This is a genomic window from Actinomycetota bacterium (genome assembly GCA_014360655.1).
In the GTDB taxonomy this organism is placed as follows: domain Bacteria; phylum Actinomycetota; class Geothermincolia; order Geothermincolales; family RBG-13-55-18; genus JACIXC01.
Map to the genome: position 1 here is coordinate 1 of JACIXC010000020.1, position 46,081 is coordinate 46,081.

A 46,081-nucleotide genomic window follows, 5' to 3' on the forward strand; every position below is an offset into this window, starting at 1 on the left:
GCTCAACGAGATCCTTTGCAGATGGAATTACGTGTACAATTACGTGAGACCACACCAGAGCCTGGGTTATCTCACCCCCATGGAGTTCCTGAAGGCGTGGATGGAGGAGAGCAAGGATAGGGATGATGTGTTCACCATGTAGTGAACCAGGACACGTTGTTGACGTGTATTTCAGGTTGATGTAGATTTAATCCCGAACGCGATACACAGTGAGGACTTCGGAAAAGGGAAACAGTCCGGATAAGCATCGGGAAGACGGTGAGTTCAGACAAATATTGGACTGAAGAAAGCAACTCAGTTCAAAGGGGCCACAAGAAGAATTATCGAGGATGGAAGGTTTTCGGCAGGATCCGCGTCAAGAAGCGGGAGAGGCCACGGGATTGCGCCATGTAACCCGAGGCTTCAGAAAATACGCCGCACATGTCATTCGGATGAAGGGCTAAGTGTTATATGCAAGGGCGCGAGGCAGTTCCTTACGCCGCTGGAAGAGAGGAGAGCCGACCCCTCCGGATAGAGCCGGAACAGGGCAAACCTCCAGTGGCTGACTGCATAATGACTGGTTATGGGGCTGCAGAACCTTCCTTGGCTATCGCCAGCGATGGAACCATATTCTATGCCCCGGTGTTCACCCCGAAGGGCAACGGGCTGATCCGCTCACGGGATAAGGGTAAGACATGGGATCTTATCATCCCCCGCTTCGGCAACACGGAATGCCACAGCCGGGTTCAGACTTACCTTTACCTGGATCCGGCCACCGACCGCGTCTTCTTTCACTCCTCGCTCCTGAGAATGTTTCCGCCTCGCCTGAAAAGGGGCTTCAATCTCACCTGGAGCGACGACCAGGGAGATACCTGGCATCACGTTAAGCTGGAAATCGAGGCCCTGGACTGGCTCAAGGTATACGCTGGACCCCCGGCGAGAAGCGAAACCAGTGACTACCCCAACATTGTCTACATGTCCGCTCCCACCCCTATCTCCACCCGATGCTGGCCTGTTCTCTTCCCCAAACTGCAGCAGGTATGGCGTTCGCTTGATGGGGGAAATACCTGGGAAAATGCGGGCTGCATAAGCCTGGTGCCCCACGACCACGGCTTGCCAAGGCATGAATGGATCATCTTCGGTTCCGGGGTGGTGGCGAAGGACGGCACGGTTTACCTGGGCTTCCGCCGCGGTCCTCGTCTGGGCCTGGCCGTGAGCCGCGACGAGGGGAAGACCTGGGAGGTGAAGGATGTGCCCGGTTCCCGGCTCCTTCGCTATTTCAACATCCTCCAGATCGGGATCATCAACGGGAACTACGTTTTCAGCGAACCACTGGCCTTGGACGGGGAGGGAAATCTTTACGCCATCTGGCCGGACGACAAGGACGTCCTCCGTATGGCGTATTCCCGTGACGGAGGTCATACCTGGAGCGCCCCGGTAGTAGTCTCGGCCCCAGAAGTCAAACATGTCCGTTACCATGCTATGACGGTGCGGGAGCCGGGACGTGTGGCAATAGCCTACTATGGGAGCCCTAACGGACTCCACTATCACGGCTACATCGCGGAATCGAGCGATGCCTTCAAGGAAGAGCCCATTTTCTGGTCGGCCACGGTGAACGACCCTTCTGATCCCCTCTACCGATACGGGTTCAACGTGGGTTACCTGGAGATGTGGTTCGGAGGCGACCTTAACGAGATCGTGCACATCCGTTACTCCCCGGATGGGGACATCTGGGCATCTTTCTGCAAGAGGATGCCGCCCCTCATCCTGGACCGGAGTTGGAAACGCGGGGAGCACGCATACTCAAAACTGCAGGGGGTGATCGGAAGGATGCGTTGGTTCAAGTCTTGAATCTCCTATGCACGGCTTTTGGATCCCCGCTTAACGCATTAGAACCTGGCGTCCCTGAATAGTCGTTTTTTCGGGAATTCAAAACGCAAGAATTCAAGGCCTGATCAATTTAAAGGAGGCGGACGTTGATAGAGAAGTTCATACCTTATTTTTCCAGGTTCCAGGTCCCTCCGCCAGGCAGCATTTTCGAGGCGACAGTGGACGGCCCGCATTCCAGCGTGGCCCATTATGCGGGAGCGCGACCCCTGAATCCCCAACCGAAGGTTAAGCCCCAAGCTTTGGGTTTGAGTACGGGGATCATGACCACCACCCCCACCCTGGCCATCACCAGCAAGGGGACGATATTCGCCGCTTTGCGTAACCGCGGGGTGGCACGTTCCCTAGACAACGGCCGTACCTGGGAGATTATAAAACCTCCCGACAGTCACGGTGACACCCACGAGAACGGGGAACACGGGTTCGTATACGTAGACCGGGTCACCGACCGGGTATTCTACGTGACATGGATGACGGTGAATTCCTTCGGTGTGCGACGCCGACACTGGACGCGCCGAACAAGCGGCAGCTATATCTCCTGGAGTGACGACGAGGGCGAAACCTGGGAGCATGCCTCGGTGGGTCCGGACACATGGGATTGGCCCAAGATGCTCACCGGCCCAGCCGTTTACAGCAAAACGGAGGGATATCCCAACGTCGTCTACTTCCGGGCTATGTATCCCAAGATCCTGGGACCCTTGGCTAAATATTATAAATCTCTCGACGGGGGAAAGACTTGGACGCCCACCGCCCGGTTCGCCTGCGACGGGTTCGAGCCTGGCTACGGCATGGTGGGTCCGGATGGAACCATCTACCTGGACGAGATCTACACCCTGGGATGGAAGTCGGGATGGCGGGGTTCTCCCTATCCCTATCGCTGGAGGGAACAGGGTAAGCTTCGCGTGGTCATCAGCCGGGACGAGGGGGACACCTGGGAACAACGCCCGGTCACCGGGGCCTTCTGTCCCCTGGCCTTCTACGGCATACAGAGGGTGGCCGTAGACCAGGGAGGGAACCTTTACGCTGTCTGGGAGGACAACCGGGATGGCCTCCCCTACCTAAGCATATCCAGGGATGGAGGTCATACGTGGTCGCCACGCATGATGGTGGCCGCGCCGGGAGTCAGGCATGTCCAGTACCAGGTGAACGTGGTGGCCCTCGAGGAGGGCCACATAGCCATATCTTACCTGGGAAGTCCCCGGCGCCTCGGGTTCATCAACCTGCCCTACACACCGGACGCCCGCCCTTATAGCGGTTATATATGCGAATGCTTTAATGCCCTGGATCCGGAACCGGTCTTCTGGAGCGCCCCGGTCAACGATCCCTCTCGCCCCATCGTGCCCTGGGCCAGGTTCTGCGACGCGCTGGGTGAGGGCATGCACGTCACTTTTGGGCCGGATGGAACGCCCTGGGCGGCCTTCACCAGGGTGGTTAACCCCTGGTTTCCCATAGGTCCTGCGGTCTTTTACAGAACGCTTCCCACCGAGCTTTACGTGGGGTTTTATACCAGATGACAAACCAAGCTCACCTTAAAGGGTCGGCCCGATCCCTGGACATGAGGGGGACGCGCCTTGACTCTATGCACTTACCTGGAGAAAGCCCGGAATTTACATGCTTGTTTGAACACAGAATAACGCGCCGCCTTAAAGGCACTCGGAGGGAAAACCGGGCTAGGCATCATGAACCGGGATGCAGTATCCACCGGGTTGCAGTTCATAATGCCTGCGGAGTTTAATAATTTTATATCTTGATCAAAGCCTTTTTTATCGATTCCGGAAAGCAATGCGGACATGGCATCATGAGCAACAAGACCACGGTCAAGGACAAGAGGGTTTCCGCAGCGGAACGCAGAGAGATCATACTGGAAGCGGCCCTGAGCGTTTTCGCTGATCACGGATACGAGGGGGCCAGAGTGAATGAGATCGCAAGCCGCGCCGACGTCACCCGACCCATCCTCTATCGGCACTTTCCGAGCAAGCTCAGCATGCTCATCGCCCTCGTGGACCGAGCCGGGGAAAGCCTGGTGCAGGCCATGTCCGAGGCACCGTCCGAGGACCTGAACTGGAGGGATTCCATTCGTCACGATGTCCGTGCCTATCTGGATTTCGTGGAGAGATATGGGAAAGGATATAACCTCCTGTACTTTGGCGGGGCTGTGCCTGGACCAGGAGGTCTCCAGGCGCATCTTGGATGTCCGTAAGAGGATAACCCGCATTGTGGAAAATCGTATCCGTTTCTTCACCGACACGCGTAAGACCTCGGGCAAAGAGGTGGAGATGATAGCGGTGATGTTAGTGGGTATGGTGGAAGAAGGCGCCAATCACTGGATGAAAGATAAGAAGGTCTCTCGCAAGGTATGCGAGGAATACCTGGTACGTGCGGTTTCCGGCGTACTTGCCCACCTCCCTCCCCGCGGACGTTGAACCTGTTGGGGTTGACCCAATAACACTATCTGGCCACTTCGTGGTGGTCTACCCATGTCCATGATGTTGGATCAGCGCTATGCGGACGCCATTCGGGTCCCCCACGAAGGCCAGGGTCCCCACGGTTATGGGGGTGGGCTCCATGGTAATGGTGGCCCCCTTGGCCTTGAGCTCGTTCACGGTGGCCTCGATGTTTTCCACTTCCATGCCCACCGAGTAAAGGCCCGGTTCTTGGGGGTTGCTCTCATCCCTGATGAGCTCTATTAAGGTGTCTCCCTTTCCCCTCAGGAGCACGATCCTCAGCCCCGGCTTGGGGTCATGGCGACTTTCGATCTCGAAACCCATGACCTCGGTGTAGAACCTGATGGATTCCTCGATGTCCGCGACCATGATGGTGGCATACCTGATCCTCATCAATGATCACCCCTTCGTTTAAGCTTTATCGCCGCGTCCCTCCCTCCAGAGAACCCAGGAGGATTCAAACCGGGTTTGTCGCCACCGGCCGATAAAATAATAACCGTTATCAAGGATCTTACAATGCCGATACGAGGTTAGTGCAACAAAAAGTGTGTAAATCCATAATATGCCATAGTTCCCTCATGTGATTCATGCTCCGGTCGTTTTCACCTCCTGCGATCTCTGTACGAGCTCCTCGAGTAGAAGATCTATGTCCATCCTGCCAGTTTCACGGTAATGTGCCGTACATCTTTGAAGAGCCCCATGTCCTGCCCGACGAAAAGTTTGAAGCACGTTCGGGGGCGCCTGCGCCCGGAAGTGGAAGCAGGGCACCCCGGGTGATAAGTTAGAAAGTGGCACGGCCCAGTGAGCTACGGAGGGGCTCCGGGAAAACCGGGGAGGTGAGGGAATGCGCATAGATTCCTTCCGTTTCGGGTCCATCGAGGTGGACGGGAAGAAGTACGGAAAGGACGTGGTCATCGACGGCGGGGGAAACGTAAGGCGGCGCAAGGGCGGTTTCCTCAAGTTCGGTTCCCACCGCATCACCGTGGAGGAGCTCAGGGATATCGCCGCGGCGACGGAGAAACCCGACCTGCTCATAGTGGGGCTGGGCACCGCTGGCGCCGCGCGGCTGGACCCGGAAGCCGAAGCCTGGGCCGCCGGGGAAGGGGTGGAGCTCTTCGCGGTCGTGTCCCCGGGGGCGGTGGAGCGGTTCAACCGGGAACAGGAAAAGGGGGAAAGAAGGGTGGCCGCCCTCATCCACGTCACCTGTTGAGGTTTTACGCGGGAATACGCGGAATCCGCGTGGCGGAGGCGGAAAAGGAGGTGCAGGATGCCCACGGTCACGGTGGAGGGTCCACCCCTCAAGGACCTGGACCGCAAGCGCGCGCTGACCAGGGAGATCACCGATGCCCTGGAGAGGGCCTACGGGCTGCCGCGGGAGGTTTACGTCGTGGTCATCAAGGAAAACCTGCCCGAGAACGTCTGCGTGGGAGGAGAGCTCATCTGCGACCGCGTCGCCCGCCGGGGAGGGGAAAGAGGGAAGACCGAGGAACCTTGACGCGGCAGGCACGGCGGGGGGTCTGCTCCCCGGGCTGCCGGCGGCGCTTCTGGTTGGGAGACCTCAGCCGGAAAGGAAGGGTCGCGTGCTTGTGGCCCTTGGAGGTATGCCCTGCCTTTGCTTTCGCCGGTTTCCCGCGCGGGGCGGCGTATTCCTCCCTCCGGGGGTATCCCTTATAATAGACGCACGGGTAGGCGACTACGAGGGCATGACGCGGAAGGGTGACCGAGCTGGCCTAAGGTGATCGCCTGCTAAGCGATTGTGTGGGTAAAACCGCACCGTGGGTTCAAATCCCACCCCTTCCGCCAGCCATAAGCCGGGAGTACGCAAGAGGTCCTCCCGGTTTGCTTATCGGTAAGGCGGGGGGCGGGAGCGCCGTTCCTGCGAGTCGCGGGGGAGAAAAGGTCGCGGGGCAGGAAAGCAGCCGGGCGCGCCGGGCGTTCACGCAGGCCGGAGAGCCGGCGCGGAAGCACGGAGGCGCCGAAGCGGGGCCCCGGCCGCGGCTCCATCGCAAGGGAAGGAGGTTGCGTTGAGCAGGAGGCGGCTGAAGAAGATAATCGCCAGGTACGGAGGGAAAGGGAAGCGCGTCCGTGCCGCGAAGGGGGACGGGCGGCAGGAAGCTGGACGATCCGGAAGGCGAAGGAGAAGGCCGCCGGGGAAAGGGGCCCTGAAGCCGGCCGTGAGACAGGGGAAGAAGCCGGCCGTGAAAAGGGAGAGGATGCGGGAGAGGAGACGCGAAAAGAGGCGCTGGGGACGCAAGCTGTTCTTCCTGGGCGCCCTGGCGGGAGGGGGAGCCCTCATGGCGAGGGCTTACCTGGAGGAGCCGGGACCGGGCAGGGGCACGGTCACCATGGGGGACGAACAGCCGGGTCCGCTTGCCGCCATGATGGGGAAGCTGCTGGAAGACCTGCTGAGGGACCCCCAGAAGAAGGCTCTGGCCGACAGGCTCCGGCTCTCCGTGGCCGTCCAGGACATCGACCACCCGGAGCTCGCGGCCACCATGAGCTTCCGGGGCAGCGACGTGACGGTCAGCGACGGTGTCGCCGCGGGAAGCGATGTCTATATAGGTTGCGAGCTGGCCCTGTTGCTGAGCCTCGCCCAGGCGGGGAAAGGCTTGCAGGCGATCAGGTGGCTGCAGTCACCGGAGGGGCGGAAGGTCGTGGACGCCGTCAGGAGCGGCCGCCTCAAGATGCGCGGGATAGCCGGCAAACCCGCGCAGATGATCCTCTTCCAGAAGTTCCTGACGCCATCAGGGTGAGGCCCCATACAAAGCCGGGGAAAGGGAGCGCCGGTAGCTCGCCGGGATCTCGGAGGCGCCCACGCACGCAGGCATGGTGACAATGGCGGACGTTTGCCGACCCTCTCCCCCTGTTGCCCGATGGACCGCAGTGCTTTAACGCCCGTTGTCCTGCGGCGGAAAGATTATCCTCCGCACCGTTTCGCGCAGCTCCTCGAGCTTGAACGGCTTGGTGATGTAGGCGGTGATGCCCATCTCCGCGCACCTCTCCTGGTCCTCGCGGGCCGACTTCGCCGTGAGCATGACGATGGGGATGTCGCGGGTATCCGTGTTCTCCTTCAACTGCCGCAGGACCTCGTAGCCGTCCATGACCGGCATCATGATGTCCAGGAGGATGATGTCGGGCCTCGCGGAGCTGGCAATACGGACCGCTTCCCTGCCACTGTCCGCAAGCAGTACCTTGATGCCTAATTTTGCCAGGTTTAATTCGACCAGCCGCAGGAAGAGCCGGTCGTCGTCGACCACCAGCGCGCAGGCTTCCATCCTTCACCCCCCCGCTACCATCACGCTGTTATATATTCCCATGGGGGTCCCTTTTAAACCGGTTGCCCGCCTTGCGGGCAAGGGGCATCCCCCGTCCGGATGGACTCCGGCTGCGTTTTCAAGGACCTGTTGCTCGCCTTGCGGTCAAGAGGAAGGGCGGGAACGGGGGGGATGGCGATGCTCCACCAGAAGGAATCGCCGCGAATAGGAATCGCCGCAAATAGAGGACCCCGGTTTCCGGCAAACCGGGGTCAGCAGGGAGGGAGGTGCTCCGGTAGGGGTACCAGAGCACGGATGAGGTCGATATCAAGACGCCATATGCAAATCTCCACCTCGCTTGCGGCCTCTCCTCTTCGCGCGGGAAAAGCCGCCCTGAACGCCGTTAATAAGTCATGCTACTTTCAGGTAGCTTTATATATATACCTTTTGGGGAAAATAATCAACCCCGTTTTTGTCTACATTCCCGCTGCCCCCGCCTCGTAGAGCCGACCCTGCACGATCGCCTTAAGGATGAGAGGTGAACGTCACCCTGCCCCGGGTCGCTTGTCTGTCTTGATGATGATACGGCCTTGCGAACTCTTTCAACCCGTAGAGCGCCCGCCGGGACGATGCAGCTCTTGCACTTTCCCCGCCAGCCCTCCATGCATCTCCCGTCTCCGCCCGTACCCCATCTGTTATATAATGTGCTTGGTCGCTCTCGAGGTCGAGCATGGCGCGTAAACAGGGATTTCCCCGCTCAACCGCGGTCAGCCCGGAGGTCCGGGCAGCCGCTTCGTCGGCAAGTGATGTTTTCCGGGCAGGGATGTTTTCCGGACAGGGAAGGAGGGAGAGGTCTGATGATGGGCGGAAACTGGGGCAAGGTACTGTTGGTGGACCTGACCTCGGGCACCATCGGCACGGAGGAGATACCCGAGGAGCATTACCGCGATTTCCTGGGCGGCAGCGGCCTGGCCGCCAAGTGGTTCTTCGATCACCGCGGCTGGGAGGCGGACCCGCTTTCGCCGGAGAACCCGCTCATGATCATGAACGGGCCCCTCTCGGGCACCAGCCTGCCGGGGGTGTCCCGCCTGGAGATATGCGCCCGCTCTCCCCTCACCGGCATCTGGGGGGAGTCCTCCATGGGCGGCCATTTCTCCCCCCAGCTGAAGCGGACCGGCTACGACGGCGTCATCGTGACGGGCGCCTCACAGAAGCCGGTCTACCTCTACGTGAGCGACGAGACGGCGGAGATACGCGACGCGTCGCACCTCTGGGGCAAGGACACCTACGAGACGGAGGAGCTGCTCAAGGAGGAGATCGGCGATAAGCGGGCGCAGGTCATATGCATAGGCCCGGCCGGCGAGAACCTGGTAAAGTTTGCCAACGTGATGAACGACCGGGGCTCCACCGCTGGACGCTGCGGCATGGGCGCGGTCATGGGGTACAAGCGCCTCAAGGCGGTGGTAGCGCGGGGCAACAAGAAGGCCCCCATCGCCGACGAGGAGGGCTTCAGGGCCGCGCGGGAGAGGATGTCCGAGATACTCAAGTTCAGCATGGTGGCGGAGGCCTTCCGCGCCTTCGGCTCCAACGTGCACATGGAGTACGGCATGGCCATAGGCGACGTGCCCGTCAAGAACTGGCGCGAGGCCTACTGGGCGGAGGGGCCCGAGAAACTGGGCGGCACCGCGGTGGCCGAGAAGATACTGGTGAGGACGCACTCCTGCTTCGCCTGCCCCATCTCCTGCAAGCGTATCGTGGAGGTCAAGGAAGGCCCTTACGCCCTCGCGGAGGGGCCGGGCTCGGAGTACGAGGCGGCCGCCGCCCTCGGCACCCTGCAGAGGATGGACTCCATGGAGGCCAACCACAAGGCCAACGAGCTGTGCAACCGTTACGGGATGGACGTCATATCCTGCGGCAGCGCGATCGCCTACGCCACGGAGGCCTTTGAGGCCGGCCTCATCAAGGAGGAGGACACGGGGGGCCTGAAGCTGGGGTGGAACAAGCCGGACGTGCTCCTGGAGCTCATACGAAAGACGGCCTACCGGGAGGGCATCGGGGACGAGCTGGCCGAGGGAGTGCGCGCCATGTCCGAGAAGTTCGGGGGCGAGGAGTTCGCCATCCACGTCAAGGGGCTGGAGTGCCCCATGCACGACCCACGCGCCCTGTGGGGCATGGCTCTCACCTACGCCACCTCCATACGCGGCGCCTGCCACTGCGCGGACTCGAACCTCTACGTGGACCTTGGTCTCACGAACCACGGCGACCTCGGGGTGAAGAGGACCTGGCCTTACCGCGCCGCGGGCAAGGCGGCGCAGACCGTGGCCTCGCAGAAGAAGGGGGTCATCGCCAATTCCGCCGTCATATGCGAGTACGCCTGGAACGCGACGGGGGGCGCCCTGCCCGAGATGGTCATGATGCTCAACCCGGTGACGGGGTTCCGCTACACGGTGGACGAGCTGGCGAAGGTGGGTGACCGCATCTGGTACATCAAGCGGGCCCTGGGAAACCTCTGCGGGGCCACGCGCGAGGACGACCGGCTGCCCAGGCGCATCCTGGAGCCCCATCCCGAGGGCGTGACCTCCAGCCTGCACCTGGCGGTCTACCCGCAGTTCATGTCCATCGGCCCCATGGGCAAGCTGCGCGTGGAAGGGTTGAAGAACGCCACCGTGGGCTTCATGAACAAATTCGTGTACCCCAACATGGACAGGCTGCTCACCACCATGAACAAGCTTCCCCTCTTTTCCCTGCGCAGGAAAAAACTGGAAAGAGGCGACCCCGAGGAGGTCAGGCGCAAGACGGTGGCCTTCGAGGAGATGCTCGAGGAGTTCTACCGCCTGCGCGACCTGGACGGGCAGGGAAGGCCGAGCAGGCGGCGCCTGGAGGAGCTGGGCCTCAAGGACGTGGCGGACGTCTTGCACGGCTGAAAGAGGTTGCCGTCGCCCGCAAGGGCTCGCGAGGAGGGTAGTGACAGCATGCCCACCGTGAAGTTCTTCGCCACCCTGCGCAAGGCGGCCGGCGAGGCGGGCTACCGGAGCTCGGCCCGCAACGTGGCGGAGGTCCTCAAGGAAGTGGAGAGGAGATACGGGGACGGCGTTTCACGCTACCTGCGCAACGTCACCGTGCTGGTCAACGGGCGGCACATCGGGTATTTAAAGGGGAAGAGGACGCGCCTGGAGCCGGACGACGAGGTCTCGCTTTTCCCGCCCGTGGCTGGAGGATGACCCCCGAAGCACTTCACGGCCTTCCCCCACGGTGACGGCGACGCACTGGGGACGCGGGTACGCTGCGCACCATTGCGTGCTGTCGAAAACCCGCGGGCCTCTCACATGGGGGTGATCGTCACCCCGCCCCCTCCCGGGGGGCCGCCCACCTGCATGGAGGCCAGCTCGCGCACGCACGCGTCCAGCAGCTCGCCGCCGGAAGCGATGTTCTCGCAGGCCTCGGCCGCGCGGGCGGAAACTCCCGCCAGGTTGGCGTTGGAGGCCAGGGCCGTCCACTGGCGCAGGTGGTCCACCTCCTTCTGCAGCCTCTCGGCGCTGTGCCTGAGGGCCACCTTCAGGGTGACCAGGTCTATGCCTTCACGGCACATGCGGTTCACCTCCCATGTACTTTTCCCGGAGACTCGACCAGGAGGCCCGCGCGGAAGCCTCCCCCATCCAGTATGGGAGAAGCGGGAAGGGGGCGCAACCGCGGATGGGGATGCACGGGGTATCGCGTGCGGACCTTGACGGCTATCGATCTTATGCTCGGACCGGGGCGATCACACGCAGTTCTCGGCCGGCGCTTTCCCCAGCTCAACCATGGCGCGCCGCAGCGTTTCCTTCCCCTTCTCGCTCATGCCCGAGAGCGGCAGGCGGACCCCGCCGACGCCCACGCCCATCCAGTTTAGGGCCTGCTTGATGGCCGTCGGGTTGGGCTCGCAGAAGAGGGCCCTTACCAGGGGCAACACGCGGAAGTGTATCTCGCGGGCCTCCTCCAGGTTACCCTCCCAGACCAGGCGGCACATGCGGCTGAACTCCGCTCCCAGTACGTGCCCCACTGCGGCGACGCAACCCGCGCCTCCAAGGCAGAGCACCAGGAAGGTCACCGCGTCCTCGCCGCAATAGACGTGGAAGTCGCCGCCGTTCCCGCGCGTGTTTTCGATGATGGAGCTCACCTGGAGGATATCCCCCGAAGCCTCCTTTATGCCGACGACGTTCTCGAGCTCCGCCAGGCGCAGCACCGTTTCCACGTCGATGTTGCGCCCGGTGCGGAAAGGGATGTTATAGAGGATGAGGGGAAGCGAGGTGCTTTCCGCCACGGCCTTGAAGTGCTGGTAGATGCCCTCCTGGCTGGGACGGTTGTAGTAGGGGCTGACCTGGAGGCTGCCGTTGACCCCCAGCCTCTCCGCCGCCTGCGTCATCTCGACAGCCTCCCGCGTGCTGTTGCTTCCGGTGCCGGCGATGACCGGCACCCTTCCCGCGGTCTCCTCCTGCACTATCTCTATCACCTTAAGGTGTTCCTCGTGGCTCAGGGTGGGGGATTCCCCGGTGGTGCCGCATGGTATGAGGGCGTCCGCGGCCTGTTCCTCGATGAGGTAGTTCACCAGGCGGCGCAGGGCGGGCTCGTCAACGCGGCCCCTCTCGTCGAAGGGAGTGACCAGGGGGATCAGGCACCCTTTCACGTTCCAGTCCACCACGCTGCCTCCTTTTCTCCACCGTTATGACCGGACACCAGCAGGAACGGTTTAAGTGTAATGATAGCAGACGGCACGCGCGCAAAGAAGGAGGATAGATGAGGCGTCCGCGCGCAAGGAAGGAGGACGGAGGATGCGCCTGCCGAAACGACACGGCATCCCGCGCGCAGGGAAGGAGGCGTCCCCGGCCGAAGAGAAGAAGACGGTTCCCGGGCGGAAGGCGCGCGCGGAGCGCAAGTTTTTCGGGCGATCGTGTCACGGTTGCAGGAATGGATGCGTTTCAGCATGAAGAGGCGATGTTACTGACATAAAGTCATATATGGTTATATATGGAAATTGAAGATCGGCGCTAAAAATTACCCCCTACCCTATTGACAGCGGGAGAGGTGATGATATGATGGATTCGTTCCGGCTGAGCTTGGGGAAAACTAAGGATTTAAGCGGGTTTCCGCTTGTGTGTCCGGAACGTAGGTAGGAACCCAGGATGCCGAGTAGAAAACGTCTTGGCCCCGGCCTCGACGGTCCCAAAGGTATCTTGGGTTTCTACTTTCCGGCGCGCCCCGCTTCCGTGGCGGCGCGACCGTCTCATGAACGGAAACGCACGCGCTTTATCGAAACAAGTCCAGTCGAAACAAGCATGTTCAAGTGGCGGCGTGACCGTCTCATGAACGGAAACGCACGCAGTTGCGCCCCGCTTCCTTCGCCTCGTAGAGCGCGGCATCGGCCTTGGCCACGATATCCGAGCGGTCCTCGACCCCCGCGCAGGGATAAGCGGTCACTCCCTGGCTAACGGTGACCTGTACCGGCTCCCCCTCCGGCCCGGCGAAATCGTGTCCCTCCACCGCCGCGCGGATGCGCTCGGCGGTCTTGAGCGCGTTTTCCAGCTCCGTCTCGGGAAGGAGGATGGCGAACTCCTCGCCGCCGTAGCGGGCCAGGATGTCCATGGTGCGCAGGCAGCCCTTGATGATGGAGGCCGTTTCCTTGAGGACCTCGTCGCCGTAGAGGTGCCCGTAGGTGTCGTTTATCTTCTTGAAGAAGTCGATGTCCAGCATGATGAGGGAGAAGACGGTGCCGTAGCGCATGGAGCGCTTGAACTCCTTTTCAAAGAGCTCCTGGAAGAAGCGGTGGTTATATATCTTGGTCAGTCCGTCGGTGATGGCCATGCGCTTGGCGTCCTCGTAGAGGCGGGCGTTGTCCACGATCATCACCAGCTGGTTGCTCACCAGGTTGAGGATGGCCTGGGCGTCGCGGCGGAAGGCTGGGGTGGGAGGGCCGGCCAGCAGCAGGAGCCCGATGGGCGCGCGGTGGGCGATCAGGGGGATGTGGATGTATACCGGCTCCGGCATGTCGCCGTCGGGGGAGGTCACCAGGTTGCCCTCTCCCAGGATGACGCGGCCTATCGTCCGGGGGTCCCTCACCCGCCACGCGTAGCCGGTGGCGATGTCCAGGGACTCTTGCACGGCGCCCTCCAGGGCCTCCGTCGCGGTGGGCTGGTTGACGTACAGGTGCATCTCCATCTCCTCGAAGAGGAGCAGCAAGCCCAGCTGGTAGTTGAATAACTTGTCCAGGATCTCGAAGATCGAACACACCGTTTCGTTGAAGTCCTGCAGCGAGCCGGCAAGGGATGCGATATCGTTGAGGATGGTGGTCTCGTAGAGCTTGCGGTCCAGGAGGTCGGTGATCTTGTTGATGATGTAATCCTCGCTGACGTCCTTTCTCCGCTTGCGGGAGAGTTCCTTGCTCTCACGGTACTGCGAGGTGTCGGCGAGCAGCTCATCCACCTTTTCCAGGAGGTGCTCGGGCTTGAATCCCTTGGTGATGTAAGCGTCGGCTCCCGTCTTCAGGCCCCAGAACATGTCGCTCTGGTGTTCACGTCCCGTGAGCATGATGATGGGCATCCAGGAGGTCATGGGATCCTCCTTGAGGAGGCGGCACACCTGGTAGCCCTTTATCTTGGGCATCTCGATGTCCAGGATGAGGAGGTCGGGGAGGAGGGAGAAGGCCTTCAACGCCGCCTCTATGCCGTCCCAGGCCACGTCGACCCTGTAACCGGCCTGTTCGAGTATGGAGCCGGTCACCTTGACCACCAGCTTGTTGTCGTCGGCCAACAACACGTGCTTCTTTTCGGCCATGGCGCTCTTCTCCCCGTTCCTTATCGCTTATGATTTATCGGCTTGCGCGCTTCCGGGGTTAACCCGGGCGGCCGGGAGGTTCCGGCGCTTCCCGCGCGCTCATGGGCGGTAGGGTTCCGGCCCTTCCCGCGCGGGGCGCAGGACGAGCTCCACCCTCCCGTTCTCCAGGGCGGCCGCGAGCTCGCAGGCCTCGTCGGGGGTGACCTCGAGGAGAACGCAGCCGTTCGACGTCCATCCCGTTAAGTCGCCTGAAAGCGCTTCCTCCCCGGAAGCGTCGTGGTGCGGGGAGGAGGCGGGATCGCATACCTCCAGGACGCCCACGTTCTCCATGGCCAGGCGCGAGAAACCGCCGCTCGTGCAGATGATGTCCACACGGCTACCCGGGGCCAGCCGGGAGGGCGGGAAGGCCACCGCCTCGCACGGCAGTGGAAAGGCGCGCAGCCCGGCGTCGAGCCCACCCGTCGCCCACTCCCCGTCCCGTGATGAAACGGCGCCTTCCAGCAGGGGTTCTCCCTGCCGCACGGGATAGCGCAGCACCCGGCCGCTTACCTCCGCGGCATCCGTGAAGGTGCCTGGGAGGAGGTACCTGTCGGGAAAAGGAACCAGGTCGAGGGAGGAGGCGTCGAGCGTCTCGCCCGCGCGCAGGTCCCGTGCGGCGACCACCAGCTTCACCAGGTTCCCGCTCGCGGCGACGCGCGACTGCAGGCTGCGCAGGTAGGCGAAGACGCCGAAGGCGGCGAGGACGGCGGCGGCGAGGGAGGCCGCCAGGTAGAGGCGTGAGGAACGGAACCTGAGCATGTGCGCTACCACTCCTTTCTAGGTTATTGCCATGCCCGTCTTTGCCGGCCCGGCGCCCGCGTTTCCCCCGTTCTGCGCGGCCTTTTCGCGGGGAGTCACCTTGCGCGCGGGAGCATGACCGTCATGTGCGCGGCAGCATGGCCGCTTTTCCCGCCTGCGCGGTGCCGCCCCGCTGCCCGACACGGCGGGACCGCCTAGCGCAGCGGGATGAACTGGAAAAGGTTGCAGGAGGTGTCAAGGAAGAGGAAGCCGCTGCGGATGGCCTCTCCCCCGCACAGCACCTTCGCCACCTCCTGTGCCTGCAGCGCGGCGACGAGGGCCGGGGTGGTGGGGGGATTCCCCTCCACCAGCTCTATGCCCCGGTCCTCCCCCGGCGCGTAAAGCGAGCGCAGGCCGGGGTCGCCCGGGTAGATGGTCATGACCTGGCCGGCGTTGCCCGCGATGGCGCCGTGCACCATGGGGATGCCCAGCCGCGCGCACCCTTCCTCCAGGGCCAGTCGCGAGGAGACGGTGTCCAGGGCATCCACCACCACCTGGGCTTCCCCGAAGACCTCGTCGAAATTGTCGGCGGTGACGAAGCACCGGTGAGCGGAGACCTCGAGGTCGGGGTCGATCTCCGCCACCCTTTCCCGGGCGCGCAATGCCTTGGGGCGGCCGATGTCGCACTCCCGGCACAGCAGCTGGCGGTTGAGGTTGTTCTCCTCGAAAACGTCGGGGTCGGCGAGGATGAGGCGGCCCACGCCGTAACGGGCGAGAAACTCGGTCACGCAACCCCCGAGCCCGCCCAGCCCGCAGACCCCCACGCAGGAGCGGAGGAGGCGCAGCTGGCCCTCCATGCCCAGGGTCCCGATGTTGCGCTGGTAGCGCGCCGGGACGATCCCGAGCTCGAGGGCGCGTACAGCCACCTGCAGGCCGGATAGGCGGAAACGAGCGGCCAGTTCCCTGGCCCGCTGCAATGGCAGAACCAGCGAACCCTCCTCCCGCACGGCCGCGGCCGTCAACGCATCGCGCAGCTCCCGCTCCATACCCAAATTATATAACATGTCTAACTTATATACAAGGTTTTTGCCGGGCGCCGTCCCCATGCCCCCTCGAGGCGTCCTTTCCGCCCCGCGTCGCCCGACGCCCTGCGGCGGGACGGGGGAACGACAGAGGGGGGCACGTAGGGGGTAAGGCGCGCGGCCCGGTCGTCACGAGGGTCACCCCGTGCTTCGCCTCGCGGGACACCAGGAGGCAGGGCCAGCAAATATTCCGGGGATCTCCGCCACGGAAGCGAGGCCACCCCGGCCTCCTTTCTCAGGCGCGCAGCCTCTCGCGGGCATGGCGCCTTACGTCCTCCCGCAAGAGCACGCCCAGCAGCCGCCCCTCCTCCGTGACCCAGAGAAAATCCCTACCGCTCCTCTCCATGAGGGCCATGACCTCAAAAAGCGGGTGCCGCGACGAACAGGTATCTTCCGGCCGCAGGGGGCGGGCCACCGCGGCAACGGGGGTCTCCTCCCAGGCGGACTTTGCCGCCTTTTTCAGATCCGCCATGCTCACCGTGCCCGCGAGCTTTCCCTGGCGCAGCACGGGTATCACGGCGCCGGGCGTTCTTTCCAGGTGAACGCGGTACACCTCCTCCAGGGTGGCGGAAAGGTCGACGGCCGGAACGCCGGGCCGCAGGAGGTCATAGGCGGTCGCGTCCGCGAGCGCAAGCCGCAGGCGAAGCTGGCGGAAGCTGTTCTCCGCCGCCTGCACGAGGAAGGTGCCTATGAGTATGAACCATACCCCGGCGAGTATATAGTCGCCGCGGTTGCGCAGGAGGTCGGCCAGGAGCATGGAGATGCCGGCCGTAACCATGAGCGCCCCGAAGACCTCGCCCAGGCGGCTGGCTGCGCGCGTGCTTCTTTCCATATCGTGCCAGTGATGCCAGAGGAGGGAGCGGAGTATCCTGCCGCCGTCCAGGGGGAAGCCGGGGACGAGGTTGAAGGTCCCCAGGCCGAAGTTCACCGTGGCGAGGAGCATCAGCCCGAAGGAGACGGTCTCCGCGCCCAGCTGGTGGGCGAGGTAGGAAAAGGCGCCGAAGAGGAGGCAGAGGAGGTAGGAGCAGAGGGGGCCGGCCACCGCCATCTTGAACTCAACGCCAGGGGAGGTGACGTCCTTTCCCATCTGGGCCACCCCCCCGAAGACGAAGAGCGTGATGCGGTTGATGGGGACGCCGTTGCGGGTGGCTACCAGGGAGTGCGAGAGCTCGTGCAGGAGGACGGAGGCGAAGAAGAGAAGGGTGGTCAGCAGGGCCACGGGCACGTAGATGGCGGGGCCCGAGGAGACGTTGACCTGGAAGAACTGCAGGACCACCCAGAGGAGCAGCGCGAAGACGATGAACCAGCTCCAGTGGATGAAGACGTCGATACCCCGGAAAGCTCCGACGCGCAGGCCTTTCCTGGGGATCACGGTCCCGTTCTCTTTACGCTTCTTCCTGGATCTCGAGGGGGCTGATGGTGGCCTCGTCGAGCATGGAGGAGCACTCGCAGGAACGCTCCCCGGCGACGGCGGGCACCAGCTTCTCCAGGAGCAGAAGCAGCTTCTCGTTGTTCTCCCGGAAGACGCGCCCGACCTCCTCCGCGGTCACCGATTTCACGCCCTCCTCGTCGGCTATCCAGACGTCCCAGTCCGTGACCAGCGAGATGTTGAGGTAGCACATGCCCAGCTCTCGTACGAGGACCACTTCCGGGTACTGCGTCATGTTGATGACGTCCCATCCCTGGGCGTGGTACCACTTGCTCTCCGCCCGCGTGCTGAAGCGGGGCCCCTGGATGATGACCGCCGTGCCGCCGTTGCGGCAGGGGATGCCCATGCGCGTGGCCACGTCGTGGCATATCCCCCTCATCTCGGGGCAGTAGGGTTCCGCGCAGCTTATGTGCACGGCGGCGGGGCCGTCGTAGAAGGTGCATTCCGAGCGCGCGGTGCGGTCGATGAACTGGTCGCAGAGGACGAAGGTGCCCGGCGGGATCTCCCGCTGCAGGGAACCGCAGGCGCCGGGGGAGATGATGCGCTCCACCCCGAATTCCCGCATCCCGAAGACGTTGGCGCGGTAATTGATGCGGTGCGGTGGATACTGGTGGAAGCGGCCGTGCCGGGGGAGGAAGACCACCGGGACGCCGGCCAGTTCCCCCACCGTGAAGCGGTCGCTGGGCGCCCCGTAGGGGGTGTGGACGGCGTAGCTCTTCGCCCCCTGCAGCAGGGAATAGAAGCCGGATCCCCCGAACACGCCGATCTTCGCCTGGGGCAGTCTCATGTCACGCTCCTTCGCGTTTCGGCGTGGCGGCCGCACTCAGGCGCCGGTGCCGCCACTGGAAGGTATTTCCTCCTTTTCTCCGCTTCCCTTCCCGCCCGCTTCCCCGGAATCCTTTTCCGCCTTCTCCGGGCGGGACTTGCCGCCGTTGTCCGAGGCGGCGCGGGAGTCCGTCTTGTAGAAGCCGGAGCCCTTGAAGATGATGCCCACGGGACGGAAGAGGCGCCTCACCCTGCCGCCGCAGCGGGGGCAGCTTTCCACCGTATCGTTCATCCCGTGCGTAACCTCGAAGACGTCGTCGCACTCGATGCACTTGTAGTCGTATGTCGGCATATCGGCTCACCTCTGGCAACGTGTTCGCAGTTGAAAATATACCCATTATCCGCCATCCGTTCAACTCTAACACCTCCTTTCGCAAGGCGGGTTGCGGCTTCTCATGTCCTGCCGTCCTCCGCGCCGCCTGCCGCGCCGCACCCCGCGCCTTTGGGTTATCATTGAGAGGTGTCGGCGGGACACGTATCGGCGGGAAAGGTGCCGGCGGGAGGAGCGAGGGATGCGCGGAGGGCGGGTTCGCGAGAGCGGAGAGGGCCGCGGGTTGGCGCCCCCGCGCAGGGCGTGGTGGCGCCGGGACCGCCGTGATGGCATCATTGACCGGGGGAGTGACGGATACGGAGGTGGACATGAGCATACTGGTCGTGGGTTCGGTGGCCCTTGATTCGGTGCGCACCCCCTTCGGGGAGGTGGAGGAGGTGCTGGGAGGGTCGGCCACCTATTTCAGCGTGGCGGCCTCCTTTTTCAGCCCCGTGAGGGTGGTGGCCGTGGTGGGGGAGGACTTCCCCGCGGAACACCTGGATTTCCTGGCCTCGCGCGGCGTGGACGTGGGCGGGTTGCGGATGGTGCCGGGGCGGACCTTCCGCTGGCGGGGCTTCTACGATTACGACCTCAACCAGGCTCATACCCTGGACACCCAGCTCAACGTCTTCGAGGATTTCGACCCGGAGATACCCGGGGAATACCGCGACTCGCAGTTCGTCTTCCTGGCCAACATCGACCCCGTCCTGCAGTTGAAGGTGCTCGAGCAGGTGCCCTCCCCGCGGCTTACCGTCTGCGACACCATGAACTTCTGGATAGAGAACAGGCGCAGGGAGCTGGAGGAGCTGATCACGAGGGTGGATTGCCTGCTGCTCAACGATTCCGAGGCGCGGCAGCTGGCCGGGGAACCCAATCTCATCGCCGCCGGTCGCAAACTGCAGTCCATGGGGCCGCGGCGGGTGATCATCAAGAAGGGGGAGCACGGGGTGATCATGCTGGGAGAGAACTCCTATTTTTCCCTTCCCGCCTACCCGCTGGAGACGGTCTTCGACCCCACGGGCGCGGGTGATTCCTTCGGCGGGGGGTTCCTGGGGGCGCTCTCGCGCGAGCGGGACATTTCCGAGGAGGCGGTGCGACGGGCCGTCGTCTACGGGAGCGTGGTCGCCTCCTTCGCGGTGGAGTCCTTTTCCTGCGAGCGCCTGCGCAGCCTGAGCGAGGAGGAGATACGGGCGCGTTACGACGAGTTCATGGAGATCACCTGTTTCTGACGTTCGAAAGGGGACGGTACGCGGTCACGGGAGGGCGCGGAAAGGAGGAGAGATGAGCGATGCGGCTTCGGAGATGCTGGAAACGGGGGAGAAGGTCATCTTCGACAAGAGGCATTCCCTGTGGGAGATCTGGAGGAACTTCCTCATAGGGGCGGTCGCCGTAGTCGCGCTGGTCCTGCTGCTGACCAGGTTCAAGCCCGGGCCGTCGGCGACGCCGGACGAGACCAACTGGGGTTACATAGCCTTGGTGAGCCTGCTGGCCCTGGTCGCCCTGGTCTATTACACCCTGTGGCCGCTCCTGAAACAGCGCAAGCTGCAGGAAAAGAAGGTCTTCCTGCCCGCCCTGGGCGGGGTTCTGGCCGCCGCGGGCTGGGGCGCGTTGATGTGGTTCCGCAACAGCCGGGGATTCGCGGACATCTGGGAAACGGTGGCCTGGATAGCCTTCGTGGTGGTCATCGTGGGATGGCTCGCATACCCCGTCCTGCGCTGGTTCTTCACCCATTTCATCCTCACCGACCGCAAGCTTATACTCAGCTCGGGGATACTGAACAAGAGCTTCAAGGTCATCCCCCTGGACCAGGTCAACGACATCTCCGGCAGCCAGAACGTGTGGGAGAGGGTCTTCAACTACGGCGACCTGGTCATCGAGTCGGCGGGAGAGTTCGGGCAGCAGCCGTTCACCAACATCGGCGATCCCAGGAAGGTGCGGGCGCAGATCCTGGAGCAGAGGAGGATCTTCCTCGAGGAGAGGGCAGGCGGCCGTCCTTACGGGACGGGAACGCCCTATTCAGCCCCGGCGGGGACCGGCATACCCCGGGTGGCGCAGGAGGGGGGACGCGCGGCGGGAGGGCGCACCGCGGCCGAAGAACTTGAGCTGGTGGAGGGCATAAGCAAGCTGGACGAGCTGCGACGCAGCGGCGCCCTCAGCGAGGAGGAGTTCCAGAGGGCGAAGCAGGAACTCCTGGACAGGCTGGGGGGAGACTGAAAGCCCGCTTGCGGGGGCATGAACCACGCACGGCAAGGGACCGTGCTCCCGTGTCGAAGCCGACGGGGCCTACCATGGCGGGGACCCGTGCCGGCCGTACATGCGCGTGGGACCCGGCGATCTTGACGACGGGCACGGGGATGCCCAGCCTCGCCTGTACCATGCCGGGCGCCCGTGCGGGGCGTGACGTCCGGGCAGGGATGCGCGCTTCGCCGCCGCGGCGCGAAGGATGCGGAAAGGGGAGGCGGGAAAAAGATGCGGAAAAGAAAGGCCGGGCACGGCCGGCCTTTGCCGGGGACGGCGGAAACGGCTCATCCTTCTAGTTTCTTGCTGAGCTTGTCCGCCTTCTTCTGCAGCTTGGCCTCGGCTTTCTCGATCTTTCCCAGCTTCTTCTGAAGCTTGTTCTTCTCCTTCTCCATCTTTCCCAGGCGCTTCTCCGCCTTGGATAGCTTGCGAGCCTTGCCCATGGCCTCATCCTCCTTTCCGGGGGTTTGCCTTTATAGCCGTACAATGAAGAAGTATACCATCAACCGGCGGAGGCCACCAAGCCGAACGCGAAGACCGTCTCGAGCATCCACCGCCCCGGCTCAAACACGAGCCTTGCGATCTTCTCCTCGATCTCTTCGATGCCCTTCGCTTCGGAGACCAGACGCAGTACCACGTTTGTCAGGTTGAACATTTATCACCCCTTTCCTCCTTGTTTAGTGGTTTTGGCAGGATGATAGGGTGGTCTCCCAACCCTTTTCAACCCGGAAAGCGCCCGCCGAAACGATACAGCTTCCCGGAACGGCGCGGCATCGTCGGAACGGCGCGGCATAGCCGGGACGGCGCGGCATACTCGGAGGTAAGGGTCGACGGCGTTCGCGCGGCGCGGGGCCCCTTATCACGGCGGACAGCCGCGTTTCCCGCGTTGCCGCACGCAGGCAGCCCCGGTCCCGGCCTGGCCCCGGAACGGAAAGCTCCCGCACGGAAAGCGGGCGCCTCCGCTGTCCCCTTTCGCATACCCCGGGGACGGCATCTGCTATGCTCTTGTCTATGAAGACGGGGAAAACGCTCGTAGGCTTGGTGGATTACCACCTGCACACCGCCCGCTGCGGCCACGCCGAGGGCGGGCCTGAGGATTACGTCTCGCGTGCGTTGGAGCTCGGCCTTGCGGAGATAGGCTTCTCCGACCACTTCCCCCTCCTGCACCTGCGCGACCCATCCCTGAGCATGGCCCTGGAGGAGCTGCCGGAGTACGTGCGGGAGATCGGCGAATTGGCGGAGCGCACCACGGGGTTGACCGTGAGGATGGGCATCGAGGTGGATTACGTGGACGGTTACGTCGACCGCCTGGCGGAACTGCTGCGGCCCTATCCCTTCGACTACGTGCTCGGTTCCGTGCACTACCTTGACGGCTGGGGTTTCGACGACCCCCGATACGTGGACGGATACCGCGGGAGGGACATCCACGCCCTCTGGGAGCGGTATTTCCAGGTTCTGGGAGACGCCGCGGAATGCGGCCTGTTCGACGTCCTGGCCCACCCCGACCTCATCAAGAAATTCGGGTGGCGGCCGGGGGGCGACGTGCGCCGCCTCTACGAGGAATGCCTGGACCGGGTGGCGGAGAGCGGCCTGGTGGTGGAGGTGAGCACGGCGGGCCTGCGCAAGCCCGTGGGGGAGGTCTACCCCGGGGAGGATTTCCTGCGCCTGTGCAGGGAAAGGGAGATACCGGTCACCCTGGGCTCGGACGCCCACGCTCCCGGGGAGGTGGGGTGGCGCTTCGAGAGTGCGTTGGCCCTCCTGCGCCGCGCCGGCTACCGGGATATCGTCCGCTTCCGGAAACGCGAGAGGTCTCTCCTGCCGCTCCCCGCTGCGGGTAGCGGGACATAGTGGAGGGCGGATACCGCGCGGCGACGCGCGTCGGACGGATATGAACCTCCGCGAGGAGGCCGGTGTCGTCGGCATCACGCGGGTGGAGGCGCGGCGCACGGCGGGGCGGCGCATCCTTTGCGGCTCCCGCATCGCGGCTCACGCGCCCGGGCCCCGGGCTCAATCCCCGGCTATCACGTCCGTGGCGATCTTTTCCACCTGGTCCTTGGTGAAGGGCTTCTCCAGGTAGTCGTCCACGCCCTCTCGGCGTGCCTGGGCTATGGTCTGCGGCGAGGAATACGCCGTCATGAGGATGATCTTGACGTGCGGGTACTCGCTCTTCACGACGCGCGCCAGCTCGATGCCGTCCATCTTGGGCATGCGGATGTCGGCGAGGATGACGTCGGGCGGGTTCCTCCTCACCATGGCCACGGCCTCGGCGCCGTCCCTGGCTTCCTCCACCGCGAAGCCCGCTCGCTCCAGCCAGCGCGATACGAGGTGGCGCACCCCCTCGTTGTCGTCCACGATGAGCAGCTTGGCCTTACTGGGCTTTTCCAATGCCGGCACCTCTTGTCGGAAGCCTGAGGATGAAGGTCGTTCCCGTATCCTGCTGCGAGATTACCTCTATGTCTCCGCCGCTGTCCAGCAGGATCTTCTGCACGATTGAGAGGCCCAGACCGGTGCCCCCCTCCTTGGTGGTGAAGAACGGCTCGAAGATGGAGGGAAGGATCTCGGGGGCGATGCCCGTGCCGGTATCCTCCACGCGCATCTCGACGAAGCCGTCGCCCGCGTCGTGCGCCCTCACGGTCACCAGGCCGCCCCCGGGCATGGCCTGCAGCGCGTTCTCCAGCAGGTTGACCACCACGTGTCTCAGGTTGTCGCGGGAGAGCATCACCGGCGGCAGGCCCTCCTGCACGTCGCGCACCACCCTCACCTCCTCCTTGCCGTTTCCCCTCAGGAAATCGGAGATGAGGGAGGGGAGCTCCTCGCCCAGGGAGACGGAGGGTTCCTCTCCCGCGGGGAAGGGCGAGCGGCTGAAGGTCAGCATGCCGGATATCCACTGGTTGCTGAGGGCGGCCTCACTCCGGATGGTGGCCAGCAGCTCCCTGCGGTCGGGATCCTCTTCTTCCTCCATGAGCTCGTCGGCGAGGCCGATGATGGCGAAGAGCGGGTTCTTGACCTCGTGGGCTATCTTGGCCGCCATCTGCCCCAGGATGGAGAGGTGGTCCTGCTGCCTCAGGCGCGACTCCATCTCCTTCACCGCGCTCACGTCCATGAAGACTATGGCGGCCCCCAGGCTGCCCCCCTTCGCGCTGTGCAGGGGGAAGGCGTTGAAGCTCACCGTCATGCGCTTCCCGCCGGGGCCCTCCACCACCATCTCGTGGCGCCGGAAGACGCGGTCCTCCTCCAGGCAGAGTCGGAGCACGGGCTGGAAGAAGGAGAGGGAGCGGAATTTTTCCCTTTCCTCCTCCAGGTCGCGGTAGTTCACGCCGATGACCTCCTTCGCGTCTATCCCCATGATCTCCGATGCCTCGCGGTTGAAGTAGATGACGTCTCCCTCGGCGTCGATGACCAGCACGCCGGCGAGCATCTCCTGGATGAAATGCTCGGTGTATTCGCGGGTGTCGGACAGCCACTCCAGGGTCTTCTGGCTTTTCTTGTAGAGGTCCACGTTGATCATGGCCACGGCGAGCTCGTGGCAGAGGCTGGAGAGCAGGGAGACCTCCTCGGGCTTGTATTCGTGCTCCTCGTAGGTGGCGGTGACCGCCAGCCCGACCACCTGTCCCTTGGCCTTCAGGGGGATGATGATCTGGGAGCGCGGGCTCCTTCCCTCCGCGTAGGTTTCCGCGGCCCTGGGGTCGACGGGGAGCTCGCTGCGTATCACCACCTGCCCGCTGAGAAACGCCCTTCCCACCGTGCCGTGACCGACGGGGATCTTCAGGCCGCGCACCGCCTTTTCCTGGAAGCCGCGGTGGGAAAGTACCTGGAGGTTCTTGCGGTCCTCGTCCGGGACCAGCACCACCCCGATGCTCGAATTGGTCAGCGTGAGCATGACTCCCAGGATGTTCGCCACCAGCTCCTCCAGCTCCAGGGTGGAGCTGACGGCGCTTACCGCGTCGGCGAGGATGCCGAAACGCAGGTTGAGGTCGGTTATCTCGTCTATGTATTCCTTGTTCTGCTCGCGGAAGCGCCACCACTCCAGGGCCAGGTAGAGAACAAGGCCCAGGAGGCAGAGCCCGAGGAACCCGCCCACGAAGAAACGGATGGGGGAACCGAGCACCACGGTCACCGCCATGATGCCCGCGGCGAGGACCGCGATCACCGCCACCAGGAGGACCATGAGGTATCCCTGGGGTTTGCGTGTTTCCTTCCGGCTCCCCTCGGAGCCCTCCTTTACCGCCCTCATGACTACCCCTTCGATTTCCACCCCTCTTTATCGGCAGAAGTGCATCCATACTTTGGGGTTTGTCGTGAATGGTTTTTCCTCTCGACGAGGTTGCTGCGACCCCGCGGGGAGATGGTCTTCCGCCTCGCGTGATGGGGGATTGCCGGCGTGCCCGTGAAGGAGCGCCCGGGATGCGCATACAGGAAAGCCCTGTCGTTGGCCGGGATGGGTCAGGGCACACGGTCAGAGATGGGTCCCCAACCTGTCCAGCATCTCCTCCGGTTGCAGCGTGGATAGGTGGTAGTACGCCGCGCCCATGGCGTCCGCGATGCGCCGCGCCTGGGTGGCGGCGTTCCTGCCCAGGATGAAGCGCGGGTTGGAGGTGTCGAAGACCACGCCGTGCAGCCCCTCTTCCCTTATCCTGCCGGCGATCTCCAGTCCTTCCCGCACGGGGTCCCCGGAGGCCAGGCCGACGTTGCCGTGACCGTCCGTGATGAGGACCAGCAGGGGGAAGAGATCGGGATCGCGCCGCAGCTCCCTGCGGGCCACCAGCAGGCCCATGGCCAGGCCGTGGTTGAGGGGGGTGGCTCCGCCGGTGGCGAGGTCCTTTATGCGCAGGTTGGCCAGCTGGATGCTGGAAGTCGGATTGAGCACCAACTGCGCGCTTTCGTCCCGGAAGGTTATCAGCCCCACGCGGTCCCTTTTCTGGTAGGCGTCCGTGAGCAGCCTCCGCACCACCTGCTTGGTCGCCTCGATGCGTTCCGCGCATCCCATGGAGGCGCTGGCGTCGAGGATGAAGAGGATGAGGCTCCCCGCCCTGCGCCTCTTGATGGCGGCGCGGAGGTCCTCGCGCTGTATGGCCAGCGGCTGCTCCTTCCCCAGCGACCTGCCGGCGGCCGCGCGGAGGGTGGCTTCCAGGGCCAGGTTGCCGGCCTTGGGGGTCTCGTCGGGACGGAGAACGCGGTGTCCTATGCGCTTGCCGTTCCCCTCGTCGGTGACCGCGCTGTTCCTCCTGCCGTTCGCGGTGAGGATCTTTTTCGCCGCCAGGGGTTGCAGCGGCGGGACCTCGACTTCCGGGGCCTCGGGACCGGGGGGTCTTTCCGCCGCCGGCGCGCTCGGCTCGCGCTCCGATTCCTCCTGCGACGGGACGGCTTCCCGGGGGAGCGGCGCCGCCTCGCACGGTTCCTGCAGCGGAAGGTCGAGCGACCTTCCCTCGCGCATGATGATGCGCTCGAGGCGCTCCATGTCCTTGATCTGCCCGTCGAGGGGGGAGCGGCGCAGGCGGTGCGGCAGGGCCATCTCCGCCGCCTCGCGCACGTCGTCCCTGTCCACGCAGGCCTTGCCGTCCAGGGCGGCGAGCGCCCGCGCGGCCTGGCAGGTGGCGATGTCGGCGCGGTGTCCGCCGGCCCCGAGCTCCACGCAGACGCGCGCGATCAGCTCGAGGACGGCGTCCGGGACCTCGACCTCGGGGAGCAGGCTCCGCGCCCGCAGGATCCTGCGGCGCAGCTCCTCCTGCAGGGGATGGAAGCGAGCCTGCAGCAGCCGGGGGTCCTCCAGGAAGAGGCGTCGCCGCCGCATGACCTCCACGCGGGCCCCGGTGTCACGCTCGCCGGCCACCTCCACGCAGAGGCCGAAGCGGTCCTCCAGCTGCGGGCGCAGCTCGCCTTCCTCGGGGTTCATGGTCCCCACCATGATGAAGGAAGCGGGATGGGAGAAGGACACCCCCTCGCGCTCCACCACGTTGACGCCCATGGCCGCCGCGTCGAGCAGTAGGTCCACGATGTGGTCCTCCAGCAGGTTGACCTCGTCCACGTAGAGGAGGGCGCGGTTGGCCTCGGCCAGGATGCCCGGCTCGAACTCCTTCACCCCCTCCTTCAGCGCTTTCTCGAGGTCCAGGGTGCCCACCACGCGGTCCTCGCTGGCGTTCAGGGGGAGGGTCACGAAGCGCATGGGCCTGGTCACCACGGGGAGGGGCTCGCCCCTGCTCCAGCGGGAGAGACACTCGTCGCACATCTCCTCCTCGCTGTGGGGGTTGCAGGAGAAGGGGCAGTCCGCCACCACGTCTATGGGGGGAAGGAGGTCCGCGAGGGCGCGCGCCGCGGTTGACTTGCCGGTGCCCCGCTCCCCCCTGATGAGCAGGCCGCCGATACGGGGGTCCACCGCGTTCACCAGCAGGGCGCGCTTCAGCCTATCCTGCCCCACCAGGGCGGAGAAAGGATAGAGGAAGTATTCCCGACCCATGACGCCACCACTCCTTCTTTCGTTACAATATATAGTAATTTCATCCCTTGTTCAATACTATATATTGTATTTATGCTTCCGCCCCGGGAGCATCCCGGTGACGCTCCCGTCCTCGCCGCCCCCCACTCGCGGTCGCCGTCCCCCCGCGGGACGCGGCCGGTTTAAACAGCGGGGTGCTTATGCCGATATCTTCACTGGCAGAAACGTAGGGATCGCGAGAGGAGGTAGGTAGATGGAGATATCGGTATCCCGCACCGGTGATATGGAAGAAATTGCCATGATAAACGTCTCCGGAGTGGTGGACTCCGAGACGGTGGAGCGGTTCGGGGAGACCCTGGAAGGGGTCTTCGAGGAGGGCTGTTACAACATCATCCTTAACATAAAGGGCCTTACGTACATAAACACCGCCGGACTCAGCATCATCGCCGACGCCTACAAGAAGGCGAGCCAGAACCGTGGAAGCCTCAAGATACTCAATGCGGGGGACGCCATCAGGGAGCTCCTGGACGTGGTCCGCTTCACCAAGATCATCGAGATCTACGAGGACGAAGAGGAGGCCGTGGCGAGTTTCAAGTGAGCGTGCGGAAGAACGAGGGCGCCCAGGGCTGGCGGGAGGAAAACGCGGGGGATGATGTTTCCGGGCAGGACCTGATGCGCCTGGGAAGGCTGCTGGCTTCCACGCTCGACCTCAACAATCGCCTGGACCGCGTGCTGGACCAGGCCATGGAGTTGTTGCGGGCGGAGCGGGGGAGCATCATGCTCCTCGACGAGGGGTCGAGCGAGCTGGTGGTGAGGGCTGCGCGCGGCCTGGGCGGGTCACGGGAGTTCCGCGTTCCCCTGGGAGAGGGAATATCCGGCTGGGTGGCCCAGCACGGCGAACCCCTCATCCTGCAGGACGTTGTGGCCGACCGCCGCTTCCGGGGAAGCGACGACAGCGTGAAGAGCGCCCTCGCCGTCCCCCTGCGCGTGCAGGACAGGGTGATCGGCGTGCTCAACGTCTCCACCGCCACCCATCGCAGGCGCTTCGACCGCCGTGACCTGGAACACCTGCTCTCCTTCGCCGACATGGCGGCGGTGGCCCTCGAGAACGCCCGCCTCTACCAGGCCCTGAAGAAGGACCGGGACAAGGTGGAGCGGGAGCTGCGCATGGCCAACCGCATCCAGCGTTCCATCGTCTCCACCCACGTGCCCTGCGCCTCCGTGCGCATGGTCTCCCGCCTCATGCCCGCCTCGGCGGTGGGGGGAGACTTCTTCAGCGTCATACCCCTGGACAGGGATTCCCGTTTCTGTTTCTACTGCTCCGCGGATATGCAGGACCGCTGCCAGAGACTGCGCACCGAGTTCTGTCCCCAGAAGTTCGGTCTCATGATCGGCGACGTGGCCAACAAGGGGATGCCCGCCGCTCTCATCATGTCCGTGCTCACCTCCGTTCTCTACGAGCTGGGGCGGCGCCACGTCTCGCCGCGATCCGTGCTCAACGAGGCCAACGCGGCCTTTCGCCGTTTCTTCTCCGAGTCCCAGTACGGTTTCGCCACCCTCTTCTACGCCTTTTACGACAACAACGACAACAGCCTCACCTATGCGCGGGCGGGACACGAGCCGCCCATGCTGTGGAGGAAGGGCGACGGTTCCCTCGAGTTCCTGGAGGGGGAGGGTTTCCCGGTCGGTCTCATGGAGGACGGCCAGTACCAGGAGAAGACGGTGAGGTTGCGTAAGGGAGACCGCTTGCTCCTCTACACCGACGGTCTGACCGGAGCCCTCAACGCGCGGGGGGAATTGCTGGGGAGGAAGAGGCTGGCGAAGCTGGTGCACGAGCATGCCCGCGCGGACCTGGAGTCCTTCCTGGACGTCCTGGCCGACGAGATCATGCTCTTCACCGGCGACGCGCCGCAGCCGGACGACATCGCCGTCATGGTCCTCGAGCTGGAGGAGGTCTACGACCTCACCATGACGGTGGGGACTGACGTGCGCCAGATAAGGCACGTCATAGACAGCGTGCTGGAGACCCTGCGGGACTTCGAGGGCCTCAAGGACCCCGTGACCCTGCGCCTGTGCCTGGAGGAGCTGCTGCACAACGCCATGGAGCACGGCAACAGGTGCGACCGCACCAAGAAGGTCTACATCACGGTGAAGGCGGAGCCGCGCCGCGCGACCATCCGCGTGCGCGACGAGGGGGAGGGGTTCGATTTCCGGAAGGTGGTGCGGGAGCGCGATGAGGATCCCCAGGTCCTCTCCGAGAGGGGCCGCGGCCTGCTCATCGTGAACCACTACGCGGACGAGCTGCGCTTCAACCGGGAGGGCAACGAGGCCACCCTGGTCTTCAGATGCAAATAGGGACCCGCGCAAGGGTTTCACGGTCCGCGCAAGGGTTCCGCGCAAGCGTTTCCCGGTCCGCGCGTGAAAGTGCGTCGCGGACGGGCGGATACGGTTACCCCTAACCCGGCACCGGCATGCATCCGGGAGGCATACGCTGAGTCCAGCGGCCCCGCGCGCCCCTGCCGCCGCGGGTCCCGGCCCTGCGGGAGCACGGTGCCGACGCCCCACCGGGCCCGACGTCCTTGTCCGCACGGGGAGAGGGGCGACATTCCCCTTGGGAACCGGTGAGGGCGCGGGAAGCGTCCTGATAGCGTTGTCCGTCGGCGCCGTGCCGCGCGGCGGTTAACGGCGCACCGGAAGGGTATGCTATCATTAAGCCTGAATTATTCTTAGAGGAGAGCGTCTGCACGGAAGTCGCAGAAGGAGGAACGAGCGGGAAACCATGAGCGGTAGAACCGTTATCGGGAAAGCGACAGCCGCCGGGGTCGCAGCCCTGCTGGCCGCCGCGGCGGTGCTGATGGGCAGCATGGCGGCGCCCGCTGATCCCGTGCAGCAGAAGAAGGAGGAGCTGGAACGGATAAAGAGCGAGGTCCAGCGCATAGACGCGCGGCTGGAGACCATCACCGAACAGTACAACCTCACCAACTACCGCATCCGGCAGGCCAGGAAGGCCATCGCCGAGAAGGAAGCGCAGATAGCCGCCCTCACCGCCGAGCTGGAGTTCCGCAAGGACGTGCTGGGACAGCGCATGAGGGAGCTGTACAAGTCCGGCAACGCCGACGTCCTCGAGGTGCTAACCGAGAGCCGCACCGTGGATGACCTCTACACCAACCTCGACCGCGCGCAGCGCATAAGCGGCAACGACGTTTCGGCCATCGCTTCCGTCATCGGGTCGCGCCAGCAGGTGGAGGCGGCAAGGGCGGAGCTGGAGGCGCGCAAGGCGGAGCTGGATGCTTCCCTGGCGCAGTTGGGGGCTCAGAAGAGCCAGATAGAGGCGGAGCTCCAGAGGAGAAGGGAACTGGTGGCCGGCGTGGAGGCGGAGGTCAACCGCCTCATCGCAGAGGAGGAGGCTCGGCAGGCGGAGGCCCGGCGGGCGGCGACGACGGTCCGCCAGACGGTGAGCGCACCGAGAGTGCCCCCTCCCCCGCCCCCTCCCTATGCTCCGGACGTGATAAAGGTGGCCTACGCGCAACTGGGCAAGCCCTATCGCTACGCCGGTTCGGGCCCGGACGTCTTCGATTGTTCGGGGCTGGTCATGTACTGCTACGCCCAGGTGGGCGTGAGCCTCCCGCACAGCTCATACATGCAGGCGAGGTGCGGGGTACCCGTTTCCTATTCCGAGCTGCAGCCCGGGGACCTGGTCTTCTTCCACGGGTACGGTCACGTGGGGCTCTACATCGGGAACGGGCAGTACATACACGCTCCCCGCACCGGTGACGTGGTGCGCATCGCGGACCTCGGACGCAGGGGGGACTTCTGCGGGGCCGTGCGCATAAGGTGACGGGATGGCGGCGGTGAGCCGCGCACCCGGGAACCTCCGGGAAAGGCGGGAGAGACGGGCGACCTGCCGGCAAGCCGCCGTGAACGCGAGGGGGAGGAAAAATGAGCAGTACCGCCGTATTCTTCGATCCCCTTTACCTCGAACACGACAACGGGTTCGGCCACCCGGAACGCGCCGAGAGGCTGGAAGCGGCCATGCGGGTGCTGCGCAGCACGGGGCTCGCCGACAGGGTGAGCATCCTCTCGCCGCGTGACGCCGCGGTGGAGGAGATCGAGCTGGTGCACCCGAAGCGCTACATCGACGTGGTGAGGGAGGCGGCGGCGGCCGGCGGCGCCTGGCTGGACGCCGACACCCACGTCAGCCCGCGCTCCTACGACGCGGCCCTGCGCTCGGCCGGGGCGGCCCTGGAGGGACTGGAGCGCATCTTCGCCGGGGAGATCGACAACGCCTTCTGCCTGGCGCGGCCGCCCGGCCACCATGCCACCGCCACGCGGGGCATGGGCTTCTGTCTCTTCAACAACAACGCGGTGGCCAGCCGTTTTGCCATGGAAAAATATGGGATAGAGCGCATCTTCATACTGGACTGGGACGCCCATCACGGCAACGGCATCCAGGACATCTTCTACGAGGACGACCGCGTCCTCTACGTCTCCCTCCACCAGTACCCCCATTACCCGGGTTCCGGGGGCTACCACGAGACGGGAAGGGGAAGGGGGGAGGGGTACACGGTCAACTTCCCCCTCCCGGCGCGCAGCGGCGAGGACGTCTACCTGGCCGCCTTCGACGAGGTCATCATCCCCCTGGCCCGCAAGTACCGACCCCAGCTGGTGCTCATCTCGGCGGGTTACGACGCGCATTTCAACGACCCCCTCTGTTCCATGCTCCTCAAGGCCACCACTTACGCGGAGATGGCGGCGCGACTGAAGTCCCTGGCGGAGGAGTGCTGCGAGGGGAGGATGATGGCCGTCCTGGAGGGCGGTTACGACCTCGACGGCATCTCGCGCTCCATCGCCAACACCATAGCCGTTTTCGCGGGGGAGGACCTGCGCGTCGAGGACGAGGGGGTGCTGGGGGGCGGGATGCCTACCTCGGCGAGGGGGAAGGACATCGTGGAGGCGACGCGGAAGGCCATCTCGCCCTACTGGGAAATATAAATATCACCCCGAAAACCTCGCCGACCGCGGCTTCACCGGACGCGTTTCCCTAGTGCTCGCCTTCCCCCGTGGTTCGGGAACGCCGCGAACGCCAGCGGCGGGCTTCAAGACCGCGGCTACCCCCGCTCACGAGCCGACCCTCGCGCGCGAAACCCGTCCCTCCCGGCAGGGGTGACCGCAGCTGCAGGGCAGCGGCGTTGTGTGCCGTGCCGTTGTGCTATATTAGTTTTGTCGGGTGAAGCGAGAGGAGGAAGGGAAGACCGCGCGCGTTTAGGGGGTAAGATGGACGTCCAGACTCTCCTGCAGTACATGGTGGACAAGCAGGCCTCGGACCTGCATATCAAGGCGGGGGGACCGCCCTATTTCCGTGTCGACGGGCAGTTGATAAAGTCTGATTTTCCGAGACTTTCGCCCACCGACACGGTGGAGGCCGCCTACGCCCTGATGAACGAGAAGCAGGCAAAGAAATTCGCCGAGCGCAACGAGGTGGATTTCGCTTACAGCATCGCGGGCCTGGGGAGGTTCCGCGCCAACATCTTCAAGCAGAGGGGCACGGTGGGGATCGCCATCCGCCGCGTCCTCACCACCTCGGTGCCCTCCTTCGAGGAGCTCGGGTTGCCTCCCGTCCTGCGCCGCCTCTCCCTGGAGAGGCGCGGCCTCATCCTGGTGACGGGGCCGGCGGGAGCCGGGAAGACCACCACCCTGGCCGCCATCATCGACTACATCAACAGCAACGAGCAGATGAACATCATCACCATCGAGGACCCCATCGAGGTCCTGCACGTGGACAAGAAGAGCATCATCCACCAGAGGGAGATAGGCACGGACACCGAGAGCTACGCGGAGGCCCTGAAGTACATCACCCGGCAGGACCCTGACGTCATCCTCATAGGCGAGATGCGCGACCCCGAGACGGTGACCGCGGCCATGAGCGTGGCCATGACGGGACACCTGGTGCTCTCCACCTTCCATACCATCGACACCACGGAGACGGTCAACCGCATCATAGACTTCTTCCCGCCCCAGCAGCAGAAGCAGATCCGGCTCACCCTGGCCAGCGTGCTCAAGGGGGTCATCTCGCAGCGGCTGCTCCCCCTGAAGGACCACAGCGGAAGGGTGCCCGCGGTGGAGGTGCTGGTGATGACGGGGCGCATGGCCGAAGCGCTCATCAACGAGGAGCCGACCACCGTGATGCGGGAGATCATCGCCGAGGGGGAGTTCTACGGCATGCAGACCTTCGACCAGTCCCTGGTGGACCTCTACCGATACGGGCTGGTGGATTTCAAGACGGCGCTCTCCGCCTCCACCACGCCGCATGACTTCGCCCTGGCGGTGAAGCAACTGGGCCTGGAGGTGGAGGAGGATCTGCTCAGCAAGTAAGCCCGGGAAGGATAAAGCGGCCCCCTTTCGGCGGAGAGGTATCGCCCGGGCCCGCATCCGCGCTTATTTTCCATAAAATACCATGTGATGCCGTGCGGCACCGCCCTCGCGCGTTGAGGACGCGCGGAGGGGGCGGAAGCGAGGCCGCCGCTCCGCGGGCGCGGGAGGCCTCTTCCCGCCGCGCAGGTCCTCACGGCCTGGGGGGGTTCTCCGCGGAGGGGGTGCAGGCGGGCGGGAGCGCAGACGGCCGGGCGGGCATGATGGCCGAGCCGGAGCCGTGGTCCTGCCGGCGGGGATGCAGGGGGGCGGCGACGATAACCGGTCAAGAATCCTGGTCTATAATTGATGCATGTCGTCGCGGGGGATGTCTTTGCGTGGAGTCCGCGCCGTGTGTCTCGCCCTGCTGGTCACGGCGTTCTTCCTGGCGGTCGCGCTTGCGCGCCGTGGCGGCGGCGGGGAGCGGCCGGGGTCCTCTTCCCTCCTGGCCTGGGAGGAGATCGAGCCGGCGAGGCTGTTCTGAGCGCACCTGCCGGGAAGGATGGTGAGGGGCGTCGTGGAGCCGTTGGGGAACCCGGCGGGAAAGGCGGTTAACGGCGCGGGAGGCGCCCGGGACCCCGCAGGGGCCGGCGCCGCCGCGCCCGGTGACCCGGAGTCGTGCATGATGTCGGTACGGGTGGCATGCATATGCGGTTGCGCGCGCCCGCCGCGTCCCTTGCATGCGCGGGAGTCGCGGGGATGAAGGTCGTCATCCTGGGAGCGGCAGGGAGATCGGGGCAGGCGGTGCGCGCCGCCCTCCTTTCCCTGCCCGGTATCGACGGTGTCATCCTGGCGGACCGCGAGGCGGAGATGTTGAACAGGCTGGCCGCCCTGCCGGCCCCCTTTCCCGTTTCCCCCCGCTTCCTGGACGCGGAGGACGCGAGGAGCCTGCGCGAGCGCATCGCCGAGGCCGACGTGGCGATCGGGTGTCTCGGGCCGGCCTACCGCTGCGAGGAGAAGGTGGTGGAGGCCGTGCTGGAAACGGGACGGGATTACATCTCGCTCGGCGACGATACCCGTGCCTACCGGGAGTCGCTCTCGCGGGATGAGGAGGCCCGCCGCAGGGGGGTGAGGATCTTCCTCGCATGCGGCGTTGCGCCGGGACTTTCCGGCCTGCTTTCCCGCCGGGCCTGCGCCCTCGTGGAGCGGGTCCGCGGCGTGGCGTTTTACTGGTCCCTGCAGGGACTGCTCTCCATGGGGGACGCGGCGGTGGCGCAGATGGCGCACTCCTTCACGGGAAAGGCGGCCGTGCTGCGGGCGCGGAGGGAGGAGACGGTGAGGGCCGGCGGCTGGGCGGAAGCGGTGGAGTTCCCGCCCCCGGCGGGAAGGCGCCTCTTGCGCTACCTGGACCACCCGGAGCCGCTCACGGTGCCGCGTTTCGCGCCCGAGGCCGAGGACGCCTGGTTCAAGGCGGGAGCGGGAGACGGCGGCGATGAGCTCATCCTCCACACCCTTGCCTGGTTGGAGGAGGGATACCGCGATCTCTGCTGGCACGCCGTGCGCCTGGCGGCCGCAAGGGGAAGGCGCACGGGAGAGCCCTGCCCTTTCTCGCTGCGGGTCGCCGTGGAGGGGGTGAGGCGGGGGGAGCCGCGACGCGTGAGCCTGGGGGTGAACGGGGATTACTACCGCTTGAGCGGAACGGCGGCGGCGGAGGCGGTGCGCCGCATGGCGGGAGGCGGGTTGCCGGGACCCGGCGTGCACGCCCTGGACGAGTGCCTGGACGACCGCGTTTTCCTGGAAAGCCTGCACCGCGCCGGGGCGCGTTTTTTTCTCGCGGAGGAGAGACCATCGCGCGGAGATGCGTACGGCCCGCACGGCGGAGACGTCGCGTGGCGGGAGGAGGATGAGGGACCGGGAAGGAGATGAGGGACCGGGAAGAGGACGGGACACGGGGAAGAGGATAAGGCCCGGGAAATGGAGTGGGACCAAGGGAAGGAGGACGGGGTCCGGGGGAACGGACGAGGGCCCTGCGTAGGGTGGCGGCGCGCTCGGGAAACGGGCGGGGGCGGGGACACGCTCCCTGCAGTTGGGAGAAGCGACCCGGCGGATGTCGCATGGTTACGGCACACGCTTACGGGCCCCGTCAGGCGTCACTCCTCTCGGCGGTGCACGCGGGCGCCGTCACGCTTCCCGGCAAGAGGCGGTATCTATCCGGCAGGCGCTTGCCGGGTTGAAGAAGGCCAAGGGACCACCCCGGTATCCTTACACCCCGGGCTGAATCGACACGAGGAAAGGGGTGGCCTTCCGGCCGATGCTGTAACGGGGCTTACGGGGTACTGATATAATTTATTATCCGCTTGTTTGAGAAGGCGGTGCTTGCAGGCGAGGACGGCGCGGGCGCGGCGACGGCCGGCCCCGGGTCGCGGACGGAGGCAGCAGCCCGGCGTAGCGGCGCCGTGAAAGGCGAGGAGGCAGCTCGTGAGAGGGAGGGCGGCAAGATGAGGATACTGGTCACCGGGGGAGCGGGTTTCATAGGCTCTCACCTGTGCGAGCGCCTGGTGTCCCAGGGCCACGAGGTCTTCTGCCTGGACAACCTGTGCACTGGCAGCGTGGAAAACCTGGAGCACCTGCAGGGCGCGCCGAACTTCCGCTTCATCCTCGCCGACGTGACGGAACCGCTGGGCCTCATAGTGGACGCCGTCTTCCACCTCGCCAGTCCCGCCAGTCCCAGGGATTACGGCAGGCTGGTGGTGGAGACCATGCTGGCCAACTCGCTGGGCACCTACCAGACGCTGGAGGTGGCGAGAAAGAGCGGCGCCCGCTACCTCCTGGCCTCGACTTCGGAGGTCTACGGGGACCCCCTGCGCGTGCCGCAGGACGAGGGCTATTACGGCAACGTCAACCCCGTGGGGCCACGCTCGTGCTACGACGAGTCCAAGCGCTTCGCGGAGGCGCTCACCGCCTCCTACCGTCGCATCCATGGCCTGCATACGGTCATCCTGCGCATCTTCAACACCTACGGGCCGCGCATGCGCCGGGAGGACGGAAGGGTTATTCCCAATTTCATCCAGCAGGCGCTCGCCGGGGAACCCCTCACCGTTTACGGCGACGGTGCCCAGACGCGCAGCTTCTGCTACATCGACGACATGGTGGAGGGGCTGTGCCGCGCCCTGGCGAGCGAGGAGGCCGCGGGGGAGGTCATCAACCTGGGGAGCGACGAGGAGATGACCGTGCTGGAGCTGGCCGAAAAGATCAGGGAATGCCTCGCCTCACCGTCGCCCACGACCTTCCTTCCCCTTCCCGAGGACGATCCCCAGAGGCGCAGGCCCGACCTCGCGAAGGCGCGGCGTATCCTGGGCTGGGAGCCCGTCACCGACCTCGGGGAAGGCCTGCGCAGGACGGCGGAATGGTTCAGGAAGGAACTGGCGAAGGAGGTGGAAAAAAGTGGGGGTTGAGGAGGAACGGTACCGGGACATATTGCGGGCGCGTTCCGACCCCTCCACCTATTACGCGCTGCTGGGGATGAAGGTCATCGAGCTGGAGGAGGGGAGGTCCCGTCTCTCCATGGATGTCCGCAGGGAACTGCTCAACGCCGGTGGCATCGTGCACGGCGGGGCGCTGGCCTCCCTCGCCGACGCCTCCATCGCCGCGGCGCTGGCCACCACCGTCGATCACGCCAGGGAGAGGATGTCCACCGTGGAGATGAAGATAAACTACCTCTCGCCGGTGCGGGACGGGCGCATCACCTGCAGCGGCCGGGTCATCCAGAGGGGAAGGTCGATCGCCGTGGGAGAGGCCTGCGTGTACGACGGCGAGGAGAGGATGGTGGCGAAGGCCACGGCGACCTTCATGATAAGGGAGAAGTAGGGGAAGAAACCACCGCAGGAGAATACCCGTAGGGGTTGTATCCGCAGGGGATGGACAGTATCTTCCCGCAACCGCCCGGCCCGCTTGTTCCGGGCCCTGCACCGGACCGCATTCGGCCTACGGGCCGCCCAGCCGGTATATGCGGTGCAGCATCCAGGCGTCGTTTCCCTGGTCGTAGCTCAAGAGATAGAGGTCACCGTCGTCCGCACGCACCCGGAAACAGGCCCGCCTCTCGCGGCTGGTCTCGTCCTCCTCGAACCAGCTCCCCTCGATGTCCATGACCGAGAACTCCCTTCCGTAGAGGGTGAAACTCAAGGGGCGCTCGTTGCTGCGGAAACCGGAGTAGCATTTCACCTGCACGGGGAAGTTCGCTTCCTCGGCACGTGGGATCCAGGATCGTCCCGCCTCGCTCAACCTTCGCTCCTCCTGAATATAAAGAACCCCAATGTTCACTCACGCTAATATATCACAGGGGTGGCGGGAATCAACCCCTTTTACGCGGACTTTGCACGAAAGTCACACGGGATCCACACGGGGTCTACGGGTATGGCCGGTGCGCGAGAGGCCGCTTTTCGCGCCGCCGCATCACGCCGTTGCAACGTGACGGCGGACTCTCCGAAAGCGGTTGCGGCCAGGGATCCGGCCCTCGCCGCACGGGAGGCTCGGAAGGCGGGTCAGGCCTCTTCCGCCAGCGGCCTGGCCGGTAGCAGTTTCTCCTCGCGTTCCAGGTCCTTGCCGTTGCCGAAGTCCGCGGTGGTGAGCGTGCCGCCCGGCTTGCCCGCTATGAAGTCCTCCACCATCTGCCGGGCGGCGTCGTCGGAATATTGCACCGGAGGCGACTTCATGAAGTAGGCGGAGGGTCCGATTAGGGCTCCCGACAGCCCGCGGTCCATGGCCAGCTTGCAGCAGCGCACGGCGTCTATCACGATGCCCGCCGAGTTGGGAGAGTCCCACACCTCCAGCTTGAACTCGATGGTGACGGGCACGTCGCCGAACTCCCTCCCCTCCAGCCGTATGTAAGCCCACTTGCGGTCGTCGAGCCAGGCCACATAATCACTCGGCCCGATGTGCACGTTATCCTTGTCTATGCCGTGATTGAGCTGTGAGACCACGGCGTCCGTCTTCGAGACCTTCTTCGACTCCAGCCTCTCCCGCTCCAGCATGTTCATGAAGTCCATGTTGCCGCCGATGTTCAACTGCGCCGTGCGGTCGAGGACCACGCCGCGGTCGTTGAAGAGCTTGGCCAGCACGCGGTGCACTATGGTCGCCCCCACCTGGGACTTGATGTCGTCGCCCACGATGGGGAGGCCGTGCCTGCGGAATTTCCCCTGCCACATCTCTTCCCTGGCCACGAAGACCGGGATGCAGTTGACGACGCCGCAGCCCGCCCGCAGGGCCTCCTCGATGTAGAAGTGGGTTGCCTTCTCGCTTCCCACCGGGAGGTAGTTGATGAGCACGTCCACCCGGTGACGCGCCAGCACCTCTGCGACGTTCACCGGCTGCGAGGGGTGCTCCTGGGCGACCATGCTGTAGTACTTGCCGAAGCCGTCCAGGGTGGGTCCCCGGTAAACGGTGGCCCCCAGGCGCGGCACGTCGCATATCTTGATCGTGTTGTTGTGCCCGGAGAATATCGCCTCGGAGACATCCTTTCCCACCTTGTCGGCGTCGACGTCGAAGGCGCACACGATCTCTATGTCACGGATGTGGTAAGGGCCTACGGACACGTGCATGAGCCCGGGTATCAGGTCTCCCTCCTTCGCGTCGCGGTAATACTCGATCCCCTGTACGAGGGAGGAGGCGCAGTTCCCCACGCCCACGATGGCCGTTCTTACCTTTCTCATATCCTCAACCTCCCGTCGACTTTCTATCACCATCCCCCGATGGGGTCATCTCCTTGCTTCGTATTGCCATGAGGCCCGCCTTCCTGTTGCGCATGAAGGTCAGGCCTGCAGGGGTGTCATCTTCTCCAGCGGTTCTCCCTCGACAGTCAATCGCTCACCCCCCCTCTTCTCCTTGCGCTGGGGGCCACGCCCCTTATCGCGCTCTTTCGCCTGCTTCCTTTCCTGTTCGATCATGCCGTCCAACCACGCTATGTCGCTCTGCAGCAGTTCCTGGCGGTGGCGGTAAAGGCCCAGGCGGTAGCTGTCCGATTCCTTGAAACGGGCCTTCCCGCTCCCCATCATCTCCTTCAACCTGTCCGCGAGGTAGCTGCGCCTTCGCTCGAGGAGCCAGAGCCGCATCTCCGGTTCCATGTACCGGAAGAAGGCCAGGCGCAGGCTGAACTTGTCGGAATCGGTGATCTCCGAGCTCTTACGCATGTCCACCAGCAGTTGCCGGAAGAGTTCCTCGCCCTGGGGCGTGATGCGGTACACGTAACGGTTGCGCGTCTTCTCCTTGACCGTGTAGGCCCGCTCCACGGCGTTGCGCGCCTCCAGCCTCTTGAGTGCCGGGTAAAGGGAGCCGAAGCTGATCTTCCACAGGTGCCCCAGGAGGTAGGAGAGCCGCTTCTTGAGCTCGTAGCCGTGCATGGGCTTTTCCTTCAGGGCACCGAGTATGGCCAGTTCCAGCATCTTTACCTTCTCCTCCTACGTGGTTATAATGAGCACGTTGATCTCACCGGCGATCTTTCGGTAATATATCATACCGATATATCATTTCGATATATTAACCCACTTTCCCTGCCATGGCAAGCTTTCGAAGCCGGCTGCCCTCGGGGCTCGATCCTTGGGAGCAGCCCTCGTGGTCGACGTAAGGTCACGTCGTCTGGGTCGCATCTCCGGGGCCCACGCCGGGGGTCACATACCCGGCCATGCGACGAAAGGATAGGAAGGGATAACGCCGGGAAAGCGCGAGGGTGTGAACACGTGCGCAAGGCGCGTTCCCTCAGGAGCGGCCGTAACTGCGCAGGTAATCCTGTATGTACCGCCTTACCTCGGAAGCGGGGCGCACGATGCCGAAATGCCCCTCGCACAGGATGTCCGCGTTTAGGTCCAGCAGACGGTGCATGGATATTTCCCAGGCGTCCATGTCGGAGCCGAAGGAAGCGTAGAAGGGACCGTGGATGTCCTGTCCGAAGAGGACGGTGTATAGCCCGTTGTACACGTAAAGGGAGATGGAGCCGGGGGTGTGGCCGGGGGTGTGCAGCCATCTCAGGGGGGCTCCGGCATCCCACTCCCCTTCCGCGCCCCGCAGTCGGTGCTTGATGGTGAGGGGGCGCAGGTCTGCCCCGTACCAGCTGGCGGCGGTGCGCCTTGCGTCGCCCTCCTCCAGCGGGGGGGCGTCGAGCTCGTGCACGGCCAGGGGCAGGCCGTATCTCTCCGCCAGGTAGGAAGCCCCGCCCACGTGGTCTATGTGGCAGTGGGTCAGGACGACGAGCGAGATGTCGCGCGGGGAATATCCGAGGGCCCCGAGGTTTTCGAGCAGCTTTTTCAACCCTCTTCCGGCGCCCGTGTCGACGAGCACGGGCTTTCCCAGGTCCACCAGGTATATGCAGCAATCGTCGGGCGCGGTGAGTTCCGGCCCCCCGACCTGGTACACGCCTTCCGTGACGGCAAGAGGCTTCATCCCTTCACCCTCCTCACATCACATTATATCCGAAAGGAAGCACGCGAACGGCCGCCGCCGCACCGTCGCATCACGACAACGGAAACGGAGCGTGCGCCGGGTTCGGGTCGGAGGTGATGTTGTTGCGCGAGACGACCGTCGCATCACGACTAGGGAAACGGGGCGGGCACCGGGGAGGGTGGTGAAGGAAGCGAAGCGGAAGGCCGTGCGCGCGGGCGCGGACAGGACCTTCCTGCATGCGGGTTCCCGTGGAGTACGGGCGGCCGGTAAGGACGGGAGACGGGTACGAGGAAGTCCCGTATCGTTTGCGCGGGCGCCTCCCGGGTGGAGATGGTACGAGAGCCCGCCCCTACGCCCCGGCGGAACCGGCGAGTGCGACAGGGGGGCGAGAGTGGGACTCCCCCGGGCCATATGCAATAGAATGATCACGTGGTGGAATGATCGCGAGGTGGAAAAGGATGGGAACCCGTGGGTGCGGGACCTTCGCCGGCCCCCGCGGGTCGCGTCGCCGTCATGGGAGGGCGGTGGACATGAGGGTAGGATGCCATGTCCGGATAAGTGGAGGCCTGCACAGGGCGGTGGAGCGCGCCGTGGAGCGCGGCTGCGAAACCGTGCAGATTTTCGTGTCCAACCCCCGGGGCTGGAAGCAGTCCGAGATCGTGCCGCGCGACATCGAGGCCTTCCGCAACGGTTGCCGCGAGGCCGGCCTGGAGCCGGTTTTCGTGCATACCATATACCTCATCAACCTGGCCTCGCCGGTGGAGGAAACCTGGAAGAGGTCCCTCGACGCCCTGGTCATGAACATGGAGGCGGCGTCCCGGCTGGCCTCCTCCGCCGTGGTGACCCACCTGGGGAGCCACGGGGGGGAGGGCGAGGCGGCGGGGATGGAACGGGTCATCCGCGCGCTGCGGGAGGCCTTCCGGCGCTGTCCGCGCCCCGTGCCCGTCCTCCTGGAGACCACGGCCGGTTCCGGAAGCGGCGTGGGTCACGATTTCGCCCAGCTCGGCGCCATAACCGGGGCATTTCACGGCGAGGAGAGGCTGGGAATATGCCTCGACACCTGCCATGCCTTCGCTGCGGGATACGAGCTGCGCACCCCCGAGGGGATCGAGGAGACGCTCGCCGCCCTCGACCGCGAGGTGGGACTAGAGCGCCTGCGGCTGGTGCACGCCAACGACAGCAAGGGCGACCTGGGTTCGCGTGTCGACAGGCACGAGCACATAGGCGAGGGAAAGATCGGCATGGAAGGATTTGCGTTGCTGGCGCGGCACCCGGTCCTGGGCGGCCTGCCCTGGATACTCGAGACGCCGGAGATGAGCGTGGAGAAGGATCGCGAGAACATCAGGCGCATCCGCGAGGCGGCGGGCGGCCCGCAGCCCGCGCCCAAAAAGTGGTAATATGGGCAAAGAGAGCAAGCGGGGGCGCACGAGGCGCATATAATAAAGTTAGAAGCGGAAAGGATCGTGCCATGGCCATCATTCACGAGCGGCTGGAATTCGAGACCGAGGGGAACGCGCACATCGTGGAGATCACTGACGAGATAGCCGCCATGCTCGCAGGGACGGGCCTGCGGGACGGCATCGCCAACGTCTTCGTGCCCGGAGCCACGGGAGCGGTGACCACCCTCGAGCACGAGCCTGGGGTCTGCCGGGACTTCCAGGAGCTCTTCGAGTTCATAGCCCCCCAGGGGCGCGATTACCATCACAACCGCAGGGGGGTGGACAGCAACGGCCACTCGCACGTCAGGGCGGGCCTGCTCGGCCCCTCGCTCACGGTGCCCTTCGAGCAGGGTCGCCTGCAGCTGGGAAGGTGGCAGCAGGTGGTCTTCATCGATTTCGACGAGGTGGCGCGCTCGCGCACCCTCATCGTGACCTTCATAGGCGAGTAGGGCGGTGGGTAAGTCATATGCACGATTTCAGGTACGTGGATGGTGTGCTGTACTGCGAGGAGGTGCCGCTGGAACGCATCGCGGAGACGGTGGGCACCCCGACCTACGTCTACAGCAGGCGCACGCTGCGGGAACACTACAAACGGCTTGACGAGGCTTTTTCCGGAATACCCCACCTGATCTGCTACTCGGTGAAGGCCAACTCCAACCTGGCCGTGCTGGATGCCCTCGCCGCCATGGGTTCGGGTGCGGACGTCGTCTCCGGCGGCGAGCTCTACCGGGCGCTGCATGCGGGCATCCCGGCGGAGAAGATAGTCTATGCGGGCATAGGCAAGACGGAGGAGGAGATGGCCTACGCCTTGCAGCAGGACATCCTCATGTTCAACGTGGAGTCGGAAACCGAGCTCCTTGCCCTGGACCGCGTGGCGGGAGGGCTGGGAAAGCGGGCGCGCATAGCGCTGCGCATCAACCCGGACGTCGATCCCCTGACCCATCCCTACATCGCCACCGGCCTGAAGGAGGCCAAGTTCGGGATAGACGTGGAGAAGGCGCTGGCTGTTTACCGGAAGGCCGCCTCGCTAGCCAACGTGGAGGTGCTGGGGGTGCACCAGCATATCGGTTCCCAGATCACCCGCGTGGAGCCTTTCCGTGACAGCCTGGAGAAGACCGGGATGTTCGTGCGCCGTCTGCGCGAGAACGGTATCGAGGTGAGATTCATCAACATCGGGGGCGGTTTCGGCATCCCCTACGGGGGGGAGGAGGTACCCTACCCCGTGGATTACGCGCGCGTCATGGAGCCGGTGCTGCGCGAGCACCGCTGCACGGTCATCCTGGAGATCGGGCGCATGATCGTGGGGAACGCGGGGGTGTTGCTGACGAGGGTTCTCTATCGCAAGAGCGGCGGCGCGAAGAATTTCGTCGTGGTGGACGCGGCCATGAACGATCTTATACGGCCCAGTCTCTACGGCTCCTACCACGAGATCCTCCCCGTGGAGGAGGGGAAGCGGGAGGTCGAGACGGTTGACGTGGTGGGACCGGTCTGCGAAACGGGCGATTTCCTGGCCAAGGACCGCACCATGCCGCGGGTGAGGGAGGGGGAGCTGCTGGCGGTGATGAGCGCGGGCGCCTACGGCTTCGTCATGTCCTCCAACTACAATTCCCGTCGTCGTGCCGCCGAGGTCATGGTGGACGGCGGGGATTTCGCGGTGGTCAGGGAGAGGGAGAGCCTGGAAGACCTGGTGCGGGGAGAAAGGGTCTTCCGTTGAGCGCCGCTCCGCCGCGGCACTGCTTGGGCCGTCGGGAGGTGAACTGACATAGACGGGGAGTACACGGGCATCGGGATCGTCAACACGGGGGAGAGGAAGCATCCGCCCGACGCCCCGTACTTCTTCCTCGAGCTGGAGCGTGACGCGTCGCGGGGCCTGGTGTTCGCGGCCGGAGTGTGCTCCGAGGGGGAGGACGCGGAGGCGGTGGAGGTGCGTCGTTACGTCATGGCCCTCCTGGAGGGCTTCTTCCGCCACAAGGGCCCCGGCCTGAACGTCTCCGACCACCGCCTGCTGCTCGGCAGCATCTTCCGCCACCTGCACCGAAGGATCGTGAAGAGGTGGCCGGAGAGCAGGCCGGTAACGGACCTCGCCCTCATGGTGGCCACCTCGCAGCGCCTCTACGCTGCGCGCAGCGGGCGGGGGGCCCTGTTCGTCTTTCGGGCGGAGAAGGCCGCGGCGCTTTTCGGCGGCGGTGCCGGCAACGACGACCTCCTGGGAGCCCCCTCCGGCGGCGGGGTGGAAACGGCGGAGGCGCCCCTGCAGGCGGGTGACATGGTGGTACTGTGCAACCCGGCGCTCGCCCGGGTGATCAGCCCGCGCGACGTATCCGTCATCCTCGGAAGAGCTCGGGAACCCGGCAAGGCATCGCTCTTCCTTTCCGCCATCGCGGAGAGAAAGGGCGCCGAAGGCGTTCTCACTGCGCTTGTCTGGGAGGTGCCCAACTACCAGGGTGCGGCGCTGCTCACCGGTGATAGCCCGCCCACCGGCGGGGAGGCGGGAGAGGAGGAAGGCGCCGGTCTGGAGGCGGAGCGGGAGGAAGGCGCTGCGGAGGACCACGCGGAAAGGGCCAAGAGGCAGTGGCTGAGCAAGTGGCGCCGTCACCGGGAAGAACCCTGAACCCGCCGCCTTTCACCGCATCCCCGGCATCCCGCATGCGCAGGATAAGCGAACATACCCTGTTTTTTATTGCATTGCTGAAAATACGCGTTGGTGTGTATATCTCGTGGCCCGTGCGACAGGACCCAAGTGGCCGGACCCGTGTGACAGGACCCGTGCGACAGGACCCAAGTGGCCGGCGCATCACCTTTCCGGAACGGGTTTTCGGGGAACCAGCCCTTGCGATATCCGTGCCGTCGCTCGTCCGCGCGGGTCGATGCCGTGCCGTTGCGGTAGGCTCCTTCCGGGTTCGTTCCGGGTCGCGTTGATGCCCAGGTTCATAAACATGGTGGACACCCCCTATACTTGCTTTGTGTAAAAAAGAAGCAGAGCAAGGAGGTGTCCAAATGAAGGGTTCAGTTGGAACCACTACTAGTATCTACCACACCAGGCTTCCCCATCAATGGGAGTTGGAGAGAATGATGGGCGAGGTCCTCTCCAGGGAGGCCAGAAGGAGGCTGCGCTGGATAGAGCACTTTCGCCGCTGCGGAAATGCCAGGATGACCTGCCGCCACTTCGCCATCTCCCCCACCACCTTCTACAAGTGGCTGAAGAGGTACCTGAAACGGGGCCTCAGGGGACTGGAGGACCTCCCCCGCACCCCGAAAAGGAAAAGGGTCTCGGAGATCCCCTGGCAGACGATCCAGCTCATCTGCGACTTAAGGAGAGAGCACCCCGCCTGGTCCAAGCACAAGATAGCGGTGATCCTCAAGAGGGACTACGGCATCCGCCTTTCTTCCTCCAGCGT

Annotated in this window: 45 protein-coding genes and 1 tRNA gene; 27 read left to right on the top strand and 19 right to left on the bottom strand. The window is 64.7% G+C overall.

Annotated elements, in window-relative coordinates; all coding sequences use genetic code 11:
* From H5T73_11590 to H5T73_11610, 5 genes are all read left to right on the top strand, one after another.
* Positions 1-142, top strand: a 142-nt coding sequence (locus H5T73_11590; protein MBC7248401.1) for a transposase, incomplete at its 5' end; no start/stop codon positions are given.
* A 440-nt stretch (positions 143-582) separates the two neighbouring features.
* On the top strand, positions 583-1,830 hold the full coding sequence (locus tag H5T73_11595; protein MBC7248402.1) for an exo-alpha-sialidase: 1,248 nt from the start codon (positions 583-585) through the stop codon (positions 1,828-1,830).
* Between the two features lie 278 nt (positions 1,831-2,108).
* The gene (locus tag H5T73_11600; protein MBC7248403.1) at positions 2,109-3,380 is read left to right on the top strand and encodes an exo-alpha-sialidase; all 1,272 of its coding nucleotides are present in this window, start codon (positions 2,109-2,111) and stop codon (positions 3,378-3,380) included.
* A gap of 284 nt (positions 3,381-3,664) precedes the next feature.
* Positions 3,665-4,066: a TetR/AcrR family transcriptional regulator gene (locus tag H5T73_11605; GenBank protein ID MBC7248404.1), complete on the top strand. Its 402-nt coding sequence runs from the start codon at positions 3,665-3,667 to the stop codon at positions 4,064-4,066.
* Positions 4,067-4,082: 16 nt separating this feature from the next.
* Positions 4,083-4,289 carry a hypothetical protein gene (locus tag H5T73_11610; protein MBC7248405.1) on the top strand — a complete coding sequence of 69 codons (207 nt, stop codon included), beginning with the start codon at positions 4,083-4,085 and terminating at the stop codon, positions 4,287-4,289.
* Positions 4,290-4,337: 48 nt separating this feature from the next.
* On the opposite strand, the gene H5T73_11615 is transcribed toward H5T73_11610, so the two are convergent.
* Positions 4,338-4,703 (bottom strand): VOC family protein, encoded by a 366-nt coding sequence (locus H5T73_11615; GenBank protein ID MBC7248406.1) that lies wholly within the window; start codon positions 4,701-4,703, stop codon positions 4,338-4,340.
* Positions 4,704-5,154: 451 nt separating this feature from the next.
* Here H5T73_11615 and H5T73_11620 point away from each other — a divergent pair, with 451 nt between their 5' ends.
* The 4 genes from H5T73_11620 to H5T73_11635 all read left to right on the top strand — a co-directional run bounded on the left by H5T73_11620 (position 5,155) and on the right by H5T73_11635 (position 7,063).
* Positions 5,155-5,520, top strand: coding sequence for a hypothetical protein (locus H5T73_11620; GenBank protein MBC7248407.1), 366 nt, complete (start codon positions 5,155-5,157; stop codon positions 5,518-5,520).
* 57 nt (positions 5,521-5,577) lie between these two features.
* Positions 5,578-5,805, top strand: a complete 228-nt coding sequence (locus H5T73_11625; protein MBC7248408.1) for a tautomerase family protein — start codon at positions 5,578-5,580, stop codon at positions 5,803-5,805.
* A gap of 215 nt (positions 5,806-6,020) precedes the next feature.
* Positions 6,021-6,113: transfer RNA gene (locus tag H5T73_11630), tRNA-Ser, on the top strand.
* Positions 6,114-6,334: 221 nt separating this feature from the next.
* A complete protein-coding gene (locus H5T73_11635) occupies positions 6,335-7,063 on the top strand; it encodes a hypothetical protein (protein MBC7248409.1) in 729 nt (242 codons plus the stop codon).
* Between the two features lie 135 nt (positions 7,064-7,198).
* On the opposite strand, the gene H5T73_11640 is transcribed toward H5T73_11635, so the two are convergent.
* Positions 7,199-7,567, bottom strand: a complete 369-nt coding sequence (locus H5T73_11640; GenBank protein ID MBC7248410.1) for a response regulator — start codon at positions 7,565-7,567, stop codon at positions 7,199-7,201.
* Positions 7,568-8,421: 854 nt separating this feature from the next.
* Here H5T73_11640 and H5T73_11645 point away from each other — a divergent pair.
* The gene (locus tag H5T73_11645) at positions 8,422-10,488 is read left to right on the top strand and encodes an aldehyde ferredoxin oxidoreductase family protein (protein MBC7248411.1); all 2,067 of its coding nucleotides are present in this window, start codon (positions 8,422-8,424) and stop codon (positions 10,486-10,488) included.
* Between the two features lie 48 nt (positions 10,489-10,536).
* Positions 10,537-10,785 (top strand): MoaD family protein, encoded by a 249-nt coding sequence (locus H5T73_11650; protein MBC7248412.1) that lies wholly within the window; start codon positions 10,537-10,539, stop codon positions 10,783-10,785.
* Between the two features lie 101 nt (positions 10,786-10,886).
* Here H5T73_11650 and H5T73_11655 read toward each other — a convergent pair whose 3' ends face one another.
* From H5T73_11655 to H5T73_11690, 8 genes are all read right to left on the bottom strand, one after another.
* Positions 10,887-11,153, bottom strand: a complete 267-nt coding sequence (locus tag H5T73_11655; GenBank protein ID MBC7248413.1) for a hypothetical protein — start codon at positions 11,151-11,153, stop codon at positions 10,887-10,889.
* 171 nt (positions 11,154-11,324) lie between these two features.
* On the bottom strand, positions 11,325-12,227 hold the full coding sequence (locus tag H5T73_11660; protein ID MBC7248414.1) for a 4-hydroxy-tetrahydrodipicolinate synthase: 903 nt from the start codon (positions 12,225-12,227) through the stop codon (positions 11,325-11,327).
* 674 nt (positions 12,228-12,901) lie between these two features.
* On the bottom strand, positions 12,902-14,371 hold the full coding sequence (locus H5T73_11665; protein MBC7248415.1) for a diguanylate cyclase: 1,470 nt from the start codon (positions 14,369-14,371) through the stop codon (positions 12,902-12,904).
* Between the two features lie 99 nt (positions 14,372-14,470).
* Positions 14,471-15,169 carry a Flp pilus assembly protein CpaB gene (cpaB, locus tag H5T73_11670; protein ID MBC7248416.1) on the bottom strand — a complete coding sequence of 233 codons (699 nt, stop codon included), beginning with the start codon at positions 15,167-15,169 and terminating at the stop codon, positions 14,471-14,473.
* Between the two features lie 194 nt (positions 15,170-15,363).
* The gene (locus tag H5T73_11675) at positions 15,364-16,194 is read right to left on the bottom strand and encodes a HesA/MoeB/ThiF family protein (GenBank protein ID MBC7248417.1); all 831 of its coding nucleotides are present in this window, start codon (positions 16,192-16,194) and stop codon (positions 15,364-15,366) included.
* Positions 16,195-16,465: 271 nt separating this feature from the next.
* A complete protein-coding gene (locus tag H5T73_11680) occupies positions 16,466-17,602 on the bottom strand; it encodes a site-2 protease family protein (GenBank protein MBC7248418.1) in 1,137 nt (378 codons plus the stop codon).
* Positions 17,603-17,615: 13 nt separating this feature from the next.
* Complete coding sequence (locus tag H5T73_11685) at positions 17,616-18,446, bottom strand: S-methyl-5'-thioadenosine phosphorylase (GenBank protein MBC7248419.1); 831 nt, start codon at positions 18,444-18,446, stop codon at positions 17,616-17,618.
* 36 nt (positions 18,447-18,482) lie between these two features.
* Positions 18,483-18,776: an FmdB family transcriptional regulator gene (locus tag H5T73_11690; GenBank protein MBC7248420.1), complete on the bottom strand. Its 294-nt coding sequence runs from the start codon at positions 18,774-18,776 to the stop codon at positions 18,483-18,485.
* 347 nt (positions 18,777-19,123) lie between these two features.
* On the opposite strand from H5T73_11690, the gene H5T73_11695 reads away from it, so the two are divergent.
* On the top strand, positions 19,124-20,023 hold the full coding sequence (locus H5T73_11695; protein ID MBC7248421.1) for a sugar kinase: 900 nt from the start codon (positions 19,124-19,126) through the stop codon (positions 20,021-20,023).
* A gap of 52 nt (positions 20,024-20,075) precedes the next feature.
* Complete coding sequence (locus tag H5T73_11700; GenBank protein MBC7248422.1) at positions 20,076-21,008, top strand: PH domain-containing protein; 933 nt, start codon at positions 20,076-20,078, stop codon at positions 21,006-21,008.
* A gap of 311 nt (positions 21,009-21,319) precedes the next feature.
* On the opposite strand, the gene H5T73_11705 is transcribed toward H5T73_11700, so the two are convergent.
* Together H5T73_11705 and H5T73_11710 are read right to left on the bottom strand one after the other, a co-directional pair.
* Positions 21,320-21,475 (bottom strand): hypothetical protein, encoded by a 156-nt coding sequence (locus H5T73_11705; protein ID MBC7248423.1) that lies wholly within the window; start codon positions 21,473-21,475, stop codon positions 21,320-21,322.
* Positions 21,476-21,534: 59 nt separating this feature from the next.
* On the bottom strand, positions 21,535-21,687 hold the full coding sequence (locus tag H5T73_11710) for a hypothetical protein (GenBank protein MBC7248424.1): 153 nt from the start codon (positions 21,685-21,687) through the stop codon (positions 21,535-21,537).
* 356 nt (positions 21,688-22,043) lie between these two features.
* Between H5T73_11710 and H5T73_11715 the strand changes: the two genes are divergently transcribed.
* The gene (locus tag H5T73_11715) at positions 22,044-22,880 is read left to right on the top strand and encodes a histidinol-phosphatase HisJ family protein (protein ID MBC7248425.1); all 837 of its coding nucleotides are present in this window, start codon (positions 22,044-22,046) and stop codon (positions 22,878-22,880) included.
* A 159-nt stretch (positions 22,881-23,039) separates the two neighbouring features.
* Here H5T73_11715 and H5T73_11720 read toward each other — a convergent pair whose 3' ends face one another.
* The 3 genes from H5T73_11720 to H5T73_11730 all read right to left on the bottom strand — a co-directional run bounded on the left by H5T73_11720 (position 23,040) and on the right by H5T73_11730 (position 27,486).
* Entirely contained in the window at positions 23,040-23,417 is a 378-nt protein-coding gene (locus H5T73_11720) for a response regulator (protein MBC7248426.1), read from the bottom strand.
* Positions 23,401-25,266: a GAF domain-containing protein gene (locus H5T73_11725; protein ID MBC7248427.1), complete on the bottom strand. Its 1,866-nt coding sequence runs from the start codon at positions 25,264-25,266 to the stop codon at positions 23,401-23,403. The genes H5T73_11720 and H5T73_11725 overlap by 17 nt, the downstream gene beginning before the upstream one ends.
* A gap of 222 nt (positions 25,267-25,488) precedes the next feature.
* Positions 25,489-27,486 carry a magnesium chelatase subunit D family protein gene (locus H5T73_11730; GenBank protein ID MBC7248428.1) on the bottom strand — a complete coding sequence of 666 codons (1,998 nt, stop codon included), beginning with the start codon at positions 27,484-27,486 and terminating at the stop codon, positions 25,489-25,491.
* 232 nt (positions 27,487-27,718) lie between these two features.
* On the opposite strand from H5T73_11730, the gene H5T73_11735 reads away from it, so the two are divergent.
* The 8 genes from H5T73_11735 (at position 27,719) to H5T73_11770 (ending at position 37,680) form a co-directional block, all read left to right on the top strand.
* Positions 27,719-28,063, top strand: a complete 345-nt coding sequence (locus H5T73_11735; GenBank protein MBC7248429.1) for an STAS domain-containing protein — start codon at positions 27,719-27,721, stop codon at positions 28,061-28,063.
* The gene (locus tag H5T73_11740) at positions 28,060-29,820 is read left to right on the top strand and encodes a SpoIIE family protein phosphatase (protein ID MBC7248430.1); all 1,761 of its coding nucleotides are present in this window, start codon (positions 28,060-28,062) and stop codon (positions 29,818-29,820) included. The genes H5T73_11735 and H5T73_11740 overlap by 4 nt, the downstream gene beginning before the upstream one ends.
* Before the next feature lie 424 nt (positions 29,821-30,244).
* On the top strand, positions 30,245-31,303 hold the full coding sequence (locus H5T73_11745) for a C40 family peptidase (protein ID MBC7248431.1): 1,059 nt from the start codon (positions 30,245-30,247) through the stop codon (positions 31,301-31,303).
* A gap of 101 nt (positions 31,304-31,404) precedes the next feature.
* Positions 31,405-32,457, top strand: coding sequence for a histone deacetylase (locus tag H5T73_11750; protein ID MBC7248432.1), 1,053 nt, complete (start codon positions 31,405-31,407; stop codon positions 32,455-32,457).
* A gap of 282 nt (positions 32,458-32,739) precedes the next feature.
* The gene (locus H5T73_11755) at positions 32,740-33,837 is read left to right on the top strand and encodes a type IV pilus twitching motility protein PilT (protein MBC7248433.1); all 1,098 of its coding nucleotides are present in this window, start codon (positions 32,740-32,742) and stop codon (positions 33,835-33,837) included.
* 735 nt (positions 33,838-34,572) lie between these two features.
* The gene (locus H5T73_11760; GenBank protein MBC7248434.1) at positions 34,573-35,739 is read left to right on the top strand and encodes a saccharopine dehydrogenase NADP-binding domain-containing protein; all 1,167 of its coding nucleotides are present in this window, start codon (positions 34,573-34,575) and stop codon (positions 35,737-35,739) included.
* A 572-nt stretch (positions 35,740-36,311) separates the two neighbouring features.
* A complete protein-coding gene (locus tag H5T73_11765) occupies positions 36,312-37,268 on the top strand; it encodes an SDR family oxidoreductase (GenBank protein ID MBC7248435.1) in 957 nt (318 codons plus the stop codon).
* A complete protein-coding gene (locus tag H5T73_11770) occupies positions 37,258-37,680 on the top strand; it encodes a PaaI family thioesterase (protein ID MBC7248436.1) in 423 nt (140 codons plus the stop codon). Before H5T73_11765 ends, H5T73_11770 begins: the two co-directional genes overlap by 11 nt.
* A gap of 117 nt (positions 37,681-37,797) precedes the next feature.
* Here H5T73_11770 and H5T73_11775 read toward each other — a convergent pair whose 3' ends face one another.
* The 4 genes from H5T73_11775 to H5T73_11790 form a co-directional block, all read right to left on the bottom strand.
* Complete coding sequence (locus H5T73_11775; protein MBC7248437.1) at positions 37,798-38,094, bottom strand: hypothetical protein; 297 nt, start codon at positions 38,092-38,094, stop codon at positions 37,798-37,800.
* Positions 38,095-38,354: 260 nt separating this feature from the next.
* On the bottom strand, positions 38,355-39,521 hold the full coding sequence (locus H5T73_11780; protein ID MBC7248438.1) for an inositol-3-phosphate synthase: 1,167 nt from the start codon (positions 39,519-39,521) through the stop codon (positions 38,355-38,357).
* Between the two features lie 99 nt (positions 39,522-39,620).
* Positions 39,621-40,250 carry a PadR family transcriptional regulator gene (locus H5T73_11785; GenBank protein ID MBC7248439.1) on the bottom strand — a complete coding sequence of 210 codons (630 nt, stop codon included), beginning with the start codon at positions 40,248-40,250 and terminating at the stop codon, positions 39,621-39,623.
* Positions 40,251-40,563: 313 nt separating this feature from the next.
* Positions 40,564-41,244: an MBL fold metallo-hydrolase gene (locus H5T73_11790; GenBank protein MBC7248440.1), complete on the bottom strand. Its 681-nt coding sequence runs from the start codon at positions 41,242-41,244 to the stop codon at positions 40,564-40,566.
* 458 nt (positions 41,245-41,702) lie between these two features.
* Here H5T73_11790 and H5T73_11795 point away from each other — a divergent pair, with 458 nt between their 5' ends.
* The 5 genes from H5T73_11795 to H5T73_11815 all read left to right on the top strand — a co-directional run.
* The gene (locus tag H5T73_11795) at positions 41,703-42,641 is read left to right on the top strand and encodes a deoxyribonuclease IV (GenBank protein ID MBC7248441.1); all 939 of its coding nucleotides are present in this window, start codon (positions 41,703-41,705) and stop codon (positions 42,639-42,641) included.
* 71 nt (positions 42,642-42,712) lie between these two features.
* Positions 42,713-43,132, top strand: a complete 420-nt coding sequence (locus H5T73_11800; protein MBC7248442.1) for a YjbQ family protein — start codon at positions 42,713-42,715, stop codon at positions 43,130-43,132.
* Between the two features lie 17 nt (positions 43,133-43,149).
* On the top strand, positions 43,150-44,397 hold the full coding sequence (lysA, locus tag H5T73_11805; protein MBC7248443.1) for a diaminopimelate decarboxylase: 1,248 nt from the start codon (positions 43,150-43,152) through the stop codon (positions 44,395-44,397).
* 159 nt (positions 44,398-44,556) lie between these two features.
* Complete coding sequence (locus tag H5T73_11810; GenBank protein MBC7248444.1) at positions 44,557-45,294, top strand: hypothetical protein; 738 nt, start codon at positions 44,557-44,559, stop codon at positions 45,292-45,294.
* A 386-nt stretch (positions 45,295-45,680) separates the two neighbouring features.
* A partial coding sequence (locus tag H5T73_11815) for a helix-turn-helix domain containing protein (GenBank protein ID MBC7248445.1) occupies positions 45,681-46,081 on the top strand: 401 nt, incomplete at its 3' end.

Bases quoted from the DNA above. Each gene is read 5' to 3' on its own strand.
- H5T73_11790 (MBC7248440.1), bottom strand. From the start codon at position 41,244: ATGAAGCCTCTTGCCGTCACGGAAGGCGTGTACCAGGTCGGGGGGCCG.
- H5T73_11700 (MBC7248422.1), top strand. From the start codon at position 20,076: ATGAGCGATGCGGCTTCGGAGATGCTGGAAACGGGGGAGAAGGTCATC.
- H5T73_11725 (MBC7248427.1), bottom strand. From the start codon at position 25,266: ATGAGGGCGGTAAAGGAGGGCTCCGAGGGGAGCCGGAAGGAAACACGC.
- H5T73_11760 (MBC7248434.1), top strand. From the start codon at position 34,573: ATGAAGGTCGTCATCCTGGGAGCGGCAGGGAGATCGGGGCAGGCGGTG.
- H5T73_11785 (MBC7248439.1), bottom strand. From the start codon at position 40,250: ATGCTGGAACTGGCCATACTCGGTGCCCTGAAGGAAAAGCCCATGCAC.
- H5T73_11605 (MBC7248404.1), top strand. From the start codon at position 3,665: ATGAGCAACAAGACCACGGTCAAGGACAAGAGGGTTTCCGCAGCGGAA.
- lysA (MBC7248443.1), top strand. From the start codon at position 43,150: ATGCACGATTTCAGGTACGTGGATGGTGTGCTGTACTGCGAGGAGGTG.
- H5T73_11675 (MBC7248417.1), bottom strand. From the start codon at position 16,194: ATGGAGCGGGAGCTGCGCGATGCGTTGACGGCCGCGGCCGTGCGGGAG.
- cpaB (MBC7248416.1), bottom strand. From the start codon at position 15,169: ATGCTCAGGTTCCGTTCCTCACGCCTCTACCTGGCGGCCTCCCTCGCC.
- H5T73_11780 (MBC7248438.1), bottom strand. From the start codon at position 39,521: ATGAGAAAGGTAAGAACGGCCATCGTGGGCGTGGGGAACTGCGCCTCC.
- H5T73_11800 (MBC7248442.1), top strand. From the start codon at position 42,713: ATGGCCATCATTCACGAGCGGCTGGAATTCGAGACCGAGGGGAACGCG.
- H5T73_11745 (MBC7248431.1), top strand. From the start codon at position 30,245: ATGAGCGGTAGAACCGTTATCGGGAAAGCGACAGCCGCCGGGGTCGCA.
- H5T73_11620 (MBC7248407.1), top strand. From the start codon at position 5,155: ATGCGCATAGATTCCTTCCGTTTCGGGTCCATCGAGGTGGACGGGAAG.
- H5T73_11735 (MBC7248429.1), top strand. From the start codon at position 27,719: ATGGAGATATCGGTATCCCGCACCGGTGATATGGAAGAAATTGCCATG.
- H5T73_11615 (MBC7248406.1), bottom strand. From the start codon at position 4,703: ATGAGGATCAGGTATGCCACCATCATGGTCGCGGACATCGAGGAATCC.
- H5T73_11690 (MBC7248420.1), bottom strand. From the start codon at position 18,776: ATGCCGACATACGACTACAAGTGCATCGAGTGCGACGACGTCTTCGAG.
- H5T73_11730 (MBC7248428.1), bottom strand. From the start codon at position 27,486: ATGGGTCGGGAATACTTCCTCTATCCTTTCTCCGCCCTGGTGGGGCAG.
- H5T73_11665 (MBC7248415.1), bottom strand. From the start codon at position 14,371: ATGGCCGAAAAGAAGCACGTGTTGTTGGCCGACGACAACAAGCTGGTG.
- H5T73_11715 (MBC7248425.1), top strand. From the start codon at position 22,044: ATGAAGACGGGGAAAACGCTCGTAGGCTTGGTGGATTACCACCTGCAC.
- H5T73_11645 (MBC7248411.1), top strand. From the start codon at position 8,422: ATGATGGGCGGAAACTGGGGCAAGGTACTGTTGGTGGACCTGACCTCG.
- H5T73_11705 (MBC7248423.1), bottom strand. From the start codon at position 21,475: ATGGGCAAGGCTCGCAAGCTATCCAAGGCGGAGAAGCGCCTGGGAAAG.
- H5T73_11695 (MBC7248421.1), top strand. From the start codon at position 19,124: ATGAGCATACTGGTCGTGGGTTCGGTGGCCCTTGATTCGGTGCGCACC.
- H5T73_11650 (MBC7248412.1), top strand. From the start codon at position 10,537: ATGCCCACCGTGAAGTTCTTCGCCACCCTGCGCAAGGCGGCCGGCGAG.
- H5T73_11765 (MBC7248435.1), top strand. From the start codon at position 36,312: ATGAGGATACTGGTCACCGGGGGAGCGGGTTTCATAGGCTCTCACCTG.
- H5T73_11750 (MBC7248432.1), top strand. From the start codon at position 31,405: ATGAGCAGTACCGCCGTATTCTTCGATCCCCTTTACCTCGAACACGAC.
- H5T73_11655 (MBC7248413.1), bottom strand. From the start codon at position 11,153: ATGTGCCGTGAAGGCATAGACCTGGTCACCCTGAAGGTGGCCCTCAGG.
- H5T73_11755 (MBC7248433.1), top strand. From the start codon at position 32,740: ATGGACGTCCAGACTCTCCTGCAGTACATGGTGGACAAGCAGGCCTCG.
- H5T73_11625 (MBC7248408.1), top strand. From the start codon at position 5,578: ATGCCCACGGTCACGGTGGAGGGTCCACCCCTCAAGGACCTGGACCGC.
- H5T73_11685 (MBC7248419.1), bottom strand. From the start codon at position 18,446: ATGAGACTGCCCCAGGCGAAGATCGGCGTGTTCGGGGGATCCGGCTTC.
- H5T73_11795 (MBC7248441.1), top strand. From the start codon at position 41,703: ATGGGAACCCGTGGGTGCGGGACCTTCGCCGGCCCCCGCGGGTCGCGT.
- H5T73_11710 (MBC7248424.1), bottom strand. From the start codon at position 21,687: ATGTTCAACCTGACAAACGTGGTACTGCGTCTGGTCTCCGAAGCGAAG.